The organism is Tabrizicola sp. (assembly GCF_041911175.1).
Taxonomy (GTDB): domain Bacteria; phylum Pseudomonadota; class Alphaproteobacteria; order Rhodobacterales; family Rhodobacteraceae; genus Tabrizicola.
In genome coordinates this window covers 1-52,297 of sequence record NZ_JAYRPN010000016.1, presented here as the reverse complement: position 1 = coordinate 52,297, position 52,297 = coordinate 1, and the positions used below count along the sequence as shown (strand labels likewise).

Genomic DNA, 52,297 nt, shown 5'->3' with positions numbered 1-52,297 from the left:
TCCTGATGTTCCCCGGCTTCCCGATGGCCTGCCTGACTTCGGCCATCGAGCCCCTGCGCGCCGCGAACGAGATCACCGGGCGGCGCGAATTCATCTGGTCGCTGGTGGCGGAGGCCGCCGCCCCGGTGCGATCCAGTGCCGAGATCGGCTTCGAGCCCGACGTGACGCTCGCCGACCTGGAGACGGTGGACCACCTCTACCTCCTCTCGCCGCCCACCGCCGAATACGCCGACCCCCGCCGCAGCCCGGCCAAGCTGCGCTGGCTGGACCGGACCGGGGTGACGCTCGGGGCCTTCTCGGGCGGCATCTTCCCACTCGCCCGGGCGGGCCTCCTGGAAGGGCGGCCCTGTTCGGTGCACTGGTGCTATGAGGCCGCCTTCAAGGCCGATTTTCCGGCGGTCGAGGCGCGCGAGGTGACGATCCTGCGCGAGGGCCGCCGGATCACCGCCTCCGGCGCGGGCGCGGTCTTCGACGCCATGCTGCGCCTGATCGAGGAACGGCTGGGCCGCGACTGCATGACCGAGGTGGCCTGCTGGTTCCAGCACCCCTTCGTCCGCGATGCCGACGCCAGCCAGAAGGTTCCCGTCGCCCGGGCAGGCGGCACGACCGACAGCCTTCCGGCGGCGATCCGCGAGGCGATCCGGCTGTTCGAGACCCATGTCGAAGACCCCCTCCGCATCCCCGATGTCGCCACCGCCGTTGGCCTCTCGGGCCGCCATTTCGAACGCATGTTCAAGCGCGAGACCGGGCAGAGCCCCTTGCGCTATTACCACCACCTGCGGCTGATGAAGGCGCGGCAGCGGGTGCTCTACTCCAACGATTCCCTGCGCGAGATCGCGGCCTCGGTCGGCTACATGACCTCCAGCCCGATGATCCGGCATTACACCGAGTTCTTCGGCGTCTCCCCCCGCGACGAACGCCGCCTGACCCAGACCATGCGCCGCGCCCCCGCAAGAGTGGAAGCGGCGGAGTAGCTTCCCAAACCGCCGCCCCCATGCCACAACCGCAAGCATGAGGTGGCAGTCGGAAAACCAAACAAACCGATCGACAATCTTTCCCGGCTCGACTACTCTTTGGGCGAATCGAAGAAGGTTTGCAGCAGTCATGCGTCCCATTGGCATTGACCTATTCGCAGGAGCCGGAGGCCTTAGCCTTGGCTTCGAGCAGGCAGGATTCGATGTGGTGGCAGCCGTCGAGATCGACCCTGTTCATTGTGCGGTCCACAAGTTCAATTTTCCGACCACGGCTGTAGTCCCCCGCTCCGTCGAGCGTCTGTCCGGGTCGGAAATCAGGATTGTCGCCGGATTAGGAAACCGACCTGTCGATTGCGTTTTTGGTGGCGCACCGTGCCAAGGATTCTCGCTGATCGGACAGCGTGTCCTGGACGATCCTCGGAACAGGTTGGTCCTGGACTTCGTGCGGATCGTTGCTGAGCTTGATGCGAGAACCTTCGTTTTCGAGAACGTGAAAGGTCTGACCGTCGGTGAGCACAAACGATTCCTGCACGAACTGGTGACTGCTTTCGAGGCGCGCGGCTACGAGGTCCGGTTGCCTTGGCGCGTGTTGAACGCGGGCAACTTCGGCACTCCGCAATCCCGCGAGCGGCTGATCCTGTTCGGCGCGAAGAAGGGCACCACGCTGCCTGCCTATCCCGAACCTGCCACCACCATTTCCGGGCAGCAGAAAAACGATGGATTGCCCTACGGACCCACCTGCGCCGAAGCGCTCGACGACCTTCCGGATGCCGAGACCTATCCGCTCTTGGTACACACCGACGAAGTACATGTCGGCACCTTTGGCGCTCCGTCCCGCTATGCCGCCGAAATGCGTTGCCTTGGAAATGAGGCGTGGCACTTTGGCCACCCGCGTCTCTGGGACCCGACCATGCTGACTTCAAGTGCCCGCACTGACCATACGGATATCTCGCGGGAACGCTTTGCCGAGACAAGAGAAGGAGAGATCGAGCGAATCAGCCGGTTCTTCAAGCTGCCCTCTACAGGGGTGTCCAACACCTTGCGGGCCGGGACGGACGGCGCTCGCGGGGCCTTCACCTCGCCCAGACCGATTCACTACCGCTACCCGCGTTGCGTCACGGTCCGCGAAATGGCCCGGCTACATGGCTTCCCCGACTGGTTCCGCTTCAATGTCACGAAATGGCATGGAGCCAGGCAGATCGGCAACGCCGTCCCGCCCCCGCTGGCGCGGGCCGTCGCTGCGCAAGTCATTGCCGCCCTAGGTATTGTGCCGTTGCGCCCGACCGATCCGATATCACTTGGCGATCCGGCCCTTCTTGGCATGGACGTATCGACCGCCGCCGCTCACTTCCGCATCGCAGCACCGAAGTCCGGACGGGACCGCAAGAGTGGGGCAAAGAAACGGACGCAAGCCGAGACGGAAGCCGAGCGGCGGGCGGCGCGTTTTGCGAATGGCTAAGCAAGACAATGGTGCGGGCTATGACCGGATCATCGAAAAGATTTTTCGCGATCATTATACAGATGGAACAACCGAGTTTCAGTTCATTCGACGTGAGATCGTTCAGACGCGCGACCAGGTTGCGCCTGAACTTGTCGATCTAAATCCCGGTGACGTTCCATATGCTTACCGCTATCGGCGGCCTCTTCCGAGTTACATTCTCAAAACTCAACCAATCGGTCTTGAGTGGGTAATCGAGGGCGCGGGTCGGTCCAAGTACAAGTTCAAGCTTGTTCGGTTTCAACGAATTCGACCGCGTCCCGATCTTGTCCAGATCGCCATTCCCGACGCGACCCCGGAGCTGATCCGCGCCTATGCTCTTGACGACGAACAGGCCCTTCTCGCGATCGTCCGCTACAATCGCCTGATCGACACCTTCCTCGGGTTGACCACCTACAGCTTGCAGAACCACCTTCGGACGACGGTCAAGGGCATCGGTCAAATCGAGATCGATGAACTCTACATCGGTCTGGACAAGCGAGGTTGCCACTACATCATCCCGGTGCAGGCCAAGGGTGGCAAGGATCAGATTGGCATCGTCCAGACGACGCAGGACATTCGCTTCGTCGAACAGAAGTTCCCCGGTCTGCGGGCTCGCGCGGTCGCGGCGCAGTTCATGGATGGTAGTGTGATTGCCCTTTTCGAGCTTGCGCTTGTCGATGACGAAATACGGGTTGTCGAGGAACGGCACTACCGCCTCGTGCCCGCGCGCGATTTGGATCGCATTGCGATACGGGCTTACCGAGACGAGTAGATCATTTCCCGCGTTTGACCATTCAACCTTTGCAAGGCGCACAGCGACCTCGACCGGGCGGTGGACCGGCTGTATCGGTCGACGGGTTTCACCTCGGACCGGGAGCGGTTGGAGCATCTCTTCTCGCTCTACGAAAAGCTGGTGGCGCCTCTGCTTGCAGGACCAAAAAGACGAGGACGGAAGTCTTGCGGAATCGTTAACGCCCGCAAGCAAGGCATTGGAATCATTGAGGCCGAAAATCTGTCCACCGTGGACAGGTCACTCCTGCAACCCCAGCACGGCGATGCCCCCGAAGACCGCAGCGATGCCCAGCCACTGCACCGAGCGCACCCTTTCCCGCAGGAACCAGGCGGCGAGGAGGACGGTCAGCACCCCGAAAAGCGAGGCGGTGACCGAGGCATATTCCGCCCGGGGCAGGGCACCCGCCGCAGTCACGAGGCCGAGGGCGACCGCATCGAAGGTGCCCATCAGGGCCAGCAGCCAGGCCTGCCCCCGTTGCGGCCGGACCAGGGCGCGCAAGGCGAACGCCAGCGCCACGACTGCCGCCAGCGCGACCAGGCGGCCGATCAGCATCGCCGGAAGCTCTGCCCCCTGCCGGGTCGCCTCTTGCCCCAGAGCGAAGGTGGTGGCGAAGCCAAGCCCGCTGAGCGCGGCCCAGCCGAGGGCGACGGCGGGCGGCGCGGCATAGCCTTCGGGCGCGTCGTCGCGGGCGGCCAGCGCGACGATGGCAATCCCGGTGACGATGGCCGCGACGGCCAGCCAGTCGGGCAGGGTGACGGGCTGGCCCTGGGCATGGGCGACGACCAGCGAAAGCATCGGATAAGCCCCGATCATCGGCGAGACGAGGCGGACCGGGGCGAGGCTGAACGCCTTGTAAAGCGCGCCGCCTGCGAGGGCATAGGCGAGGCCATAGGCGACCGAGACAGCGACGGCCGTCCCGGTCATCGCGGCCCAATCGCCCCAGGCCAGCGCGAAGGGGGCAAGGACAAGGCTGCCGGTCAGCAGAACCGTCGCGATGATCGGCAACAGCGCCGCGCCCTGGCTGAGCTTTCGCGCCAGAAGGTCATGCACCGCCCAGATCAGGGCGGCGGTCAGGCCGAAGCCGAGTGCCAGCATTTCACCGCCTTTTCCTGTCCTTGTGACCGTCGTTCCGCTTGTGTCACGCTGACCCTGACGCTATTCTTCTGGATGAACAAGTTTTATTCTTGTTAAACTTCTCGGCGCTGTACGGCCGATCAGATGACGGGAGGCACCATGCTCGATTCGATCTATCCCACTGTGGTTCCCGGGCCGCCGCGGCCAAGCCGAATCCTCACTCCGCAGGGCTTTTCCCGTCATCACGGGCAGGAACGCCATGTGGTGCCAGGGGGAGGCGCGCTTCTGCTGCAGCTGATGGTGGGCGACCGGGTGTCGCTCGTCAACGACGAGGGCGGGCAGCCGGTGGAGCTGGTTGCGGCGGCGAAAGACGGCCGGATCGACGCGATGCTGCTGGGACAGGTGTCGAACTCGGGCGCTGAGGGGCTGAAGGCGATGCTGGCGCAGGGCGACGACAGCCTGCAGCGGCTGCGCAAGGGGCTGGAGCGCCGCCAGATCGACCTTGGCAAGGCGGGGGCGCTGCGGCTGTTCTCGGCGGAGACGCCAGCGGGCGCTCGGGCAGAGCTGACGGCGCTGGATGAGGGCTGGCTGGTGGTGGCCGCCCCCGGCCTGCCGATGGCGCCGGAAGCGCAGGACACGGCGACGCCGGTGACGGTGCTGGTGCAACGGGCCAAGCCCAGGATGGTGGGGCAATACGACCTGCCCGATCCGCTGGCCGACCCGATCCTGGACCTGCGGGTGAAATCGGCGACGGCGGAAAGCTATTTCGTCAAGGCGGGGGACTACATCCAGATACTTGACGTCGATGGACGGCAATGCACCGACTTCCAGTGCTTCGACGCGCGGAAGCTGGACAAGGGCATCCAGCATGCGCTGGATGTGACGACCTCGCGCACGCTGATGGGCCATGCCTATTCGATGCCGGGTCTGCATTCGAAATACTTCGATCAGGACTGGGTGCCGCTGGTCGAGGTGGTGCAGGACACGGTCGGGCGGCACGACGCCTTCGCGATGGCCTGCGCGGCGAAATACTATGACGACATCGGCTATCCCGGCCACGTCAACTGCTCGGACAATTTCAACAAGGCGCTGGCCGGGCGGGGCGTGGACCCGCGACCGGGCTGGATGGCGGTGAACCTGTTCTTCAATACGAACATCGATTCACATGGGGTTCTGGTCAGCGACGAGCCGTGGAGCCGCCCCGGCGACTATGTGCTGTTCCGGGCGCTGACCGACATCGTCTGCGTGAACTCGGCCTGCCCGGACGATACCTCGCCCGCGAACGGCTGGTATCTGAGCGACATCCATGTCCGCACCTATTCCGGGGCGGAGACATTCAGCCGGGCCATCGCCCACCGAACCACCCCTGCCTCGGAGCCGAAGATGACCAAGGAAACCGCGTTCCACGACCGTATCTCGGCCAAGACGCGCAATGTGGTGGAGTACAAGGGCTACTGGCTGCCGCAGGCCTATTCGTCCAATGGCCCGATCGAGGAATACTGGGCCTGCCGTCAGGCGGCGGTGGTGATGGACCTGTCGCCTCTGCGCAAGTTCGAGGTGACGGGGCCGGATGCGGAAGCGCTGATGCAATGGTGCGTCACGCGCGACATGAAGAAGCTGAGCCAGGGCCAGGTCGTCTATACTGCGATGTGCTATGAGCATGGCGGGATGCTCGACGATGGCACGGTGTTCCGGCTGGGCCGCGACCAGTTCCGCTGGATCGGGGGAGATGAGTATTCCGGCCTCTGGCTGCGCGAGCAGGCGGAAAAGCTGGGGTTGAAGGTGATGGTCCGCAGTTCGACGGATCAGCTGCACAACCTTGCGGTCCAGGGGCCGAACAGCCGCGAGATCATGAAGCGGATGATCTGGACCGCGCCGCATCAGCCGACGATCGAGGAGCTGGGCTGGTTCCGCTTCACCGTGGGCCGCGTCGGCGGGCCGAACGGCGCGCCGGTGATGGTGTCGCGGACGGGCTATACCGGCGAGCTGGGCTTCGAGGTGTTCTGCCATCCGAAGGACGGCTCGGCTGTCTATGACGCGGTCTGGGAGAATGGCGCGGACCTGGGGCTGAAGCCGATGGGGCTGGCCGCGCTGGACATGGTGCGGATCGAGGCGGGGCTGATCTTCGCGGGCTACGATTTCAGCGACCAGACCGACCCGTTCGAGGCCGGGATCGGTTTCACCGTGCCGCTCAAGTCGAAGACGGACGATTTCGTCGGCCGCGAGGCGCTGATCCGGCGGAAGGAGCACCCCAGCCGGAAGTTCGTCGGGCTGGATATCGGCTCGAACGTCGACGTTGGACATGGCGACTGCCTGCATGTGGGCCGGGCGCAGGTGGGGGAGGTCACGTCCTCGATCCGTTCGCCGATCCTGGGCAAGAACATCGCGCTGGCGCGGGTGGACGTGGCGCATGCCGAGGTCGGCACCGCGCTGGAGGTCGGCAAGCTGGACGGCCAGCAGAAGCGGCTTCCGGCGGTGATCGTGCCGCTGTCGCATTACGACCCGAAGAAGACGCGACCGCAGGGCTGAAGCATGCGCGGGAGCGGAATTTTTGAAAATTCCGGTTCGGAGCCTTCGAAGGCTCCGGTCCGATTTCTTCGAAGAAATCGGGGCCCGGAAGATGATGGGAGGGTGCAATGGAACCGATGATCGACCGGATCGGCGGGGAGCCGCAGGTTCAGCTCTTGGTGAACCACTTCTACGACCTGATCGAGACCCTGCCGCAGGGCGCCGTGATCATGGCGATGCACCAGCGCGGGCATGGGCTGGCCCATGTGCGGCCCGAGCAGTTCAACTTCCTCTGCGGCTTCTTCGGCGGGCGGCGCTATTACCACGAGCTGCACGGCCACATGAACCTGCGGGAAATCCACGCGCATGTGGAGATCCGCAAGCAGGATGCCGAGGACTGGCTGGCGGTGATGGACCGGGCGATGGTGGAAACCAACGTGGCCGAACCGGAGCGGGGGCAGATCATGGCGACCTTCCGCCGCGCGGCGCTGATGCTGGTGAACGTGGAGTAAATTCCCGTCAGAGCGTCCCGTCGCGCAGGGCCTGGACCTTCTGCCGCAACCCGAGGTCCGCAAGGATCACCCTGCCCACCTTCACCAGCTCGTCCCGCAGATCGACCGACAGGATCTGCGTGCGGCGATAGAAACGGTCGATTTCCTCAGGGTCGGATACGGCAAGGAAGGCCTGCAATTCCGGCCGGAACTGGTAGGCGCCCCTGGTCATCCGGAACGGTACGGCGGCCAGCCAGGCGGGTTTGTCCTGCGCGTGGAAGTGCAGAAGCTGCATCTCGGGATGCCAGTCGGGGGTTTTCACGAATTCCTTGTTGACCATCACGGCATGCAGGCGGGGCAAGAGGCCCGGCACCCGGGTCCGGTAGATGACCTTGCCAACCGTGTGCGACAGCATCCCGTCGCGGATCACCTTGCGGTAGGGGCCAAGCGCCGCACGGCGGCGCGGCCAGTGTTCATGCCGCAGCGCCCCGCGAAATTCGCGTGAGGTGTAGATGTCGTCGGGCAGAAGCGGATCATGCATCGCCTCGAACGGCTCCAGCTTCATCGCGATGGTGTCAGCCGGAGTCTCGTCCAGGATCGTGGCGATGGGGCGCGGAGTCAGGAGGAACTCGTCCACGTCGATATGGACGATCCAGTCGCTTGTCACCTTCTCGCGGTAGGTGAAGCGGGCGTTCTGGGTCTGGCGGGTCTGATGCTGCGGCGGGCGGGGCTTGCCGACGCGGATCCAGTGCGCCGCATCGCAAGGGGTGACGGTGACGCGGGGATGATCCACCAGGGGCTGCGGGATCGGCTGGTCGGGGTCGTCGAAGTAGAGCCAGAGATGGTCGGCCCCCAGCGAAAGGTGATGGGCGGCAAAGGCGAGGACCTTCTCCTCGGGGGCCTTGACGGTGGCGACAAGGCTCCAGCTGGCCATCAGAGCGCGTCCAGCAGCGCGCGTGTCGGCCAGCCGTCGGCGGGAAGACCGAGGCGGACCTGTTCCTTCTGCACCGCCGTGCGGGTCCCCGCGCCAAGGATGCCGTCGATCTTGCCGACGTCATGGCCGAGGGCGGCGAGTTTCTCTTGCAGGGCCGTCATGTCGTCGGGGCCAAGGGCGGGGTCGGGGTTGCCCGCCGCATAGGGCTTTGCCCCCTCGATCCTTGTGCCGAAATAGGCGGCGGTGGTGACGTAGACGAAGCTCTTGTTCCATTCGAAGAGCACGCGGTAGTTCGGGTAGATCAGGAAGGCCGGGCCCTTGCGCCCCTGTGGCAGGAGGATCGAGGCGTTCAGCCCGGGCGCAAGCGGCCCGTTGCGGGGGGAAACGCCAAGCGCCACCCAGTCTTCGGTGGGCTTTTCGGTATCAAGGCCGGTCTGCGCCCAGTCGAAACCCTCGGGCAGGGTGACTTCGGCCAGCCAGGGTTCCCCGGCGCGCCAGCCGTGGTGTTGCAGCATCCGCGCGCCGGAGAGGATCGCGTCGGCCTCCGATGTCTTCAGCAGGATCAGCCCGTCGCCATCGCCGTCCACGCCACGTTCCAGGATGTCCTTCGGCAGCATCTGCACCATGCCGATCTCGCCCGCCCAGGCTCCGGTGGTATCCAGCGCGAAGTCGTCCATCGCGTAGAGCTGCGCGGCGGCGAGGACCTGGGGCTGGAAGATCTCCGGTCTGCGGCAGTCATGGGCGAGGGTGAGAAGGGCGTTACGGGTGTTGAAATCGCCCTGGACCTTGCCGAAGTCGGTCTCGAAGGCCCAGAAGGCCAGAAGAATGCCGCGCGAGACGCCGTATTCGGTTTCAGCGCGGGTGAAGATGTCATCCAGCGCCTCGGATTTTGACCGGGCGGTGGCAAGGCGCGGCTTCGAGATCAGCGACTGCGAGAAGTCGAGGAAGGTTTTGCGGAAGACGCCCTGCGCGCGGTCGGCCTTCAGCACTTTCGGGTCCTGCTGCGCACCCTTGAAGAAGGCGGCGGCGGTGTCGGCGGGGATGCCTGCGGCGGTGGCCTCGGCCTGCATCGCGGTCAGGAAGTCGCCGAAATCGCCGCCACAGGGGGCGGCGGCGGCGGGGGTGGCGAGGGCAAGGGCGAGAAGGGCGGCGCGCATGGGATCTCCGGTGTTTCGGCGACCCTAGAGAAGCGCCCCGACCACGGCAACCGCCAGCAGTGCTGCCCAGACCCGCCAGAGCGCGTCGGCGGCGGCGTCGATGTCATCCGCACCGGGATCGCGGCGCCCCTCGGGCCAGACCCAGGGGTAGTTCTTGCGCACCCCGTTGTAGCTGCGCGGGCCGGAGAGGGCGACGTTCAGCACCGGGGCCAGCGCGCTTTCCGGCCAGCCGGCGTTCGGGCTGCGGTGTTTCGGCGCGTCGCGGAGGATGGGCCGGGGGTCGATCCAGCCGTGCGTCAGCGCGATGAGCAGTGCGGTCAGCCGGGCGGGGATCATGTTCAGGAGGTCATCGAGACGGGCCGAGGCCCAGCCGAAGTCTTTGTACTTCGGGGTCAGGTGGCCGATCATGCTGTCGGCGGTGTTGACCAGCTTGTAGGCGAGGATGCCCGGCAGGCCCGCGACCAGATACCAGAAGACCGGGGCGACGACGCCGTCCGACAAGTTCTCCGCCGCGCTTTCGATGGCGCCGCGAGCGATGTCGGGGCCGGTCATGCTGGCGGTGTCGCGACCTACGATCATGGCGACGGCCTGGCGACCCTCGGCGACGGATCGGCGAAGCGCGGTGGCGACGGCGCGGACATGGTCGACGAGGCTTTTCTGCGCGACCAGGATGGCGACGGTCAGCGCTTCCAGGACGCCGAAATCCGGCAGGACGTGGATCAGCCCGCCAAGGACAAGGCCGGTCAGGAGGAGGCCCGCGGCGACAAGGGTGCCCTTCAGCTTCAACTCGCCATCCCGGTTGAAGCAGGTGTCGCACCAGCCGACAAGGCGGCCCATCAGGACGGCGGGATGGGCCATGCGGTCCCAGAGCCAGCGGGGTTCTCCGAAGGCTGCGTCGAGAAGGAGGGCGGCGATCAGGATCATGCGAAGGGCTATTCCGCCGCTTTGGCTGATTCGCAAGCACTTCCGGGGGGTTGCGGCGATTTCGCGGCGCAGCATGGCTTTGGCGGGATCAGATCAACCAAGGGTTGCAGAATCCCGTGTGTTGCGTGCCATGCAGCGTTTACATTCGCGTAATACCCTTGTGACAGCTTGATTTTTTGCCGGTCCGCTTCAGAATTTCAGTGGGAGAGGTGTCGAGGCTGCCATGCTTGAGTTTCTGCCGAACTATGTGCGTGAGGGGCTGGAGGCCGCGCGCAAACGTGACCTGAAGCGGAAGTCGCGGCTGCGGGTGCAGGTGGGCGATGCGGTCTATCCGGTGCTGCGGTTCTGGGACAACGGCTTTGCGCTGGATGCGGATTTCTCGCCCGGGAAACTGCGCGGGCTGGTCGATGTGTTCGACGGCTCGCGGCATGTTTTTCAATGCCTGATCATGGCCTCCAGCATTGATGACGGCGAACTGGTCTGCGATTTCAAGCGGGCGACGGCGGTGTCGGACCGGGCGCCGCTGGACTTCTGGCGCGACGAGAATGCGCCGGTGGGGTATCTGCCGAAAGCGTGAGATTGGCCGAGGCCTCCTCGTGCGCCTTCGGCTTCTCGTCGGAAGTGTCTGCGAGGGCGGACGAAGTTCCCGACGAGCCGTCGCGTCAGGGCCGCACTTCCACCTTGGTCCCGATGGGCGTGACGGCCCAGATTTCCTCGATCTCGGCATTGGTCAGGGCGATGCACCCTGCCGTCCAGTCACCCTTGATTTTCAACCCGTCCGGCAGGGCGTTCGGCTGGCCGTGGATGAAGATGTCGCCGCCGGGGGAATAGCCCTCCTTCGCGGCCCGCGCGCTGTCCTCGGGCTGCGGATAATCCAGTCCGATCGACAGATGAAAAGCGCTTTCAGCGTTGCGGCGGTCGATGGTGAAGGTGCCCTCCGGCGTCTTGCCGTCGCCCTGCCGGACCTTGTCGCCCGCAGGGGTGAACCCGAGGGCGATCTTGTAGGTGCGGACCGGCTTGCCATCCTGGAACAGCTGCATCCTCCGCGCGGCCTTCTCGATCACGATCCGGTCGATCTCTCCCGCCAGTGGCGGCGGTGGCGGCGCGGGGACCACCACCGGCGGGCTGTACAGCGAGGCGGCGATGAAGCCGAACCCCACCAGGAGGCAGAGATAGACCAGAAGGCGCAGCAGCCGGATCATTGCAGATCGGAGAAGGCCCTTTCCAGCCGGGCCACCGCCTCGGCGACTTGCGCACGCGGGCAGGCGAGGTTGAAGCGCAGGTAGGTTTCGCCGCCCAACCCGAAGCTTGCGCCATAGTTGGTGGCGATCTTCGCGACCTTCTGCACCCGCTCGATGAACTCTTCCGGGGTCATTCCGGTGGCGGAGAAATCGACCCAGGCGAGGTAGGTCGCCTGCAGCGGAGTGGAGCGCAGGCCGGGGATCCGGGCGATGCCTTCGTCGAAGAGCTTCCGGTTGCCGTCGAGGTAGCGCATCAGCGCATCGACCCAGGTGGCGCCTTCCGGGCTGTAGGCGGCGGTCGCCATGTGCATCCCGAAGGAATTGGGCGAGATGCCCATCGCGTTGATCGTGTTGGCGAAGGTCTTGCGCAGCGCGGGGTCGGCGATGATCACGTTGCCGATATGGGCGCCGGCGATGTTGAAGGTCTTTGTCGTGGCGGTCATCATCACCAGCCGGTCGGCGATCTGGGGCGCGGCCTTGGCCATGACCATATGCTTCTGGCCGGGATAGACGAGGTCGTGGTGGATTTCGTCCGAGACGAGGAGGAGGTCGTGCTTCACGCAGAAATCCGCCACAGCGCGCAGCTCATCCGCCGTCCAGACCCGCCCGCCGGGATTGTGCGGCGAGCAGAGGATCAGCATCTTCTCGCGTCCGGTCAAGAGCTTCTCCCAGGCGGCGAAGTCCATGCGGGCGGTGCCGTCCTCCAGCACCAGCGGGCATTCCGTCACCTCGCGCCCGGCGGCTTTGATGACGCGGGCGAAGGCATGGTAGACCGGGGTCATCAGCACGACCGCATCGCCGGGCTTGGTGAAGCTGTGGACGCAAAGCGCGGTGCCGTTGACGAGGCCGTGGGTGGTGAAGATCCATTCGGGCGCCACCTCCCAGCCGTGACGGTTGGCCATCCACCAGCGGATCGCGTCGAGATATTTGCGGTCGTCGCCGAAATAGCCGTAGACGCCGTGGTCGAGCATCTTTTGCAGGGCGTACTGCACCACCTGCGGCGGCTTGAACTCCATGTCCGCGACCCACATCGCCAGCCCTTCGTCCGGGGTCAGGCCGTAAAGCGGTTTCATCATGTCCCACTTGGAACAATGGGACCCGGCGCGGGAGATCGGGGTGTCGAAGGTCATGTCAGTCAGCCTGTTGGTTGGGATGATCATCCGAATAATCCATCATTATCGGGAAGTCATCCCAATTATTTTCATATGATTGAGAAAATGATCCAAAATACTGCAACAATATAGAACAAGCAATCCGCAGTGCCTGCCGGGGCCGTTTTCCCGCGTTCCTCTTGCCATCCGGGGCCTGCTTTCGTAGATCGCTTCCATGATCCGCCCCATCCTGATCCATCCTGATCCGCGCCTCAAGAAGCTCTGCGATCCCGTGGCGGAAATCACGCCCGAGGTCCGGCAACTGGCCGCTGACATGCTGGAGACGATGTACGACGCGCCGGGCATCGGCCTCGCCGCACCGCAGGTCGGCGTGACCAAGCGGGTCATCGTGATGGACTGCATCAAGGAAGGCGACCCGGAGCCGATGGCGCTGGTCAATCCCGAGATCATCTGGTCGTCGGAGGACCTGTCGACCTACGAGGAGGGCTGCCTGTCGATCCCCGAGCAATATGCCGAAGTGAAGCGTCCGGCCGAAGTGCAGGTGCGCTGGCTGGGGCTGGACGGCGAGGTGCAGGAGCGGCAGTTCGCGGGCCTCTGGGCGACCTGCGTGCAGCACGAGATCGACCATCTGGATGGCAAGCTGTTCATCGACTACCTGGGGCCCCTGAAGCGGCAGATGATCACCCGGAAGATGGAAAAGCTGAAGCGGGAACGGGCGCGGGCGTGACGGTCCGGCGCTGCCTGCCCTGGCCTGCGGCTGTCCTGCGGACCCCTGCGGCGGAGGTTCCCGCGATCACCGATGAGGTGCGGGCGATCTGGACCGACATGATCGACACGATGGATGCGATGCCGGGCTATGGCCTCGCGGCGGTGCAGATCGGGGTACCCTTGCGGCTGGCGGTGGTGGATTGCTCGGACGCGCGGGGGCAGGCGGTGCGGATGGCCAACCCCGAGGTGCTGCACGCCAGCGTCCAGTTGCGCGAGCATGAGGAAGCCTCGCCCAACCTTCCAGGCGTGTCGGCCGTGATCCAGCGGCCGAGGGCGGTGACGGTGCGGTTCCTGAACGCCGAGGGCGCGGTCGAGGAGCGGGATTTCGTCGGGCTCTGGGCGACGAGCGCGCAGCACCAGATCGACCATCTGGCGGGGAAGATGTATTTCGACCACCTCTCGCCCCTGAAGCGCAAGATGCTGATCGCCAAGGCCGATAAGCTGGGGCGGCGCGGATGAAGGTGATTTTCATGGGCACGCCGGACTTCTCGGTCCCGGTGCTGGACGCCATTCACAAGGCGCATGAGATCGTCGCCGTGTATTGCCAGCCCCCGCGCCCGGCGGGGCGGGGCAAGGCTGACCGGCCCAGCCCGGTGCAGGCGCGGGCCGAAGCTCTGGGGTTGCCGGTCCGCCATCCGGTTTCGCTGCACAGCGACGGGGCGGCGGCAGAGTTCGCCACGCTGAACGCCGATGTTGCGGTCGTGGTGGCCTATGGGCTGATCCTGCCGCCCGCCATACTTGAGGCCCCCCGGCTTGGCTGCCTGAACATCCACGCCTCCTTGCTGCCACGCTGGCGGGGCGCGGCGCCGATCCATCGCGCGATCATGGCGGGCGACCGGGAAACCGGGGTCTGCATCATGCAGATGGAGGCGGGGCTGGACACCGGGCCGGTCCTTCTGCGGGAAGCGGTCGAGATCCGGCCCGAGGAGACCACGGCAGAGTTGCACGACCGGCTCAGCACCCTGGGCGCGCGGTTGATCGTCGAGACGCTGGAGCGTTTGCCCCTGCCAGCGGTGCCTCAGCCCGCCGAAGGCGTGACCTATGCCACGAAGATCGACAAGGCCGAAGCGCGGGTGGACTGGGCCCGCCCGGCGGTCGAGGTCGACCGGCTGATCCGCGGCCTCTCGCCGTTTCCGGGGGCCTGGACCGAGGTGAACGGCGAGCGGGTGAAGCTTCTGCGCTCCCGGCTGGCGACCGGGCAGGGGGTGCCGGGGCAGGTGCTGGGCGGCTTCAAGATCGCTTGCGGGAGCGGCGCGGTCGAGATCACCGAGGCGCAGCGCGAAGGCAAGCGCCCGATGCCCGCCGCCGAGGTTTTGCGCGGTCTGATTTTGCCCGCCAGCCTATAGCGCGGGGGCCAGACGGTTCCCATATCCCGCAGACAAGGGGGGAGGGACACCATGCCGCTTGTTGCACTGCTGATCGTCGGGGTTGCCGTGGGCTTTCTGGCGACGCGCATCCTGAAGGTGAACATGGACACGCCGTCGACCATCGCGCTTGGCGTGCTGGGGGCGTTGATCGGGACGCTGGTGCTGCGCGGGCTGGTCATGCTGGCCGGAATCGGGGCCGGGTTCGTCGGCGCGCTTCTGGGGGCGCTGATCCTGATCTGGGCCTGGAAATCGCTGGTCAGGTAAGCCGCTTCACGGCGTCCTTCAGGCGGAATCCGGGCTCTCCGGCCCCGGACCACAAAGCCTGCCCCTGCCAGGCGGCGAAAAGCAACGCCGCACTTTCCCGCGCCTTCTGCCCGGACCCAAGCCGCAGGGTCAGTGCGGTTTCCACCCCCGCCCGCCAGCCCGCCGCACGCTCGGCAAGGTCGGGGTCGCGCAGGTCGGCGGCAAGGGCGGCAGGGTCGAGCGGGCCGATGGCCTTCAGCAAGCCCTGCGGCCCCTTGTCGGCCGTCCCGGCAATCGCCTCGCCCGTGCGCCGCTCCAGCGCATCCCAGGCGGCAAGGCGGGCGGCCTTCACCATCCCGTCGCGGCTGCCATAGCGCTGCACCAGTGTCGGCGGGGCAAGCCCGGTCAGGCGGGCGACGGACCCGAAGGAGACTGCCTTGTCGCCCCCTTCGGCCATCAGGCGCCGGACGGTGGCAAAGACGGTTTCATCGGAGATCGTGCGGGTGCGGGGCATGCAAGGATGCTAAGCGAACACCCGTTCACATGGCAAGCTCAGCGTTTCGGCGCCCCGGGGCGGGGTGGCTGCGAGCGATAGACCGGCAACCGCCAGCCGAAGGCGATGCTGCCCGCCCGCAAGACAAAAACCAGCGCCGCGCAGATGAGGAGCGCAAACCCCTGCGGCAAGCCGAAGCTGCCCGCCACCACCGCCCCCAGCGACCCGGCCAGCGCGCAGGTCGCGTAAAGCTCGCCCTGTTTCAGGACCAGCGGCACCTCGTTGCAGACCACGTCGCGCAGCAGCCCGCCCATGCAACCGGTGATCATCCCCATGACCAGCACGATGGGCCAGCCCTGGCCTTCCGCTAGCGCCACGGCCACCCCGGCGGGGACAGCGACAGCCAAAGCGGCGGCGTCGAACCAGAGAAGCGCGCGGTAGCGGCTTTCGAGGAGATGGGCGGTGAAGAAGACCAGCACCGCCGCAACCGTGGCAACGCCCAGCATCAGGGGATCGGCGACCCAGAACACCTCGCGGTTCAGGATCGCATCGCGCAGCGTGCCGCCGCCGACGGCCGTCAGGCAGGCGATGAAGATGAAGCCGACGATATCGAGTTGCGACCGGCTGGCGGCGAGTGCCCCGGTCAGCGCGAAGACCAGCACCGAGGCGTAGTCGAGCCCGTCCTGAAGGGTGAAGCCGCTCATGCCGGGGCCTTGAACGGCGCCATCCCGGCGCGGGCAAGCGCGTCGGCGCGCTCGTTCTCGGCATGGCCCGCGTGGCCCTTGATCCAGCGCCAGGTCACCTGATGCCGGGCGGCGGCGGCTTCAAGCCGTTGCCACAGCTCGACATTCTTCACTGGGCTGCCCCCGGCGGTGCGCCAGTTTTTGCGCTTCCACCCGGAGATCCATTCGGTGATGCCGTTCTTCACATAGGCAGAGTCGGTGACAATGGTCACGTCCGAAGGCCGGGTCAGCGCCTCAAGCGCCGAGATCGCGGCCAGGAGTTCCATCCGGTTGTTGGTGGTCAGCGCCTCGCCGCCCTGCAACTCGCGTTCCTTGATGACCACGCCGTTCTCGCGGGCCAGCATCAGCACGCCCCAGCCGCCGGGGCCGGGGTTCCCGGAGCAGGCGCCGTCGGTATAGGCGAAAAGTTCGGGCATCGCTCAGGCCTGCAACGGGATGGCGAGACAGGCAAGGGTGACGACAGTCAGCATGACCCGCAGCCGCAGCCACCAGCGCGGCGCAAGGCCCCAGGCCTGGAAGGTGGCGTCGAGGAGCAGGAGCCCCGCGAATCCGGCGGCAAGGAAGATCGCCGAGGTGTCGGAGGCGTCGGAGACCATCACGAAGCCCCAGAGCGCGGGGATGACCGAGAGGGTATAGGCGACGGCGGCCTCGCGGCCCTCGGCTTTGGTGGCGAAGCCCCAGAGGACGCCGGACATGAAGGCAAGGACGACGCTGCCCCAGGTCATCCCGACATAGGCGCCGAGGAACATGGGCTTGAGCCACAGCCCGGCCGAGGCGGTGAGGGCGGGCGATAGGTGTGTCGCGGCCGACCACAGGAAGGGGATCAGCCCGGCAAGGCCGAGGAGGAGGGCAGGGCGGGGGATGCGGGCGTCGTCACTCATCCGGCTGGTCTAGCGTGCGGGCGCGCGCATGGCCAGATCAGTCAGGGTGGGTGAAGCGGTCGAAGCGCGGGGGGATGGCGGCGGCGATGGCTTGCAGGACCTTGCCCACCCGCGCGGCATCGGCCTCGGCGGGCTGCGACAAGAGGGTGATCTTCGCCCCGTCGAGATAGACCGCGCCGCTGACCGAACCGCCGCCGACCATCGGATACTCGGCCTGCTGCGCGGGGTGCGCGGCGAGGTCGCTGTCCCGCGCCGCCGCGAGGATCGCCGCCAGCGCCTCGTCGGACACCTTGGCGCGGCGGGTCTTGCAGGCGGGGCCTTCGGTTTCATAGCCCTTGCAGTGCTTCAGGGTCAGCCGCCCGTCTGCAAGGATCGTCACGCTGGTTTCCCAGGCATATTCCGGGGGCAGGCTGCCGGAGTCGGTCGCATATTCGGCGAGGACCGGGGCGTCCTGGGCGATGGCGGCGGTCGCGGTCAACAGGAGGAGGGCGAGGGGTTTCAGCATCAGGCGGGCTCACGAAGGATGCGGGGGACCTTGAATTCGATGTCCTCGACCGTGGTTTCGACCAGATCCACCGTCACGGAGAAGCGGGCGCGGAAGGCGTCGATGACTTCGTTGACCAGAACTTCCGGCGCGCTGGCCCCGGCGGTCAGGCCGATGGCGCGGGCGCCCTGCAACGCACGCCAGTCGATGTCGGCGGCGCGCTGGATCAGCATGGAATAGGAGCAACCGGCTGCCGCGCCGACCTCGACCAGGCGGCGCGAGTTCGAGGAGTTAGGGGCTCCGATCACCAGGAGGGCGTCGATCTTCGGGGCGACGGCTTTCACGGCGGCCTGGCGGTTGGTGGTCGCGTAGCAGATGTCGTCGTGGGCGGGGGCGTGGATCAGGGGGAAGCGGGCCTTCAGGGCGGCGGCGATCTCGGCGGTGTCGTCGACGGAGAGGGTGGTCTGGGTGATGAAGGCGAGCTTCGCGGGGTCGCGGACCTGCAGGGTGGCGACGTCCTCGACCGTCTCGAGCAGCAGGACCTCTCCCGGCGGGAGCTGGCCCATCGTGCCCACGGTTTCCGCGTGGCCGGCGTGGCCGATGTAGATCATCTGGGTGCCGATCTCGTGGTGGCGGGCGGCCTCGTTGTGGACCTTCGTCACCAGGGGGCAGGTGGCGTCGACGGCGATCATCTGGCGGCGGGCGGCCTCAAGCGGGACGGATTTGGGGACGCCGTGGGCGGAGAAGACGACGGGGCGGTCGGCGGGGCAGTCTTCCAGTTCCTCGACGAAGATCGCGCCCTGTGCGCGGAGGGCGTCGACGACGAACTTGTTGTGGACGATCTCGTGGCGGACGTAGACCGGGGCGCCCCATTTCTGGATCGCCATCTCGACGATCTTGATCGCGCGGTCGACGCCTGCACAGAAGCCGCGGGGGGCGGCGAGGTAGAGGGTGAGGGGGGGCAGGTCGGGCATCGGGGGTTCCGGGGGTTGTCAGGCCAGACTTAGGGCCTGCGGGGCGCGGCGTCCAGTGCGGGGGGTGTCCACGGTGGACAGGATTTCGGACCAAGCGATTTCAAGGGGTTGGTTGCGGACGTTCAGGATCCGCTAACCACGATCCTCCTCGTGCGCCTTCGGCTTCTCGTCGGGGATGCCCCGGCGAGGAGTGCCCGAAGGGCATCGACGAGCGTCAGTCTAGCCACCAAACGCCGCAGCCCCCAGCCAGCCGAGCGCGATGTAGCGGGCGGTCTTGGCAAGGGCGACCAGCGCAAGGAACAGCGGAAGCGGCACCCGCAGCACGCCCGATACCCCGACGATCATGTCGCCGAAGGGCGCCCAGGACAAGAGGAGCAACCAGACGCCCCAATGGGCGAACCAGCCCTCGGCGCGGGCAAGTTGGGGCGGTGACAGCGGAAACCAACGGTGGTCGCGCTGGTCGGCCAGCCAGCGGCCAAGCGCATAGGTGACGCAAGAGCCAAGCGTGTTGCCGACGGAGGCGACCAGCACCAGAAGGCCAGTATGCCAACCGGCGGCCTGAAATCCCAGAAACACGATCTCGGATTGAAACGGAACCGGCGTCGCGGCCAGGAAGGCCGCGAGAAACAGGCCGGAAAGCGCCATCACGACCGGGTTCCCCAGACCCCGGTCGCAGGCGACAGAAGGCTCACTTCGCCTCGACCGCGACCTCTTCGGCGACGACGGGGCGCGGCTCGCGCGGCGGACGACCGATGACTTCCCGCAGTTCGTCCAGTTCGATGAAGTTGTCGGCCTGACGACGCAACTCGTCGGCGATCATCGGCGGCTGGCTGCGGATCGTCGAGACGACCGAGACGCGAACCCCTTGACGTTGCAGGCTTTCGACCAGGGGCCGGAAGTCGCCGTCGCCGGAGAAGAGCACGATATGATCGACCCGCTGCGCCAGCTCCATCGCATCGACGGTGAGTTCGATGTCCATGTTGCCCTTCACCTTCCGCCGTCCCTGGCTGTCGGTGTATTCCTTCGCGGGCTTCGTGCGCATGGTGAAGCCGTTGTAGTGCAGCCAGTCGACCAGCGGCCGGATCGGCGAATAGTCGTCATTTTCCAGCAGCGCCGTGTAGTAGAAGGCGCGCAGGAGCTTTCCCCGACGCATGAACTCCATTCGGAGAAGCTTGTAGTCGATGTCGAAACCCAGAGCCTTGGCGGCCGCGTAAAGGTTCGAACCATCAATGAACAGCGCGAGCCGTTCGTCCTTGTAAAACATTCAAAGGTCCCCTCAATGTCGCCGCGCGGTCCACGTCTTTCGTGTCAATCGCACGTCGCGTAGTCAAATCCGTCGGCCAACACCCGGTGAATACCAGCCCCGGACGCGATCCGACAAGTGAAGTATAGGAAATAATTCTGTCCGATGGGTAAATCAGTGCAAGCCTTGGTTGCGTTCGGCGCAAACCTGCCATTCGAGGGAGAATCGCCCGCACAGACGATTCTTGCGGCATCCAAAGCGCTTGCTGCAGAAGGCCTTTCGGTTCTGGCATTTAGCCCCTTGTACGCGACGCCCTGCTTCCCGGCGGGGGCCGGGCCTGACTATGTGAACGCGGCGGCAGTGCTGGAGGTGGACGCGCAAGTTGACGCTACGTCAATTCTGCAACGATTGCATCGGGTTGAGGCGCATTTCGGCCGGATACGGGAACAACGCTGGGGCATGCGGACGCTGGACATCGACCTGGTGGCCTTGGGCGATTCGGTGCTGCCCGATGCGGCGGTGCAGGATGCCTGGCGGATGCTGCCGCCCGGGGCGCAGGCAAAGGCCACGCCCGACCGGCTGATCCTGCCGCATCCGCGCCTGCAGGACCGGGCTTTCGTGCTGGTGCCCTTGGCCGATGTGGCACCGGACTGGGTGCATCCGCGACTGGGGCTGACGGTGCGGCAGATGCTGGCGGCGCTGCCCGCGGCGGATCGCGACGCGGTGAAACCCCTGTGATTTTGGCTGTTTTGCCGCTTGTCAAGCCGGAAGGACCGTCATACATAGGCCACTTCCAGCAGCCACGCCGATTGGAGTGTCCTTATGGCCCGTGTGACGGTCGAAGATTGCGTTGACAAGGTCCCGAACCGCTTCGAGCTGGTGATGCTTGCCGCCCATCGTGCGCGGGAGATCGCCTCGGGTTCGCCCGCGACGGTGGACCGCGACAACGACAAGAACCCGGTCGTCGCCCTGCGCGAGATCGCCGACGAGGCGCAGCAGGCTGAAGTGTTGCGCGAGCGGATGATCGAAAGCTACCAGACCCAGATCGAGGTCGACGAGCCGGAAGAAGACCAGATGGCGCTTCTGATGGGTGGCGAGATGGATCGCCCGATGGTCGACGACATGTCGGAGGAAAAGCTCCTCCGCGCCCTGATGGAAGCCCAGGGCGAGTTCTGACGGGCGCAAGCCCGGTGGTGGGCCCGAAAGCGGGGCGGTGATGATCGACGTCGAAGACCTCATCGCCCTGGTTCGCAACTACAACCCGCGTTGCAATGCCGACCTGATCCGTCGCGCCTATGCCTATGGCATGAAGATGCACGACGGGCAGATGCGGAAATCCGGCGAGCCCTATTTCACCCATCCGGTCGCGGTGGCGGCGATCCTGACCGAGCAGCGGCTGGATGACGCGACGATCATCACCGCGCTTCTGCACGACACGATCGAGGACACGCGGTCGACCTATGCCGACCTGACCGACCTGTTCGGCGCCGAGGTGGCGGAACTGGTCGACGGGGTGACGAAGCTGACCAACCTGCAGCTGTCGAACACCGAAAGCCAGCAGTCCGAGAACTTCCGCAAGCTCTTCATGGCGATGAGCCGCGACCTGCGGGTGATCCTGGTCAAGCTGGCGGACCGGCTGCACAACATGCGCACGATCCGGTCGATGCTGCCGGAGAAGCAGGCCCAGAAAGCCCGCGAGACGATGGAGATCTTCGCTCCACTGGCCGGGCGGATGGGGATGCAATGGATGCGCGAGGAGCTGGAGGACCTGTCCTTCAAGGTCCTGAACCCCGAGGCGCGCAATTCGATCCTGCGGCGGTTCCTGACCTTACAGAAGGAATCGGGAGACGTCGTGCACAAGATCACGGCGGACATCCTGCACGAGCTGGAAAAGGCGCAGATCGAGGCTGACGTGTTCGGGCGGGCGAAGAAGCCCTACTCGATCTGGCGGAAGATGCAGGAGAAGGACCTGGCGTTCAGCCGGTTGTCCGACATCTACGGCTTCCGGGTGATTGCCGGGTCGGTCGCGGATTGCTACCGCATCCTGGGGGTGATCCACCAGCGCTGGCGGGCGGTGCCGGGGCGGTTCAAGGATTACATCAGCCAGCCGAAGACCAACGGCTATCGCTCGATCCACACCACGGTTTCGGGGCGCGACGGCAAGCGGGTCGAAGTGCAGATCCGCACGCGCGAGATGCACGAGGTGGCCGAGGCGGGCGTCGCGGCGCACTGGTCCTATCGCGAGGGCGTGCGGGCGGCGAACCCGTTTGCGGTCGATCCGGCGAAGTGGATCGCGACGCTGACCGAACGGCTGGACGAGGGCGATACCGACGAGTTCCTGGAGCATGTGAAGCTGGAGATGTACTCCGACCAGGTGTTCTGCTTCACGCCGAAGGGCGACGTGATCCAGATGCCACGCGGGGCGACGCCGCTGGACTTCGCCTATGCGATCCATACGCGGATCGGGAACTCCTGCGTGTCGGCGAAGATCGACGGGATCCGGGTGCCCTTGTGGACCCGGCTGAAGAACGGCCAGTCGATCGAGATCATCACGGCGGAAGGCCAGCGCCCGCAGTCGAGCTGGATCGACATCGTGACCACGGGCCGTGCGAAGGCGGCGATCCGGCGGAGCTTGCGCGAGGAGGACCGGGGGCGGTTCGTGAAGCTGGGGCAGGAGCTGGCGCGGGCGGCCTTCGACCATGTCGGCAAGAAGGCATCTGACAAGGCCTTGCGGACGGCGGCGAAGATGCTGGGGCTGGCGGACGAGAGCGACCTGCTGGCACGGCTCGGCTCGGCGGAAATGCCGGCGCGGCGGGTGGTGGAGATCCTGTATCCGGAACTCGCGCAGGCGGTGGCCGAGGAAGTCGACCACAAGCGCCCGGTGATCGGGCTGACGGCGGACCAGACCTTCCGCCGCGCCAACTGCTGCCAGCCGGTGCCGGGCGAGCGGATCGTCGGCATCACCTACCGGGGGCAGGGCGTGGTGGTCCACGCCATCGACTGCCCCGCGCTGGAGGAGTTCGAGGACCAGACCGCGCGCTGGGTCGACCTGCGCTGGGAGGCGGGGCGGCATTCGCCGGTGTTCACGGTGAGCCTGGACGTGACGATCTCGAATGACGCGGGCGTGCTTGGGCGCCTCTGCACCTTGATCGGCGAGCAGAAGGCCAATATCTCGGACCTGCGGTTCACCGACCGGAAGCCGGATTTCTATCGCCTTATCATTGACGTAGATTTGCGCGACGTGGAACATCTTCATATGGTCATGACGGCCCTGGAGGCCGAAACCGACGTGGCGCAAATCTCGCGTCATCGGGATTTGACACGGCGGCCGTAAGCGGACGATACGGGGGCCGGTAGGCTGGAAACGGGTGTGGGGCCCGGACAAGGGGCGACGTTGGTCTTCAAGCGTAGAGAACCTTTGACGTGGAGCGCCTGGCTGCGCGAGCAGGTCTATCCGCGCTCGGGCTTCAAGCGGGCGATCCGCTATGTGGTCTACCGGATGCGCCGGTTGCCCGACCAGCCGCACCGGGTGGCGCGGGGGGTCTTCGCGGGGTCGCTGATCGGGTTCCTGCCGCTGCCGGGGCTGCAGTTCGTGGCCGCCTGGGGCGCGGCGCGGCTGGCGCGGGGCAATGTGCTGGCGGCGCTCCTGGCCACGTTCAACACCAATCCGGTGACGACGCCCTTCTTCGCGGTGCTGGCGATGACGCTGGGCCACTGGATCATGGGCATCGAGGCACCGCTGAACGCGAAGTACATCGGCCATGCCTTTGGCGAGGCGGGCCATGACCTGTGGTTCAACTTCATGGCGATCTTCGGCCCGGAGAAGACGCAATGGGACGGGCTGATCAAGTTCTGGCACGAAATCTATGTGCCCTATTTCATCGGCGCGCTGGGACCGGGGCTGATCCTGAGCATTGCGGCCTATTACATCACCATCCCGCTGGTCGAGGCCTACCAGAAGGCCCGCGCGGCCACCGCGCATGAGCGGGCGGAGCGTCGCCGCAAGATGCGGGCAAAGCTGGCGGAAGCGGCGGCCAAGCTGAAGCTGCGTGGCGAAAAGGGCGACGACGCAGATGACGACAGCCAAGGCGCGCCGTAAGCTGGCGGAAAACGCGGGAAGGCCGGAATGACCCAGACACTGCAAAAGCCCGGCAAGCTTCGGCTTGGGGTGAACATCGACCACGTCGCCACGGTGCGGAATGCGCGCGGCAGCGCCTGGCCCGACCCGCTGCGCGCGGCGCTTCTGGCCGAGACCGCGGGGGCCGACGGGATCACCGCGCATCTGCGCGAGGACCGCCGCCACATCCGCGACGCCGATATCGAGGCGTTGATGGCTGCGCTGACGGTCCCCTTGAACTTCGAATGCGCGGCGACGGCGGAGATGCAGGCCATCGTCCTGCGCCACAAGCCGCACGCCGTCTGCCTGGTGCCCGAGAAGCGCGAGGAGCGGACGACCGAGGGCGGGCTTGACGTGGCAAGCGACCTGGCCCGGCTGACCGACTATATCGCGCCGCTGCGCGAAGCGGGATGCCGGGTCAGCATGTTCATCAGCCATGACCCCCGGCAGATCGAGGCCAGCGCGAAGATCGGCGCGGCGGTGGTGGAACTGCACACCGGGCTTTATTCCGACCTGCTGGCCGATGGCCATGCGGCGCTTGGGGAACGGGAACTTGCCTCCCTGCAGGCCGGAGCCGAGCTGGCCGCCAGCCTGGGGCTGGAGGTTCATGCCGGGCATGGGCTGACCTATGACAATGTGGAACCGATCGCCGCAATCCCCGAGCTGGCCGAGCTGAACATCGGTCACTTCCTGATCGGCGAGGCGATCTTCCGGGGGCTGGAGCCCGCCATCGAGGAAATGCGCCGCCGGATGGATCAGGGCCGCGACCAGCAAGGCCGCTGATTGTGAAGGTGCCAGCGCCGGACCAGCGGGAATCAGTTCAGTGTTGACGGATTGGCAACGGCATGGTCCGGTCTTCCCTACGGGAACCTGTCTCCCGTTTGGTGGAGTTTCAGATGAAAAACAGAAGCTTGCTTATCATTCTCGGGATCATCACGGTGATCGCCGGGTTCTTCGCAATCCTCAATCCGGTGGCCGGGTCCATCGCGGTGACACTCCTGACCGGCTGGCTGTTCCTGCTGATCGGCATCCTGCAGATCGTCGCGACCTTTCGGGAAACCGACTGGAGCCATCGGTTGTGGTCGCTGCTTCTGGCGGTACTGGCCATCCTTGCGGGGATCAGCCTGCTGGCCAATCCGCTGGCCGGCGTGATCAGCCTGACCTATCTGCTGGCAATCCTGTTCGTGGTCTCGGGCGTCTTCAAGATCGTGGCCTCGCTGGCGATGGAGGCTGGCAACTGGAAGTGGATGGTTCTGCTGTCCGGCCTCTTGTCGCTGGGGCTGGGCATCCTGATCTTCGCCAACTTCGCCCAGGCCGCGCTGACCACGCTGGGGCTTCTGCTGGGGCTGCAGCTGATCTCGGACGGGGCGTCGATGCTTGGGCTGGCGATGGCATCGCGCCAGCTGGGACGGGGCTGACACATCTCCTGGAAGGCGGGCCGGTCTGCAACTGCGGACCGGCCCGTTTCTTGTGCGAAAACCGGGGCGGGGAGTTGCCGACATGATCCTGGGCATCGGCACCGACCTTGCCAATATCGAACGCATCGAAGCTGTCCTCGCGCGCCACGGCGACCGGTTCAAGGAGCGGGTCTTCACCGAGATCGAACAGCGCAAGGCGGAAAGCCGGGCGCGGGCGATTGCCGCCACCTATGCGAAGCGCTGGGCGGCGAAAGAGGCCTGTTCCAAGGCGCTGGGCACCGGGTTGCGCATGGGAATCTCCTGGAAGGACATGGCGGTGACGAACCTGCGCTCGGGCCAGCCGGTGATGCATGTCACGGGCTGGGCGGCCGAACGGCTGCGGGCGATGACGCCTGCGGGACACGAAGCGGTGATCCATGTCACGCTGACCGACGACCACCCCTGGGCACAGGCTTTCGTGGTGATCGAGGCCCGTCCGCTGGCCGCAGCGGGGGCCGCGCGCTTGACTCCCCCGACCCCGGCGCGCATGTAGCGCCGAAATCACAAAGGCAGGGCATCATGGCCAAGGACACTTCCGAAGGCGGCATCGTCGAGACCATCAAGACCGTCTTCTGGGCCCTGGTCATCGCCATCGGCTTCCGGTCGGTGTTCTTCCAGCCGTTCTGGATTCCCTCGGAATCGATGAAGGATACGCTGCTGATCGGCGACTTCCTCTTCGTCAACAAGATGGCCTATGGCTATTCGCGCTATTCCTGCGAGATCCCCTTCACGACGATCAGCCTCTGCCCGGTTTCCGGCCGGGTGTGGGGGGCCGAGCCGCAGCGGGGCGACGTGGTGGTGTTCCGCCATCCGACGGCGGGGACCGACTATATCAAGCGGCTGATCGGGCTGCCGGGCGACAAGATCCAGGTGAAGGAAGGGATCCTCTACATCAACGGCGTCGAGGCGCCGCAGGTGGCGGACGGGGTCTTCGAGGAAACCTACGAGCCGCAGGGCCCGATGCGCAACCGCCCGCGCTGCGAGAACGGCGCGGTGGGCGACGGCGGCATCTGCACGAAGAGCCGCTTCATCGAAACCCTGCCCGAAGGCCGCAAGCATCATGTCCTGAACATCGATGCCGCAGGTCCGGGCGACAACACCGATGTGTTCACCGTGCCCGAGGGCCACTACTTCGTGATGGGCGACAACCGCGACAACTCCACCGACAGCCGCTTCCCGCAGGCGGTGGGCGGGGTGGGCTACCTGCCGGCGGAATACCTGATCGGCCGGGCGGATAGGATCATCTTCTCCTCGGCGGGGCGGAGCCTGTTCTACTTCTGGACCTGGCGGGCCGACCGCTTCTTCAAGGCGATCGAGTGAGGCTTTCGGCCGACCTCCTGGCCTTTCAGGGCCGGTTGGGGCACCAGTTCCGCAAGCCCGACCTTCTGTTGCGCGCGGTGACCCATGCCTCGATCGGGTCGGCCACCCGGCCCGACAACCAGCGGCTGGAATTTCTGGGCGACCGGGTGCTGGGCCTCGTCATGGCCGAGGCGCTGCTGGCGGCGGATGCGGAGGCGAGCGAAGGTCAGCTTGCCCCCCGGTTCAACGCGCTGGTGCGCAAGGAAACCTGCGCCGATGTCGCGCGCGAGGTGGGGCTGGGCGAGGTCCTGAAGCTGGGCCGGGGCGAGATGCTGACCGGGGGTCGCCGGAAAGAGGCTCTGCTGGGCGACGCGATGGAGGCGGTGATCGCCGCCGTCTACCAGGACGCGGGCTTCGCGGCGGCGCAGGCGACGGTCCTGCGGCTTTGGGGCAAGCGGATCGCGGCGGTGGAGACGGACGCGCGCGACCCGAAATCGCTGTTGCAGGAATGGGCCCAGGCGCGGGGCATGCCGCCGCCGGTCTATGAGGAGGCAGGCCGCTCGGGCGCCGATCACGCCTTGGTCTTCACCATCCGGGTGAGGCTGGAGAACGGGGCCTCGGCAGAAGCGACGGCCCGCCCGAAGCGGCTGGCGGAACAGACGGCGGCGCGGATGTTGCTGGAACGGATGGAGGCGGGAAATGGTTGACACGCGCGCGGGCTTCGTCGCCCTGATCGGAGAGCCGAACGCCGGCAAGTCGACCCTTCTGAACCGGATGGTGGGGGCGAAGGTCAGTATCGTCACCCACAAGGTGCAGACGACGCGGGCGCGGATCCGGGGGATCGCGATGGCGGGGGCGGCGCAGATCGTCTTTGTCGACACGCCCGGCATCTTCCGGCCCCGGCGGCGGCTGGACCGGAGCATGGTCAAGGCGGCCTGGGGCGGGGCCTCGGATGCCGATGTGATCGTGCTTCTGATCGAGGCGCATCGCGGGCTGACCGAGGGCGCGCAGGCGATCATCGACCGGTTGCGCGACGAGATGCCGAAGGGTCAGCCGGTGGCGCTGGCAATCAACAAGATCGACCGGGTGAAGGCGGAGACCTTGCTCGCGCTGGCCGAGGCGGCGAACCAGGCCTTTCCCTTTGCGAAGACCTTCATGATCAGCGCCGAACGCGGCCACGGGGTCGAGGCCTTGCGCGACTGGTTGGCCGAGGTGCTGCCCGAGGGCCCGTGGTTCTATCCGGAGGACCAGATCGCCGACCTGCCGATGCGGATGATCGCCGCCGAGATGACGCGCGAGAAGCTGACGCTGCGGCTGCACGAGGAGCTGCCCTACCAGCTGACTGTCGAGACCGAGACATGGGAGGACAAGCCCGACGGGACGACGCGGATCGACCAGGTGGTCTATGTCGCGCGGGACGGGCACAAGGGGATCGTCCTTGGCAACCGGGGTGAGACGATCAAGGCCATCGGCCAGGCGGCGCGGGCCGAGATCGCCGAGTTCCTGGGCCGGACGGTGCATCTGTTCCTGCAGGTCAAGGTGCGGCCGAACTGGCTGGAAGAGGCCGAGCGCTATTCCGAGATGGGGCTGGATTTCAAGGACGGCGATGCCTGAGGGGGCCAAAAGTCTTCGAAGACTTTTGCAAATTCCTTCGAAGGAATTTGGCGCTGTTCTGATCCGGGCGTGCGGGTGGACGTGTCGGCGCCTCCGGCGGGAGTATTTTGGCCAAGAGGAAGCTGCATGAGCGTGCGACTGGCCTCGGGCGTCTGGGTTTCGGCCTATCTGACCCGGCTGCGGCTGGCGGATGTTCCGGCCTATGTCACCGCGAAGGGCGACCCGGAAGCGGGGGCGGTGGTGGTGAAGGTGGCGCTTCTGGACGGAACCGCGCGGGCTTTCGAGCGGCGGTCGGACCTGTTGACCGGCGCGCGGGCCTGGTTCCTGCTGGCCGAGGGCGCGGAGCGTGAGGTGGATGCGCTGCTGGCGCGGACAAGGGCGCGCGACCCCGACCTCTGGCTGATCGAGCTGGAGGACCGGCAGGGGCGGACGCTTCTGGATGAGGACGGCTTGCGGGACTGAGGGGTTCGGCGGAGCTTGCGCCCATCTGCGCCGCCAAGGATAGTCCCGGCATGGACTGGCGCGACGAAGGCATCCTTCTGTCCATGCGACCGCATGGCGAGACCTCGGCGATCATCGAGGTCATGACTGCGGCGCATGGGCGGCACATGGGCGTGGTGCGCGGCGGCGCCTCGCGCAGGATGGCGGCGATGTTGCAGCCGGGGACAGGCCTGACGCTGGACTGGCGGGCGCGGCTGGACGAGCATATCGGCAGCTTCACCGTCGAGCCGCTGAAGTCCCGTGCGCATCTCCTGGCGGATCGGCTGGCGCTGGCCGGGTTGATGGCGGTCTGCGCGCTGTTGCACGAGGCCGTGCCGGAGCGCGAGCCGCATCCGGCGCTGTGGCAGCGCACGCTGGGTCTGATGGACGCGATGGGGCTGGAGGGCTGGACGGCCGCCTATCTTCGCTGGGAGCTGTGCCTGCTGGAGGAGATCGGCTTCGGGCTGGACCTGTCGACCTGTGCCGTCACCGGCGCGACCGAGGGGCTGGCCTATGTCAGCCCGAAATCGGGGCGCGCGGTGACGGCAGCGGGGGCGGGGGACTGGGCCGAGCGGCTGATCCCGCTGCCCGAGGGCCTGGGGGACGAGGGGCCGATGGGGCCGGGCGCGGTGCTCATGGGCCTGCGGCTGACCGGTTTCTTCCTTGACCGCGAGCTGCGCCCCGTGCTGCATGACCGGCCCCTGCCCGAAGCGCGATCACGGCTGGTCGACCTGATCGCGCGCTCCGTCTGAAACGACGGATGATGTCGCGCCTGTGACAGACGGAACCCCGGTGCCGCCCTTCAAGTGACGGCATGGCCAACCGTTACATTCCGCTGGCGCTGCGCTACAGCCCGACCCCGCGCATCGAGCATTTCGCCCTTCTCTCCGGTCTTGAAGCGGCGGTGCGCGGCACGCTGATCTCGGCGATGCCGCTGGCGGTCTATGCCGCCTTGCAGGATGCGCAGTCGACCTCCTTCGTCTATTTCCTGGCCGGGATCGTCGCCCTGGTCTGGGGGTTGATGGTGCCCTGGGCCACCCGCTTCATCCCGCGCCGCTGGGCCTATACCGGGGGCTGCGTGCTGTATCTCTGCGGGATGTCGCTGGCGATCCTGGGGACCTGGTGGTCGGTGCCGATGTCCTTGGCCTGCAACGCGATGGCGACGGCGACGACCTTCGTCTGCCTGAACGCCTATGTGCTGGACTATGTCGACCGGGCGAACCTGGGGAAAAGCCAGTCGACGCAGATGGTCTATGCCGCGGCGCCCTGGGCCATCGGGCCGATGACCGGGGTCTGGCTGCATGACCAGTGGCCCCCGGCGCCGTTCTTCCTGGCCGGGGTCTTCGCGCTGGCGCTCCTGGTCACCTTCTGGGTGCTGCGGCTGGGCAATGGCAAGCAGATCCAGCGCGCCAGGCGCCCGGCGGTGAACCCGGTCGGCTACCTTGGCCGCTTCTTCCGCCAGCCAAGGCTGATCGCGGGCTGGATGTTCGCGGTGATGCGGTCCTGCGGCTGGTGGGTCTATGTCGTCTACCTGCCGATCTTCTGCATCGAGGCGGGTTTGGGCGACAAGGTCGGCGGCATCGCGCTGTCGATCACCAACGCGCTTCTGTTCGCGGCCCCCGCGATCAACCGGCTGGCCCGCAGGCTGTCGGTGCGCCGGTCCGTGCGCTTTGCCTTCGGGGTTTGCGGGACGCTGTTCCTCTCCGCCGGCCTGCTCTCGGTGCTGCCCTGGGCGACGGTGGCGCTGACGATGGCGGCTTCGGTCTTCCTGGTCATGCTGGACGTGGTGGGCGGGCTGCCCTTCCTTATGTCGGTGAAGCCCTCGGAGCGGACCGAGATGTCGGCGGTCTATTCCAGCTTCCGCGATGTCTCGTCGATCCTGACGCCGGGGGCGGCCTGGCTGGTGCTGTGGGTGGCGCCCTTGCCGGGGATCTTCGTCGCGGCGGGGGCGGGGCTGCTGGCCTCCTGGGCGGTGGCCGGGCGGCTGCATCCACGTCTGGGCGCGGCGCGGCCTTCGCGCGGGGGCGTGCCGGCCTAGGCCCAGATCCTGCCGTGCTTGACCAGCCAGTCGGCCGAGGCGAGGAGTGCTGCCTTGGGGGCGATGAACTCCATCCCCATTTCCTTCACGGCGCGGGCGTTCGAGACGCGTTCCAGATGGCCAAGCTTGGGCAGGATGGTGCGGATTGCCGGGTCGAACAAGGCAAGCGCGCGCACCAGGATCTGCGGTGCCTCGCGGGTGGGGATGCGGCGGGTGGGGTAGGCGGCCTTGAGCGTGCGGCCCATGTCGACATAGGCCATTGTTCCCGACGCGGCCAGATAGCGCCGCCCGGCGGTCTCGGGCCGTTGCAGGGCGCGCAGGTGCATTTCGGCCACGTCGCGGACATCGACGACGGGAAGCCCGGTCGGGGGCATCATCGGGTCCCGGCCTTTCAGGATGCGTTCCACCACCGACAGCGACGTTCCGTAGTGTTCGTCCAGCGGCGGGCCGAAGACCAGGCCGGGATTGACCGTGGTCAGCTTCAACCCGCGCGCCTTGGCGATCTCCCAGGCGGCGCGTTCGGCGAGGGTCTTCGACTTGGCGTAGGGCGTGGTCGTGGGCAGATGCACGTCGCACCAGTCGGCTTCGTCCTGCAGGGTGTCGGGCTTGGCCTCGTTCAGGACAGCGGCGGTGGAGGAGGTGAGGACCACACGGCTGACCCCGGCGGCGGCGGCGGCTTTCAGCACGCGCTCGGTGCCCTCGACGGCGGGGCGGATCACGGCGGCGGGGTCCTTCGGCTGCGCGCCGGGAAAGGGCGAGGCGGTGTGGACAAGCGCCGTGACGCCCCGGAAGGCATCGGCCCAGCCCGCGTCGGATTCGAGATCGGCCTGGACGAAGCTCAACTCGCCCGCATGTTCGGTCAGGTAGGGGGCCAGGGCGGCGCGCACCTCATCGGCGCGATCCAGGCGGCGAAGGGTGCCGCGCACCGCGTAGCCTGCGTTCAGAAGCTTCAGCGCAACATGTTTCGCGATGAACCCGGAAACGCCGGTCAGCAGCACCAATTCCATGCCCGCCCCCTGAAATGCACTGGCTCCAGCATTAGGGGCCGCCGGGCGCAAATCAAGCGGTCACTCCAGCAGGCGGCGGGCGATCACCTGCGCCTGGATTTCGGCGGCGCCTTCGAAGATGTTCAGGATGCGCGCGTCGCAGAGGATGCGGCTGATCCGGTATTCCAGCGCGAAGCCGTTGCCGCCGTGGATCTGCAACGCATTGTCTGCGGCTCCCCAGGCGACGCGGGCGCCGAGGAGCTTGGCCATCCCGGCCTCCAGGTCGCAGCGCTGGCCGTGGTCCTTCTGCCAGGCGGAGAAATAGGTCAGCTGGCGGGCGATCATGATCTCGACCGCCATCATCGCCAGCTTGCCCGCGATGCGGGGGAATTCGATCAGGCTCTTGCCGAACTGCTTGCGGTCCTCGGCATATTGCATCCCGGTCTCCAGCGCAGCCTGTGCCACGCCGATGGCGCGCGCGCCGGTCTGGATGCGGGCGCTCTCGAAGGTCTGCATCAACTGTTTGAAGCCCTGCCCCTCGACGCCGCCCAGGAGGTTCTCGCCCTTCACCGCGAAATCGTCGAAGTTGACGGTGTATTCCTTCATGCCGCGGTAGCCGAGCACCTCGATCTCGCCGCCCGACAGGCCGGGGTCGACGAAGGGGGTCTCATCGGTGCCGGGGGTCTTTTCCGCCAGGAACATGCTGAGGCCGCGATAATCGGTGGTGCCTTCGACCGACCGCGCGAGGACGGTCATCACATGAGTTCGCGCGGCATGGGTGATCCAGGTCTTGTTGCCGGTGATCTCCCAGTCGTCACCCTGCTTCCGCGCCTTGGTGCGCAAGGAGCCGAGGTCAGAGCCGGTGTTCGGTTCGGTGAAGACGGCGGTGGGCAGGATCGCGCCCGAGGCGAGGCCGGGGAGCCATTTCGCCTTCTGCTCGTCGGTGCCGCCGCAGAGAATGAGTTCCGCCGCGATTTCCGAGCGGGTGCCGAGCGAGCCGACGCCGATATAGCCGCGCGAGAGTTCTTCCGAGACGACGACCATCGAGGCTTTCGACAACCCGAAGCCGCCGTAGGCTTCCGGGATGGTCAGGCCGAAGACGCCCATTTCGGCCAGTTCGGTGATCACCTCCATCGGGATCAGCTGATCCTTCAGGTGCCAGTCATGCGCGCGGGGGATGACCTTTTCGTCGGCATAGCGGCGGAACTGGTCGCGGATCATCTCCAATTCGGCGTCGAGGCCCGTGGCCCCGAAGGTCGCCCGCCCGTGGTTGTCGCGCATCAGCGCCACGAGGGCCGCACGCGCCTCGGGCGTGTTGCCCTGCGAGATCAGCTTGGCCGCCGCCGGGCCGGGTTGCCAGGTAAGTCCTAGGTCGGAGAGGCGCGCGAATTCGGTCTGGCTCATCGGGATGCCGCCGGCGATCTGGGTCAGGTATTCCCCCGACCCGATCTGCAGGATCAGCGCCTCCATCGTGCCGAACTGGCCTGCCTCCGCCAGCCGCCCGGCCCAGGCGTTCAGCTGGCGCAGCGCTTCGACGTAGGTTGCCAGCCATGACAGCGAATGCGCCTGGAACTGCCGCGCTTCCAGCGCCTGGTTCGACACTTTGCCGCCGGTCGAGACCTGCGCCTTCAGCCCGTCGCGGGCCTGTCCGAACAAAGCCTCGACCTCGGGCAAGGCGGTGGAAGTCAGGGCCTGAAGCTCGGGAAGGATCACGGTTTTGGTCATGGCCTGTCCGTCTGGCATGGGTCGTCTCCGGCGGGATTCTGCACCTGCGAAGGACTAGCGCCTTCGCGGTTGCAGCGCAACAAGATTTCACTGATGCAGCGCCACGCGACTGAAAGTGTCGCGACCGATTTCAGGAAATCGCACCGCAGGCGTTCACGATTTCCGGCAGGGCGGCGGCGGGGACGACCTCGAACTCGGCGGCGTAAAGCTTGGTCTCGCCCTCCCAGGCTTCGAAGCGCCAGAGGCCGTGGATCAGCTCGTCCTCGCGGTCGAAGCGGAAGAAGGCGAACTGTTCGCCGGTATCGGAGAAGCCGGACTCCCAGGTTTCGGGCGTGGCAGAGCCGGGGCGATAGACGCGCATCTCGCCTGTGGCGAAGACGCCGGGGACCATCTGCGACTTGACCCCGAAGGCCAGCCCGATGGCGGCGGGGACGACCTGCCGGTCGGGCCAGTGAAAGTCGATCTTACCCTCGGGCACATGGATCCAGCCGGAAATCGTGCCGGGCGCGGGGCGCTGGTCCATCGCCTGCAAGGCGCAGAAGACGCCGACCTTGAGTGTTGCGACCAGCGGGCCGGGGGTGGGTGGCGCGGGGTCGGCGGCGGCCATGCCGGTCGCCAGGGCGAAGATCATGGCCAGTCGGGTCAGGGCCGGTCGCATTCGATTTCTGCCAGTCGATGCTTTTCCTGTCGCACCGATTGCGCCACAATGGTTCGGAAAGGGCAAGTCATGTTTGATCTGGTCAGCGGAGGGTTGTCGGGGCAGGCGTTCCTTGCGGCGCTGGCGGTGACGCTGTTCGCGGGCTTCGTGAAGGGCGCGGTCGGCTTCGCCATGCCGATGATCTTGGTCTCGGCCTTCGCGGTCTTCCTGCCGCAGCATCTGGCGCTGGCCGGGCTGATCCTGCCGACGCTGGTCACCAACCTGAGCCAGGCGTTCCGGCAGGGAGTGGGACCGGCGCGGGAGACCTCGCTCACCTACCGCCGCTTCCTGATCGCGACGGTGGTGGGTATCGTCATCTCCGCCCCCTTCGCCGATGCGATCCCGCGCGTGGTCTATCTGTTGATGCTGGGCCTGCCGATCACCCTCTTCGCGGGCCTGCAACTGATGGGGCAGAGCCTGGCGATCCACCTTGACCACCGCGACCGGGCGGAATGGGCGCTGGGGGCGGTCGGGGGGCTGTATGGCGGGGTGTCGGGCATCTGGGGGCCGCCTCTGCTGGTGTTCCTCCTGTCGACCGGGGCCGACAAGGGGCAGATGATCCGCGCGCAGGGGGTGGTGTTCCTGATCGGGGCGGCGACGCTGCTGGCGGCGCATCTGGGCACCGGGCTGCTGAACGCCGCGACGCTGGGCTTTTCGGCGGCGCTCAGCCTGCCCGCACTGGCGGGGCTGTTCGTCGGCTACCGGGTGCAGGACCGGCTGGATCAGCTCCGCTTCCGCCGCTGGACGCAGGGGTTGCTGGTGGTGACGGGCCTGAACATGGTGCGGCTGGCGCTTCTCTGACCGCTCGTCGTGCGCTTCGCTTCTCCTCGCCGGGGGACCGAGAAGAAGCCGAAGGCGCACGACGAGGGCGTGTCAGCCGATGGCCGCCGCTTTCACATCGGCGTCGATATGCGGCACATACTGCGCGAAGTTCTTCTGGAACATGCCGATCAGCTTCGCCGCTTGCGCGTCATAAGCCGCCGGATCGGCCCAGGTGCGGCGCGGGTCGAGGAGGGCAGCGTCGACGCCGGGCACCGAAACCGGAACCTCGAAGCCGAAGTTCGGGTCCTTGCGGAAGCTCGCATTCGCCAGGGAGCCGTCCAGCGCGGCGGCCAGCAGTGCGCGGGTCGCCTTGATCGGCATCCGCTTGCCGGTGCCATAGGCCCCGCCGGTCCAGCCGGTGTTCACCAGCCAGCAGGAAGCGCCGTGTTTGGCGATCTTGGCCTGCAACAGCTTGCCGTAGACCTCGGGGCGGCGCGGCATGAAGGGGGCGCCGAAACAGGTGGAGAAGGTGGGCTGCGGCTCGGTGATGCCGCGTTCCGTCCCGGCGGCCTTGGAGGTGAAGCCGGAGAGGAAGTGATACATCGCTTGCGCGGGCGACAGCCGCGCGATGGGGGGAAGGACGCCGAAAGCGTCGCAGGTCAGCATCACCACATGGCGGGGATGGCCGCCCAGGCCGGTGGGGCTGGCGTTCGAAATGGCCTCAAGCGGATAGGCGCAGCGGGTGTTTTCGGTCAGGCTGCGGTTGGAAAAGTCCAGTTCCAGCGTTTCGGGGTCGTAGACCATGTTTTCCACCACGGTGCCGAAGCGGTGGGTGGTGGCATAGATCTCGGGCTCGGCCTCGGGCGACAGGTCGATGGTCTTGGCGTAGCAGCCGCCCTCGAAGTTGAAGATGCCGCGGTCGGACCAGCCATGCTCGTCATCGCCGATCAGCGTGCGGTCGGGCGAGGCGGAGAGCGTGGTCTTGCCGGTGCCGGACAGGCCGAAGAAGACGGCGGCGTCGACCGGGTTGCCGACGGCATGGTTGGCCGAGCAATGCATCGCCATCACGCCCTTGGCGGGCAGCAGGTAGTTCAGGATGGTGAAGACGGTCTTCTTGTTTTCGCCCGCATAGGCGGTGTTGGCGATCAGCACGGTCTTCTCGTCGAAGTTCAGCGCGATCACCGTGTCGGTGCGGCAGCCGTGGCGCGCCGGGTCCGCCTTGAACGACGGGCAGTTGATGATCGTCCATTCCGGGGTGAAGCCGTCCAGCTCGGCCCGGTCGGGGCGGCGGAGGAGATGGCGGATGAAAAGCCCGTGCCAGGCGAGTTCCGTCACCACCCGCACGTCCAGCCGGTGGATCGGGTCGGCCCCGGCGTAGAGGTCCTGCACGAAAAGCTCGCGCCCCTTCACATGCTCCAGCATGTCGGCCTTGAGGCGGGCATAGGCGTCGGGCGACAGGGCGGCGTTGTTTTCCCACCAGATCGTGTCTTCCGTCGTCGCGGTGCGGACCACGAACTTGTCCTTGGGCGAGCGGCCGGTGAACTTGCCCGTCTCGCAGAGGAAGGCGCCGCCAAGACCCAGGCGACCCTCGCCGCGGGAAATCGCGGCCTCGACCAGCGCGGACTCGGCATAGTTGTAGTGGGCGACCGCCACACCCGTGATGCCTTGCGTCTCCAGCGTCTGATTGGGGTTCACGCGTCCTTGGATCATCCTGCAAGCTCCTGCTGCCACATGGGTGATGCGGCGGTTCCAAAAGATCGGCACCCGGGCCAATGAATGCCGTGACAAGCCCTTGTGGGGGCGGGCCATAATGGGCCTATAGCATGGGATTTTCGCACGAGAATAGCGTGATTTCAAACAGTTAGCGCAATCATTCCGGCGTTAGCGCCACCAGACCCGGGCAATGGCCGAATGCGACCGGAATTGTTGTCGGGATTGGCGAAATTGCCACCCTTCCGGCCCTTGTTTCGGGGGTGATTCGATTTTGTGTTGATTATCCGCCCCCAACGCCTGAAAATGAACGCAAAATAACGATAAGGCAGCAGCAGTTCTTAGGGAGGCACGCAGATGTCCCGCATCGCCCTCGTCGACGATGACAGGAATATCCTGACCTCGGTCGCGATGACGCTTGAGGCCGAAGGCTTCGAGGTCGAAACCTATAACGACGGCCAGTCTGCGTTCGAGGCGTTCAGCCGCCGGATGCCGGACATGGCTGTCCTCGACATCAAGATGCCGCGGATGGACGGGATGGACCTGCTGCAGCGGATGCGGCAGAAGACCTCGATCCCGGTGATCTTCCTGACCTCGAAGGACGACGAGATCGACGAGGTGCTGGGCCTGCGCATGGGGGCGGACGACTACGTCAAGAAGCCCTTCAGCCAGCGCCTGCTGGTCGAACGCATCCGCGCGCTGCTGCGTCGGCAGGAGGCGATCAACACCGGCGAGGCGGCGGCCACCGAGGAAACCCGGATGATGGAACGCGGCGCGCTCAGGATGGACCCGCTGCGCCATTCCGTGACCTGGAAGGGGAAAGAGGTCGCGCTGACGGTGACCGAATTCCTGCTGTTGCAGGCCTTGGCGCAGCGGCCCGGCTTCGTGAAGTCGCGCGATCAGCTGATGGACGTGGCCTATGACGACCAGGTCTATGTCGACGACCGCACCATCGACAGCCACATCAAGCGGCTGCGCAAGAAGATGCGGACGGTCGATGACACCTTCTCGGCGATCGAGACGCTTTACGGTATCGGCTACCGCTACAACGAAGAGTGACGGCCGCAAGACATGTCCTCGGCCCCCCGGATTTCCCCCAATGACATCAGGCCCAAGCGGTCGGGTGACGTTCTTCTGGGCGAGGACTGGGTATCCCCCGACGCCACTGTCGAGCGGCTGAAGGAAGGCCGGGGCGGGCGCAGCATCGTCGGGCTGAACCGCTCGCCGCTGGCGCGGAAGATCATCGTCTTCAACCTGACGGCGCTGGTCCTGCTGGCGGTTGGGGTTCTGTTCATGAACCCGTTCCGGGACAGCCTGGCGCTGCAACGGCAATTGGGCATGGTCCGGCAGGCGGAATTGATCGCCTCGGTCTATGAGGCGCATCTGCGCAGCGGAAATCTCGGTTTCGACTTCCGCACGCCGTTGCAGGACATCGAACTTGACCCGGTGCTGGAGGTCTTCGTGTTCGACCCGACCGGCGAGCTTCTGGCCTCGCGCGTGGGGCAGGGGACGGGGACGCTGGTGACCAACCCGGACCAGCCGACGATCCTGACCGATTTCCTGGAAGGGGTCTGGAACGTGGTGACGGTGCTGTTCCGGCAAAGCCGCGCCGAGCGGACCGCCACCATCGACCCGGCGGACAATGCGCGCGCGGCTTTCGAAGGTGCGCGCGGCGGCGACGTGGTGACCCGCGTCACCCGCAACGGTGAGGGCAGCATCTACTTTACCGTCGCGACCCCCATCGACGTTGCCGGAGACATGGTCGGCGTGGTCGCTATCACCTCGAACAGCCAGGAGATCGACCGGCTGGTCCGCTACGAGCGCGAGCAGATCCTGCAGATGTTCCTCTTGGCCGTGGTGCTGTCGATCAGCCTCAGCCTGATGCTGGCCTCGACCATCTCGAACCCGCTGTCCGACCTTGCCGCCGCCGCCGAAGTGGGCCGTGACCGGGATTCCCGTCGGGTGGCCCCCTCCCGTGTCCGTATCCCCGACCTTGCGGCGCGACCGGACGAAATCGGGCGGCTGTCGGTCGCCATGCGGGGCATGGTTTCCGCGCTGTATGACCGGATCGACGCCAACGAACAGTTCGCCGCCGACGTGGCGCATGAGATCAAGAACCCGCTGGCCAGCTTGCGGTCGGCGGTCGGATCGCTGCGCTTCGTGAAGAAGGACGAACACCGCGACAAGCTTCTGGACGTGATCGAACACGACGTCCGCCGCCTGGACCGGCTGGTCAGCGACATCTCCAACGCCTCGCGGCTGGATTCGGAGCTGGTGAAGGAGGAGGAAGAGGAGTTCAACCTTCTCAAGACCCTGTCGAACCTCTGCCAGTATCTGTCGCAGCAGGCGGGCGAGAAGGGGGTGGATTTCATCATCGACCTGCCCTCCGACACGATCAGCATCCACGGGCTGGAGGCACGGCTGGCGCAGGTCTTCGTGAACCTCGTCACCAACGCGATTTCCTTCTGCGAAGAGGGCGATGCCGTCCGCGTCTGGGCACGGCGGCGCGAGAACCGGGTGCTGATCGTGGTGGAAGATACCGGGCCGGGCATCCCGGAACAGGCGCTGACCAAGGTCTTCAAGCGGTTCTATTCGGAACGTCCGCAGGCGGAGTTCGGCAAGCATTCGGGCCTTGGCCTCGCCATTTCCAAGCAGATCGTGGAAGCGCATGGCGGGGTGATCTGGGCCGAGAACATCCGCCCGACCGCAGCCGACCCGGCCTCGGACCCGCTGGGCGCTCGCTTCGTCGTCGGCCTGCCGGTGTGACCGCGGTCGGCGAGACACTGCACGCCACCACGGTTGCCATCGACGGAGGCGGGCTGCTGATCCTCGGGCCGTCCGGCGCGGGCAAGTCGTCGCTGGCCCTGCGTCTCGTGTCGCTGGGGGCCGCGCTGGTTTCCGATGACCGGACCCGGCTGACGGTCGTCGGCGGCGAACTTCGGGCCACCTGCCCGAACCCGGACCTGCAGGGGCTGATCGAGGTGCGCGGGGTCGGGGTCCTGCGGGCGCCCGCTTTGCCAAGTGCCGTGATCCGGCTGGTCGCCGACCTTGGCCAGCCGGAGCCCGACCGCCTGCCGCCCCGACGCACGGTCACAATCCTGGGAGTTGCGCTTCCCCTTGTGCTGCACCCGCAGAATGACCATCTTCCCGACGCGCTGATGCTCTATCTTCGCCACGGACGGCAGGCATGACAGCGCCGGACCCCCAGATGACACCCGACACCGCACACGACCACCGCCTCGTCTTCGTCACCGGCCCCTCGGGCGCCGGGCGGACGACGGCGATCCGGGTGCTGGAGGACCTGGGCTATGAAGGCATCGACAACATCCCCCTGTCGCTGGTTCCCCGCCTGGTCGAAGGCGCGCCGCTGGGCCGCCCCATCGCGCTGGGGCTGGACGTGCGCAACCGCGACTTCAACGCCACCGCGCTCATCGAATTGATCGACAGCCTCACCCGCGACCCGCGCGTCGACCTTGAGGTGCTGTATCTCGACTGCGCCCCCGGCGTGCTGATCCAGCGCTATTCGGAAACCCGCCGCCGCCACCCGCTGGCCCCGAACGAGACCCCCGCGCAGGGCATCGAGCGCGAGATCGACCTGCTCGCCCCGATCCGGGTCCGCGCCGACCACCTGATCGACACCACCGAACTGACCCAGCACGACCTGAAGGCGGACTTGGCGGCGATCTTCGACATCACGCTCTCGGGGCGGCTTTCCGTCTCGGTCCAGTCCTTCAGCTACAAGCGTGGCACTCCGCGCGGGATGGACATGATCTTCGACTGCCGGTTCCTGGCGAATCCCCATTGGCAACCGGCCCTGCGGGCGCTGGACGGGCGCGATCCGGATGTCGTCGCCTTCGTCCGCGCCGACCCGCGCTTCGACGAATTCTTCCGGCGGGTGAGCGAGCTTCTCGTCTTTCTCCTTCCGGCCCATCTGGAGGAAGGCAAGGCCCATCTCGCCATCGGCTTTGGCTGCACCGGCGGGCAACACAGGTCGGTGGCCGTTGCGGAAATGGTCGGTAAGGCGCTTGCAGAGGCAGGCTGGCCGGTGTCAAAACGTCACCGGGAACTGGAACGCAAGGCTGCCACGCAGCAGCCGGACGCAACGAAGGTGGCAGGCGCTTGATCGGTATCGTGATCGTGGCACATGGCGGTCTGGCGCGGGAATACCTCTCGGCGGTCGAGCATGTGGTGGGGCGACAGGACGGAGTCCGCGCGATTTCCATCGAGGATGACCACGACCGTTCCGCCAAGCAGGCCGAGATCTGCGCCGCTGCCGATGCCGTCGATACCGGGCAGGGCGTGGTGCTGGTGACGGACATGTTCGGCGGCTCGCCGTCCAACCTGTCGCTGCCCGCCTGCGCCACCTCGGGCCGCCGTATCCTCTATGGCGCGAACCTGCCGATGCTGATCAAGCTTGCCAAGTCGCGCGATCTTGCCGTACCCGAGGCGGTGGCCGCCGCGCTGGACGCAGGCCGCAAGTACATCAACAGTCTTGACCTGGGAGGCGGGGCTTGAGGGACGAGATGACCAGCCGCACCTTCCGCATCGTCAACGAAAAGGGCCTGCACGCCCGGGCCAGCGCCAAGTTCGTCGAGGTGGTCGAGGCGCATGAAGCCCGCGCCACCGTCGCCAAGGACGGGATGGAAGTGTCGGGCGATTCGATCATGGGTCTTCTGATGCTGGGCGCCTCTCGGGGCACGACGATTGACGTGACGTGCTCTGGCGAGGATGCGGAGAAACTCGCCGATGCGCTGGAGGCCCTTGTTGCGGCGCGCTTCGGAGAGGACTATTGAGGCGGATGCCCTGACTCGTTCCGGGCACCTGCCGGGGATAGCCGTTTCGTGACCGACCACAGCCAGATCGCCACCGAGACGCCGACGTCTGCGGCCGGTCCGGCTGACCGCCAGTATGACATGCGGCGGCTTTCCTATGCCGGAACCTTCAAGAACCCCTGGAAGGCCGGGACGATCCGCGCGCTGGAATGGCTGACCGCCAAGCTGCGCCTTCTCAGCCTGATCCGCAGCTTCGAGAAATCCGGCGCCCCGCATGGTGCGCCCTTCTGGCCCAAGGCGATCCGCCACATGGGCATCCGCATCGACACCCCGCCGGAAGAGATTGCGCGCATCCCGGCGACCGGCCCGCTGGTCGTGGTGTCGAACCACCCTTCGGGGCTGGTCGACGGGATGGTGCTGGCCGAGATGATCAACCGTGTGCGGTCGGACTTCAAGATCCTGACCCGCTCGCTTCTCACCGGTATCCCCGAGGTCGAGGAGTTCATGATCCCCGTCCCCTTCCCACACGAGGACAACGCCCGCGAGCTTGGCCTGCAGATGCGGGACGAGACGATGGCGCATCTGAAGGCCGGGGGGGTGATCATCCTGTTCCCGGCGGGCAAGGTCGCGATGTCCGAAGGCTGGTGGGGCCCGGCGGTGGAAGGCGAATGGAACGTCTTCACCCACAAGATCGTGCGGTCCACCGGGGCGACGATCCTGCCGGTGTTCTTCCCCGGCCAGAACAGCCGGATGTTCCAGATCGCCAACCAGCTGAGCGACACACTGCGGCAGGGGTTGCTGCTCTACGAGATCAAGCGCTGCCTGTTCCGGCCCACGCGGCCCGTGATCGGGGAGCCGATCCCGGCGGAGGAGCTGAAGAACTGGGAGGGCAACCCGAGGGGGTTCCTGGCCTGGCTCAGGGAACATACGCTGGGGTTGAAGGACCGGGCGTAGTGTTGGTGCCAAGCAGCGCGCGAGACCATGTGATCATGATCAATCATGACGATGACATTCCAGAGCGTGACTTGATCTCGCTCCGCCTCCAGCAGATGACCTCAGAATCCATCCGTCTGCACCGCAGGATGCTTGAACTTGCGGAGCGAGACTACGGCCTTGTCTCAGGCGTAACTCGCGTTCGCGAAGGCGATATGGTGGGGACATTTGCCTGGGTGTTGAATTACCAAGCGCCCGGTCCTCCCTGGATCAGGGTGAGCTTGGACGCGGAGACCGAAGGCGGTCGCCAGCGAGGCGTAAACTTCTATGGCGCTTGGGAAAAAGTACCTTCCGGCAAAGGCTGAATCTACCGCGTCGGCACCGGCACTTCCCCGCGATAATCATAGAACCCCCGCTGCGTCTTCCGCCCCAGCCACCCGGCCTCGACATATTTCGTCAACAGCGGACAAGGCCGGTACTTGGTATCCGCCAGCCCCTCGTGCAGCACGTTCATGATGGCAAGGCAGGTATCCAGCCCGATGAAATCCGCCAGCTCCAGCGGCCCCATCGGGTGGTTGGCCCCAAGCTTCAGCGACTCGTCGATCGACTTCACCGAGCCCACGCCCTCGTACAGCGTATAGACCGCCTCGTTGATCATCGGCATCAGGATGCGGTTGACGATGAAGGCCGGGAAATCCTCGGCTGAGGCGGCGGTCTTGCCGAGCTTGCGGACCACCTCGTGCAGCGCTTCCCAGGTCGCCTCGTCGGTGGCGATGCCCCGGATCAGCTCCACCAGCTGCATCACCGGCACCGGGTTCATGAAGTGGAAGCCCATGAACTTTTCCGGCCGGTCGGTGCGCGAGGCGAGGCGGGTGATCGAGATCGAAGAGGTGTTCGAGGTCAGGATCGTCGTGGGCTTCAGATGCGGCAGCAGGTCCTCGAAGATCGCCTGCTTCACCGTCTCGCGCTCGGTCGCGGCCTCGATGATCAGGTCGCACTGCCCAAGGTCGGCAAGCTTCAGCGTCGTCTTGATCCGCTCCAGCGCGGCGCGCTTGTCGGCAGGCAGCACCTTCCCGCGCGAGACCTGGCGTTCGATGTTCTTCTCGATGGTGGCAAGCGCCTTTTCCAGCCCTTCGGCGGAAATGTCGTTCAGAAGAACGTCATAGCCCGCCAGCGCGAAGACATGGGCGATGCCGTTGCCCATCTGCCCGGCGCCGACAATGCCCACCAGCTCGATCCCCATTGCGAAATCCTCCATCTGTCGCCCCCGGTTATGCCCGGCTGGCCCCCCCGGCGCAAGGCACGGGGGGAAATGCCTAGACCTTTAGCCAACCGCCCGATTTTAGCCATTCGGCAACCCATTTCGGCCAGGCTTTGCCTTGGGTAGACTGCAATCGGGTGTGTGATGCTGATGCTGGATGCGGGCGCGGGGGCGCCTGACTATGTGCCATGCCGGTACGGCGCGTCGAAATCGCTGTTCCGGGGGCCGGAGTGCGACCTTTCACGGCCTTACGTCGCCATGCTGGGCGGCTCGGCGACCTTCGGCAAATATGTCGACCGGCCCTATCCGGCGCTGGTGGAACAGGCGCTGGGGCGGCAGGTGGTGAATCTCGGCGGGCTGAACGCCGGGCCCGATTTCTATCTCTCCGATCCGGGCCTTCTGGAGATTGCTGCAGGCGCAAGGTCCGCTGTGGTGCAGATCACCGGAGCCGAGGCGCTGTCGAACCCGTTCTACTCCGTCCACAGCCGCCGGAACGACCGTTTCCTTGCCGCCACACCCGCCCTGCGCGCGCTGTTCCCGCAGGTGGATTTCGCCGAGATCCACTTCACCCGTCACCTGTTGCAGGTGCTACAGCGCAGCGATGCGGCGGTGTTCGTGCAGGTCGTGCAGGGGCTGAAGCAGAACTGGCTGGCGAAGATGCGGCAGTTGCTGGCGGCGCTGCCGGTGCGGCGGCTGCTGCTCTGGATGGGGGATGCGGCGGTGCCGGACCGGGCCGAGGGGTTGGACCGCGTGCCCTTGTTCATCGACCGGGCGATGATCGATGCGCTGCGCTTCGAGGTTTCGGCCACGGTCCTGGCGGTGCCCAGCCCGCGTGCCCGGGCGATGGCGCCGTTCGACATGACCTACCCCGAGACCGAGGCGGCGCAAGCCGCCTGCCTGCCCGGCGCCGCCGTCCATGCCGAGGTGGCCGATCGCCTGGCCCCGGTGTTGCGCGGCCTGATGTGAAAAGGGCCGCCCGACGGCGGCCCCCGATCCCGTAGGGTGCGCTACAGCGCGCTGCGCTTACAGCTTCTCGATCAGCTCCGGCACGGCGGTGAAAAGGTCCGCGACCAGGCCATAGTCGGCAACCTGGAAGATCGGCGCCTCTTCGTCCTTGTTGATCGCGACGATGACCTTCGAATCCTTCATCCCGGCGAGATGCTGGATCGCGCCCGAGATGCCGACGGCGACATAAAGGTCCGGCGCCACGACCTTGCCGGTCTGCCCGACCTGCCAGTCGTTCGGCGCATAGCCCGAGTCCACCGCAGCCCGCGAGGCACCGACGGCGGCGTTCAGCTTGTCCGCCAGCTTCTCGATCAGCGCGAAGTCGGCCTGGCTACCCACGCCACGACCGCCCGAAACGACGATCCCGGCCGAGGTGAGCTCGGGACGATCCGAGGACGCCACCTTGTCCTCGACCCAGGCCGAAAGCCCGCCATCGACCGAAGCCGAAACCTTCTCGACCGGGGCCGAGCCGCCCTTGCCCGCCGCGTCAAAGGTCGCGGTGCGGATGGTCATCACCTTCTTCGCGTCCGACGACTTCACCGTCTGGATCGCGTTCCCGGCATAGATCGGGCGCTCGAAGGTGGACCCGTCAACCACGCCCAGCACTTCCGAGATCACCATCACGTCGAGCAGCGCCGCAGCGCGCGGCAGCACCGACTTCGACAGCGCGCCCGAAGGGGCAACGATGTGCTCGTAGTCCCCGGCCAGCGACACCACCAGCGCGGCGGTGGGTTCGGACATCCCGTGGCAATAGGCGTGGTCGTCAGCGAAAAGGACCTTCGTGACCCCGGCCAGCGTCGCCGCTTCCGCCGCCGCCGCGTCGCCGCCCTGACCGGCAACCAGAACCGTCACCGGGCCCAGCGATTTCACTGCAGTCAGGGTCTTCGCCACCTGGTCGGTCGCCAGTTTGCCGTCGACCACATCCGCCAGAAGAAGAACGGCCATCTCAGAGCACCCCCGCTTCGTCTTTCAGTTTCGCAATCAGCTCGTCGACCGAACCGACCCGGACCCCGGCCTTGCGGCCCGCAGGCTCGACGGTCTTGACGACCGACAGGCGGGGCGCAACGTCGACGCCATAATCGGCGGGCGTCTTCGTCGCCAGCGGCTTGGCCTTGGCCTTCATGATGTTCGGCAAGGACGCATAGCGCGGCTCGTTCAGGCGCAGGTCGACGGTGATGATCGTCGGCATCTTGACGGTGATCGTCTGCAAGCCGCCGTCCACTTCCCGCGTCACCTTGGCCTTGTCGCCCTCGATCGCCACTTCCGAGGCGAAGGTGCCCTGCGACCAGCCGAGCAATGCCGCCAGCATCTGCCCGGTCGCGTTCATGTCGTTGTCGATCGCCTGCTTGCCGCAAAGAACGAGGCCCGGCTGTTCTTCCTTGACGACCGCAGCCAGCAGCTTCGCCACCGCCAAAGGCTCGATGTCGGTATGCACGTCCGCAGCCGCCTCGATCAGGATCGCCCGGTCGGCGCCCATCGCCAGCGCGTTGCGCAGCGTTTCCTGCGCCTGCTTGACGCCGATGGAGACGACGACCACCTCGGTCGCCACGCCCTTCTCCTTCAGCCGGATCGCCTCTTCCACCGCGATCTCGTCGAAGGGGTTCATGCTCATCTTGACGTTCGCGAGGTCAACCCCCGACCCGTCCGCCTTGACGCGCACTTTCACGTTGTAGTCGATCACCCGCTTGACCGGGACCAGAACCTTCATGGGCCGCACTCCTCATCCGACGCAGGCCGACGCCCGCACAAGCTCTCGCCCGCCTGTTACCGGAAGGCAGCCGGTCGGAACAGAGCAAATGCGACAGGTTTCCGCGACCCGACGCCGCGTTTTGATCGTCAGCGCCGATCAGCCGTTCAGCGCGTCAGGCCGGGGACCCAGAGCACGTCATCCTTGCCGTCATCGTTGGCGATGCGACCGGCGACGAAGAACCAGTCGCTGAGGCGGTTCAGATAGCGCACCGCGTCCGGGTTCACGTCCTCTTCCACCGCCAGTTCCACCACCAGCCGCTCGGCCCGGCGGCAGACCGTCCGGCACAGGTGCAGCTGCGCGGCCAGCACCGACCCGCCCGGCAGGATGAAGCTTCGGAGCGGCGTCAGCCGGTCGTTCATCACGTCGATCTCGCGTTCCAGCCGGGTGACCTGACCCTCGATCATCCGCAGGGCCGGATAGTCCCGTGTCGCGTCCAGATGCCGGTCCGGCGTGCAGAGGTCCGCGCCGAGATCGAAGAGATCGTTCGAGATCCGCTTCAACGCCTCGCCCATCTCGCCGCCCGCGTGCAGCCGCGCCAGCCCCACCGTCGCGTTGGTCTCGTCCACCGTGCCATAGGCCGAAACCCGGGGCGAATGCTTCGCGACCCGCGTGCCGTTGCCCAGAGCGGTCTGCCCCGCGTCGCCGGTCCGGGTGTAGATCTTCGACAGGACGACCATGACCTACCCTCTCGACCGCAGCCAGGCGAAGGCGACGATCAGCACCACCGCCACGAACTGTACCCCGAGCCGCCAGCGCATGATCTTGTTGGCATTGCGTCTGTTGAACTCGCCCCCCTTGGCGAAGGTGCCGATGCCGAACAGCAGGATTGCCAGCACCACCAGGCAGGCGATGGTCGCAAAGGCGAACAGCGGATCGGAAAACATCGGCGTACTCCCTTTGCCCTTGATCTAGGCGCGCGCGGGCGGAAAGCGAAGTCAATTCTCACCGACACTGGCCATCTAAAATTTTTCGCGAAAAATTTTAGACCTCACCCCTTGGCGATCAGCCAGTCCAACGCCCGGGTCGGCAGGACCCTGCGCAGGAATCCCATCGCGTAGGTCGGCGTCGTCACATAATAGCGCGCCCTGGGCCGCCGGTCCTCCAGCGCGCGAACCAGCTTCGCCGTCACCGCCTCGGGCCCCAGCTCGAAGGTGTCCTTCTTCACCTTCTTGTCATAAAGCCGTCCGCGCAGACTGACATACTGCTCGCGCCGCGCCGAGTTTTCCCAGTCGATCCAGCGTTCGAAATGCGGCACCGCATTCTCGCGGATTCGCGTGGCGATCGGCCCTGGCTCGATCAGGATCACCGCGATCCCGGTTCCCTTCATCTCGATCCGCAGGACATCGGTCAGCCCCTCCATCGCGAACTTGGTCGCGACATAGGCCCCGCGCCAGGTCATGCCCACCAGCCCCAAGACCGAGGAGCAGTTGACGATCCGCCCGTGGCCCTGCGCCCGCATCAGCGGAATCACCCGGCGGGTCAGGTCGTGATAGCCGAAGAGATTGGTCTCGAAGATTTCCCGCAAGGCGCCGCGCGGCAGGTCCTCGACCGCGCCGGGGCAGGCGAAGGCGCCGTTGTTGTAAAGCGCGTCAAGCGTGCCACCCGTCCGCGCCACCACTTCCGCCACCGCAGCGGCGATGCTGACCTCGTCGGCATAGTCCAGCCGGAAGCTTTCCAGCCCTTCCGCCCGCAGCCTTTCGCAATCCGCCTCCTGCCGGCAGGTCGCGAAGACCCGCCAGCCGCGCGCCTTCATCCCCCGGGCGGCATCAAGCCCGATGCCCGAGGAGCATCCGGTGATCAGGATCGAACGTTCGGTCATCAAGGCCCCCGGGCGACAGGCCCGTCAGGGGGCCTCGGCGCTCAGGTAGCGCAACGCGACGAAGCCTTCCACCCCGTCGCCCTGGATCACGATCCGCGCCCAGTCGGCATCGACGGCCTGGACCATCAGCGTCGCCTCGCCGCTCGCCAGCCGCCCGACAATCTCGGCGTCGGTCGAGGGTTCGGCGCGGACGTTGACGGAACTCGCGTTGACGTACCAGATCGTCCCCTGGCCGCCGTCCGGCACTTCGGGCGTCACGGCTGTGGATTCGGCAGCGGGTACTGCCTCATTCCCGACCGAGGCCAGCGAGAAGATCGGCTCCGGCACTTCCGTCACGACAGTGCGGGCGGGTTCGACATAGGGCTCCGGCTCGGCTTCCGCGACAGTGGTTTCCTGCGCGACCGGCGCCGCAGCCTCGACGACAGGCGCAGGCGGTTCCACAGCGGCGACGGCCTCGGTCACCATCGGCTCCGAATCATCCGCCACCGCACCCGCATGCGCTGCCTTCGCCGCCGCTTCCGCCAGGCCGGGGCGCAATTGCCCGCGATCGACGCCTGCAATCATCAGGGCGGCATACATGCCGATACACAGAATCAAGGTCATACGCAGCATGATGGTCCGTTCCTATACTGCGCCGGTCTTAGCACAGGGCCGGTGGGCGAGTGGAAGAAAAATCCACAACCCTGACGTTGGTTCCCTTGACCGCGATGCCATCTGGACCGGCGGCATGGTTTTGCCTACACCACATCCATGAGTGTCGAAGACGACGAGCCCAAGATCGAGGGGCCGGAAGGCCTGACCACCTCCGAACCGCTCTCCCGCGCCATCGGCGAGCGGTATCTGACCTATGCGCTGTCCACGATCATGCACCGCGCCCTGCCGGATGCGCGCGACGGGTTGAAGCCGGTCCACCGGCGAATCCTCTGGGCGATGCGGCGGCTGCGGCTGACGCCGACCGGGGGATTCCTGAAATCGGCCAAGATCAGCGGCGACACGATGGGGGATTTCCACCCCCACGGCGACCAGGCGATCTATGACGCGATGGCGCGGCTCGCGCAGGATTTCAACATGCGCTACCCGCTGGTCGACGGGCAGGGCAACTTCGGCAACATCGACGGCGACAACCCGGCGGCCTCCCGCTACACCGAGGCCCGCGTCACCCACGCCGCCGAGGCGCTGATGGAGGGCATCGACGAGACCGCCGTCGACTTCCGCCCGAACTACGATGGCCGCCTTGAGGAGCCCGTCGTCCTGCCCGCGGCCTTCCCGAACCTTCTCGCCAACGGCTCCAGCGGCATCGCGGTCGGCATGGCGACGAACATCCCGCCGCACAACCTGGATGAGCTGATCGACGGTTGCCAGGCGCTGCTTGCCGATCCGGACCTTACCGACGAGGCGCTGGTCGCCCTGATCCCCGGCCCGGATTTCCCGACCGGCGGGGTTATCGTGGAGCCGCGTGACTCGATCCTTGAGGCCTACAAGGCAGGCCGCGGCGCCTTCCGCCTGCGCGCCAAGTGGCAGGTTGAGGACCTCGGCCGCGGCACCTGGCAGATCGTCGTCACCGAGATCCCCTTCCAGGTGCAGAAGTCGAAGCTGATCGAGAAGCTGGCCGAGCTTATCCAGATCAAGAAGGTGCCGCTTCTGGCCGACGTCCGCGACGAATCCGCCGAGGATATCCGGCTGATCCTGGAACCCCGGGCGCGGACGGTTGAGCCCGATGTCCTGATGGGCAGCCTGTTCAAGAACTCCGACCTTGAAGTGCGGTTCTCACTGAACATGAACGTGCTGATCGACGGCAAGGTGCCGAAGGTCTGCTCGCTGAAGGAAGTGCTGCGCGCCTTCCTCGACCACCGCCGCGACGTGCTGCGGCGGCGGTCCCTGCACCGGATCGAGAAGATCGACGCAAGGCTGGAGGTGCTGGAAGGCCTGCTCATCGCCTTCCTGAACCTCGACCGCGTGATTGACATTATCCGATACGACGACGACCCCAAGGCCGCGCTGATGGCCGAGGACTGGTCGAAATCGCACATCCGCGCCACGTCGGAAAAGGATTACCGCCCCCCGACCACGACCGATGGCGAGCTGACCGAGGTCCAGGCCGAGGCCATCCTCAACATGCGGCTGCGCAGTCTGCGGCGGCTGGAGGAGATGGAGCTGAACGCCGAGCGCGACGCCTTGATGAAGGAACGGTCCGACCTCGCCGACCTGCTGGACAGCGAGCGCCGCCAGTGGAAGCGGATCGGGAAGGAGCTGGACGAAGTTCGCAAGCTCTACGGCAAGGGCACCGCATTGGGTGCCCGCCGCACCCAGTTCGCCGACGCGACCGAGATCGAGGACATCCCCTACGAGGCGATGATCGACCGCGAGCCGATCACCGTGATCTGCTCGAAGATGGGCTGGATCAGGGCGATGAAAGGCCATGTCGATCTTGGCCAGGAACAGAAGTTCAAGGACGGCGACGGCCCCCGCTTCGCCTTCCATGCCGAGACCACCGACAAGATCCTGCTGGTGGCAGAGAATGGCCGCTTCTTCACCCTCCTTGGCGCTAACCTCCCCGGAGGCCGCGGCATGGGAGAGCCGGTGCGCCTGATGGTCGACCTGCCGAACGACACCGGGATCACCGATCTGATCATCTACCGGCCCGGACAGAAATTCCTGCTTGCCTCCAGCGCAGGCGACGGGTTCATCGTGCCGTCGGAAGAGCTGCTGGCCCAGACCAAGGCCGGGAAAGCTGTCCTGACGACGCGCGACGGCGTTAAGACCGCCGTCTGCACCCCCGTCAGCGGCGACAGCATCGCGGTGGTGGGCGACAACCGGAAAATGCTGGTTTTTTCATTGTCCGAACTGCCGGAAATGGCCAAGGGCAAGGGCGTGAGGTTGCAGAAGTACAAGGACGGCGGGTTGTCCGACGCGATCACCTTCACGAAGGCCGAGGGCCTGTCCTGGAAGGACCCCGCCGGTCGCACCCGCACCGAAACCGACCTCCTCGAATGGACCGGCGCCCGCGCCAGCGCGGGCAAGATGGCCCCACGCGGCTTCCCGCGGGACAACCGGTTCACCTGAAGGACCGCTCGTCGCTCCTCGCAACTCGCGCCTCCCCGAGGAGAAGCCGAAGGCGCACGACGAGGTTCAGGCGCGCTCCACCCTCAGCCAGACCCCGCCCTGCGGCCGCAGCGTCAGGATCATCACCGGCTTCGGCTCCTTCCCCGGAATGGCTGAGAACCGGAACCGCGCCAGAAGGGTGGCCAGGATGATCACCGCCTCCTGCAGGGCGAAGGACGCGCCGATGCAGACGCGCGGGCCATCGCCGAAGGGCAGGTACTGGAACCGGGGGACCGTCTTCGGATCGGCGAACCTGTCAGGCCGGAAGGCGTCCGGCTCCTCCCAGAGCAGCCGGTGCCGGTGCAGCGCATAGATCGGCAGGATCACCGTGTCACCGGGGCGGACTTCGCGGTCACACAGGGTATCCGCCGCCATCGCGGTGCGGGAGAGGAACGCCGCCGGGGGATACATCCGCAACGCCTCGTCCACGATCCGCCGCACCAGCGGCAGGGCGGGCAGGTCCGCCACCGTCGCCGCCCGGTCGCCCAGCACCCCCGCCGCTTCCTCCCGCGCCGCCGCCTGCACGGCAGGGTCGAAGGCGCAGAGATACAAAGCCCAACTCAAGGTCAGCGCTGTCGTCTCATGCCCCGCGACGATGAAGGTCAGGAGGTTGTCGCGCAGTTCCGCCGTCGTCATCCGCCGCCCGCTCTCCGGGTCCGAGCCCGCCATCAACAGGTCCAGCAAATCCGGCGGCGCCTTCGCCCCCTCGGCCTTCCGCGCCTCGATGGCCCGGTCCGCCAGCCGCTTCGTCGCGCGCATCGCCGACCCGGTGAACAGCCGGTTCGGTCGCGGCACCCAGGGCGGCACCCCCATGATGTCCAGCAGCGACACCTTCGCCGTCGCGCCGATATACTGCTCGATGGCCTGATGCACCGCCCCCCGGTCG

60 protein-coding genes and 1 pseudogene are annotated in these 52,297 nt (G+C 66.4%); 35 read left to right on the top strand and 26 right to left on the bottom strand.

All coding sequences use genetic code 11. From position 1 onward, the window contains the following. Positions 1 to 2 precede the first annotated feature (2 nt). From ACE3P6_RS02160 to ACE3P6_RS02145, 4 genes and pseudogenes are all read left to right on the top strand, one after another. Positions 3 to 974 carry a GlxA family transcriptional regulator gene (locus ACE3P6_RS02160; protein WP_374391316.1) on the top strand — a complete coding sequence of 324 codons (972 nt, stop codon included), beginning with the start codon at positions 3 to 5 and terminating at the stop codon, positions 972 to 974. Positions 975 to 1,104: 130 nt separating this feature from the next. Next, a complete protein-coding gene (locus tag ACE3P6_RS02155) occupies positions 1,105 to 2,433 on the top strand; it encodes a DNA cytosine methyltransferase (protein ID WP_374391315.1) in 1,329 nt (442 codons plus the stop codon). Beyond that, positions 2,426 to 3,226: an endonuclease gene (locus ACE3P6_RS02150; RefSeq protein ID WP_374391314.1), complete on the top strand. Its 801-nt coding sequence runs from the start codon at positions 2,426 to 2,428 to the stop codon at positions 3,224 to 3,226. The genes ACE3P6_RS02155 and ACE3P6_RS02150 overlap by 8 nt, the downstream gene beginning before the upstream one ends. 30 nt (positions 3,227 to 3,256) lie before the next feature. Continuing rightward, positions 3,257 to 3,367, top strand: a pseudogene (locus ACE3P6_RS02145) (type IIL restriction-modification enzyme MmeI); the annotation flags it as partial. A 117-nt stretch (positions 3,368 to 3,484) separates the two neighbouring features. On the opposite strand, the gene ACE3P6_RS02140 reads toward ACE3P6_RS02145, so the two are convergent. Next, complete coding sequence (locus tag ACE3P6_RS02140; RefSeq protein ID WP_374391313.1) at positions 3,485 to 4,342, bottom strand: EamA family transporter; 858 nt, start codon at positions 4,340 to 4,342, stop codon at positions 3,485 to 3,487. A gap of 138 nt (positions 4,343 to 4,480) precedes the next feature. Here ACE3P6_RS02140 and ACE3P6_RS02135 point away from each other — a divergent pair, with 138 nt between their 5' ends. Together ACE3P6_RS02135 and ACE3P6_RS02130 are read left to right on the top strand one after the other, a co-directional pair. Next, entirely contained in the window at positions 4,481 to 6,850 is a 2,370-nt protein-coding gene (locus tag ACE3P6_RS02135) for a DUF1989 domain-containing protein (protein ID WP_374391319.1), read from the top strand. A 107-nt stretch (positions 6,851 to 6,957) separates the two neighbouring features. Beyond that, positions 6,958 to 7,341: a group II truncated hemoglobin gene (locus ACE3P6_RS02130; RefSeq protein WP_374391312.1), complete on the top strand. Its 384-nt coding sequence runs from the start codon at positions 6,958 to 6,960 to the stop codon at positions 7,339 to 7,341. Positions 7,342 to 7,348: 7 nt separating this feature from the next. Here ACE3P6_RS02130 and ACE3P6_RS02125 read toward each other — a convergent pair whose 3' ends face one another. From ACE3P6_RS02125 to cbiB, 3 genes are read right to left on the bottom strand one after another with little or no spacing between them, the layout of a single operon-like run. Beyond that, entirely contained in the window at positions 7,349 to 8,254 is a 906-nt protein-coding gene (locus ACE3P6_RS02125) for a glycosyltransferase family 2 protein (protein ID WP_374391311.1), read from the bottom strand. Further along, positions 8,254 to 9,411, bottom strand: a complete 1,158-nt coding sequence (locus tag ACE3P6_RS02120) for a lytic murein transglycosylase (protein WP_374391310.1) — start codon at positions 9,409 to 9,411, stop codon at positions 8,254 to 8,256. Before ACE3P6_RS02120 ends, ACE3P6_RS02125 begins: the two co-directional genes overlap by 1 nt. A gap of 24 nt (positions 9,412 to 9,435) precedes the next feature. After that, positions 9,436 to 10,335: an adenosylcobinamide-phosphate synthase CbiB gene (gene cbiB, locus ACE3P6_RS02115; protein ID WP_374391309.1), complete on the bottom strand. Its 900-nt coding sequence runs from the start codon at positions 10,333 to 10,335 to the stop codon at positions 9,436 to 9,438. 223 nt (positions 10,336 to 10,558) lie between these two features. On the opposite strand from cbiB, the gene ACE3P6_RS02110 reads away from it, so the two are divergent. After that, complete coding sequence (locus ACE3P6_RS02110) at positions 10,559 to 10,912, top strand: hypothetical protein (protein ID WP_374391308.1); 354 nt, start codon at positions 10,559 to 10,561, stop codon at positions 10,910 to 10,912. An 85-nt stretch (positions 10,913 to 10,997) separates the two neighbouring features. Here the strand turns inward: ACE3P6_RS02110 and ACE3P6_RS02105 are convergent, their stop codons facing one another. Continuing rightward, a complete protein-coding gene (locus ACE3P6_RS02105) occupies positions 10,998 to 11,537 on the bottom strand; it encodes a murein L,D-transpeptidase family protein (protein ID WP_374391307.1) in 540 nt (179 codons plus the stop codon). Then, positions 11,534 to 12,706: a MalY/PatB family protein gene (locus tag ACE3P6_RS02100; RefSeq protein WP_374391318.1), complete on the bottom strand. Its 1,173-nt coding sequence runs from the start codon at positions 12,704 to 12,706 to the stop codon at positions 11,534 to 11,536. The genes ACE3P6_RS02105 and ACE3P6_RS02100 overlap by 4 nt, the downstream gene beginning before the upstream one ends. A 196-nt stretch (positions 12,707 to 12,902) precedes the next feature. Here ACE3P6_RS02100 and def (ACE3P6_RS02095) point away from each other — a divergent pair, with 196 nt between their 5' ends. Genes def (ACE3P6_RS02095) through ACE3P6_RS02080 form a run of 4 tightly spaced genes read left to right on the top strand, consistent with a single transcriptional unit; the run spans position 12,903 to position 15,087 of the window. Further along, positions 12,903 to 13,415, top strand: coding sequence for a peptide deformylase (def, locus tag ACE3P6_RS02095; RefSeq protein WP_374391306.1), 513 nt, complete (start codon positions 12,903 to 12,905; stop codon positions 13,413 to 13,415). Continuing rightward, on the top strand, positions 13,412 to 13,915 hold the full coding sequence (gene def / locus ACE3P6_RS02090) for a peptide deformylase (RefSeq protein WP_374391305.1): 504 nt from the start codon (positions 13,412 to 13,414) through the stop codon (positions 13,913 to 13,915). The genes def (ACE3P6_RS02095) and def (ACE3P6_RS02090) overlap by 4 nt, the downstream gene beginning before the upstream one ends. Next, on the top strand, positions 13,912 to 14,802 hold the full coding sequence (gene fmt, locus ACE3P6_RS02085; protein ID WP_374391304.1) for a methionyl-tRNA formyltransferase: 891 nt from the start codon (positions 13,912 to 13,914) through the stop codon (positions 14,800 to 14,802). The genes def (ACE3P6_RS02090) and fmt overlap by 4 nt, the downstream gene beginning before the upstream one ends. 51 nt (positions 14,803 to 14,853) lie before the next feature. Then, positions 14,854 to 15,087, top strand: coding sequence for a GlsB/YeaQ/YmgE family stress response membrane protein (locus ACE3P6_RS02080; RefSeq protein ID WP_374391303.1), 234 nt, complete (start codon positions 14,854 to 14,856; stop codon positions 15,085 to 15,087). On the opposite strand, the gene ACE3P6_RS02075 is transcribed toward ACE3P6_RS02080, so the two are convergent. The 8 genes from ACE3P6_RS02075 to ACE3P6_RS02040 form a co-directional block, all read right to left on the bottom strand. Next, positions 15,080 to 15,580, bottom strand: a complete 501-nt coding sequence (locus ACE3P6_RS02075; RefSeq protein ID WP_374391302.1) for a transcriptional regulator — start codon at positions 15,578 to 15,580, stop codon at positions 15,080 to 15,082. The two genes, ACE3P6_RS02080 and ACE3P6_RS02075, sit on opposite strands and share 8 nt — an antisense overlap. Before the next feature lie 38 nt (positions 15,581 to 15,618). Next, a complete protein-coding gene (locus ACE3P6_RS02070) occupies positions 15,619 to 16,263 on the bottom strand; it encodes a trimeric intracellular cation channel family protein (protein WP_374391301.1) in 645 nt (214 codons plus the stop codon). Continuing rightward, on the bottom strand, positions 16,260 to 16,718 hold the full coding sequence (gene rnhA / locus ACE3P6_RS02065) for a ribonuclease HI (protein ID WP_374391300.1): 459 nt from the start codon (positions 16,716 to 16,718) through the stop codon (positions 16,260 to 16,262). The genes ACE3P6_RS02070 and rnhA overlap by 4 nt, the downstream gene beginning before the upstream one ends. 3 nt (positions 16,719 to 16,721) lie before the next feature. Further along, the gene (locus ACE3P6_RS02060; RefSeq protein WP_374391299.1) at positions 16,722 to 17,183 is read right to left on the bottom strand and encodes a DUF3429 domain-containing protein; all 462 of its coding nucleotides are present in this window, start codon (positions 17,181 to 17,183) and stop codon (positions 16,722 to 16,724) included. 37 nt (positions 17,184 to 17,220) lie between these two features. Then, a complete protein-coding gene (locus tag ACE3P6_RS02055; protein ID WP_374391298.1) occupies positions 17,221 to 17,688 on the bottom strand; it encodes a hypothetical protein in 468 nt (155 codons plus the stop codon). Next, complete coding sequence (gene ispH / locus ACE3P6_RS02050; RefSeq protein WP_374391297.1) at positions 17,688 to 18,641, bottom strand: 4-hydroxy-3-methylbut-2-enyl diphosphate reductase; 954 nt, start codon at positions 18,639 to 18,641, stop codon at positions 17,688 to 17,690. Before ispH ends, ACE3P6_RS02055 begins: the two co-directional genes overlap by 1 nt. Before the next feature lie 219 nt (positions 18,642 to 18,860). Further along, positions 18,861 to 19,286: a YqaA family protein gene (locus ACE3P6_RS02045; RefSeq protein ID WP_374391296.1), complete on the bottom strand. Its 426-nt coding sequence runs from the start codon at positions 19,284 to 19,286 to the stop codon at positions 18,861 to 18,863. Between the two features lie 43 nt (positions 19,287 to 19,329). Further along, positions 19,330 to 19,905, bottom strand: a complete 576-nt coding sequence (locus ACE3P6_RS02040) for an NYN domain-containing protein (protein WP_374377015.1) — start codon at positions 19,903 to 19,905, stop codon at positions 19,330 to 19,332. A 144-nt stretch (positions 19,906 to 20,049) separates the two neighbouring features. On the opposite strand from ACE3P6_RS02040, the gene folK reads away from it, so the two are divergent. From folK to ACE3P6_RS01975, 13 genes are all read left to right on the top strand, one after another. Next, positions 20,050 to 20,622, top strand: coding sequence for a 2-amino-4-hydroxy-6-hydroxymethyldihydropteridine diphosphokinase (gene folK / locus ACE3P6_RS02035; RefSeq protein ID WP_374391295.1), 573 nt, complete (start codon positions 20,050 to 20,052; stop codon positions 20,620 to 20,622). 84 nt (positions 20,623 to 20,706) lie between these two features. Beyond that, positions 20,707 to 21,060, top strand: a complete 354-nt coding sequence (gene rpoZ / locus ACE3P6_RS02030) for a DNA-directed RNA polymerase subunit omega (RefSeq protein ID WP_294972420.1) — start codon at positions 20,707 to 20,709, stop codon at positions 21,058 to 21,060. A gap of 40 nt (positions 21,061 to 21,100) precedes the next feature. Continuing rightward, a complete protein-coding gene (locus ACE3P6_RS02025; protein WP_374391294.1) occupies positions 21,101 to 23,218 on the top strand; it encodes a bifunctional (p)ppGpp synthetase/guanosine-3',5'-bis(diphosphate) 3'-pyrophosphohydrolase in 2,118 nt (705 codons plus the stop codon). Positions 23,219 to 23,302: 84 nt separating this feature from the next. Then, on the top strand, positions 23,303 to 23,983 hold the full coding sequence (locus ACE3P6_RS02020) for a DUF2062 domain-containing protein (protein WP_374376962.1): 681 nt from the start codon (positions 23,303 to 23,305) through the stop codon (positions 23,981 to 23,983). Between the two features lie 27 nt (positions 23,984 to 24,010). Beyond that, positions 24,011 to 24,784: a pyridoxine 5'-phosphate synthase gene (locus ACE3P6_RS02015; RefSeq protein ID WP_374391293.1), complete on the top strand. Its 774-nt coding sequence runs from the start codon at positions 24,011 to 24,013 to the stop codon at positions 24,782 to 24,784. Between the two features lie 113 nt (positions 24,785 to 24,897). Then, a complete protein-coding gene (locus ACE3P6_RS02010) occupies positions 24,898 to 25,419 on the top strand; it encodes an HdeD family acid-resistance protein (RefSeq protein WP_374391292.1) in 522 nt (173 codons plus the stop codon). A gap of 82 nt (positions 25,420 to 25,501) precedes the next feature. Then, a complete protein-coding gene (gene acpS / locus ACE3P6_RS02005) occupies positions 25,502 to 25,951 on the top strand; it encodes a holo-ACP synthase (RefSeq protein WP_374391291.1) in 450 nt (149 codons plus the stop codon). A gap of 26 nt (positions 25,952 to 25,977) precedes the next feature. Continuing rightward, the gene (lepB, locus tag ACE3P6_RS02000; protein WP_374391290.1) at positions 25,978 to 26,778 is read left to right on the top strand and encodes a signal peptidase I; all 801 of its coding nucleotides are present in this window, start codon (positions 25,978 to 25,980) and stop codon (positions 26,776 to 26,778) included. Then, positions 26,775 to 27,464 carry a ribonuclease III gene (rnc, locus tag ACE3P6_RS01995; protein WP_374391289.1) on the top strand — a complete coding sequence of 230 codons (690 nt, stop codon included), beginning with the start codon at positions 26,775 to 26,777 and terminating at the stop codon, positions 27,462 to 27,464. Before lepB ends, rnc begins: the two co-directional genes overlap by 4 nt. Next, on the top strand, positions 27,457 to 28,371 hold the full coding sequence (gene era / locus ACE3P6_RS01990) for a GTPase Era (protein WP_374391288.1): 915 nt from the start codon (positions 27,457 to 27,459) through the stop codon (positions 28,369 to 28,371). The genes rnc and era overlap by 8 nt, the downstream gene beginning before the upstream one ends. A 126-nt stretch (positions 28,372 to 28,497) precedes the next feature. Further along, entirely contained in the window at positions 28,498 to 28,833 is a 336-nt protein-coding gene (locus ACE3P6_RS01985; protein WP_374391287.1) for a DUF1491 family protein, read from the top strand. 50 nt (positions 28,834 to 28,883) lie between these two features. Beyond that, complete coding sequence (gene recO / locus ACE3P6_RS01980; RefSeq protein WP_374391286.1) at positions 28,884 to 29,603, top strand: DNA repair protein RecO; 720 nt, start codon at positions 28,884 to 28,886, stop codon at positions 29,601 to 29,603. A 62-nt stretch (positions 29,604 to 29,665) separates the two neighbouring features. Further along, on the top strand, positions 29,666 to 30,889 hold the full coding sequence (locus ACE3P6_RS01975; protein WP_374391285.1) for an MFS transporter: 1,224 nt from the start codon (positions 29,666 to 29,668) through the stop codon (positions 30,887 to 30,889). Here the strand turns inward: ACE3P6_RS01975 and ACE3P6_RS01970 are convergent. From ACE3P6_RS01970 to ACE3P6_RS01960, 3 genes are all read right to left on the bottom strand, one after another. Beyond that, complete coding sequence (locus tag ACE3P6_RS01970) at positions 30,886 to 31,896, bottom strand: SDR family oxidoreductase (RefSeq protein ID WP_374391284.1); 1,011 nt, start codon at positions 31,894 to 31,896, stop codon at positions 30,886 to 30,888. The two genes, ACE3P6_RS01975 and ACE3P6_RS01970, sit on opposite strands and share 4 nt — an antisense overlap. Before the next feature lie 60 nt (positions 31,897 to 31,956). After that, complete coding sequence (locus ACE3P6_RS01965; RefSeq protein ID WP_374391283.1) at positions 31,957 to 33,618, bottom strand: acyl-CoA dehydrogenase family protein; 1,662 nt, start codon at positions 33,616 to 33,618, stop codon at positions 31,957 to 31,959. 112 nt (positions 33,619 to 33,730) lie between these two features. Next, positions 33,731 to 34,231, bottom strand: a complete 501-nt coding sequence (locus tag ACE3P6_RS01960; protein ID WP_374391282.1) for a hypothetical protein — start codon at positions 34,229 to 34,231, stop codon at positions 33,731 to 33,733. 96 nt (positions 34,232 to 34,327) lie between these two features. Between ACE3P6_RS01960 and ACE3P6_RS01955 the strand changes: the two genes are divergently transcribed. Beyond that, the gene (locus ACE3P6_RS01955) at positions 34,328 to 35,098 is read left to right on the top strand and encodes a sulfite exporter TauE/SafE family protein (protein WP_374391281.1); all 771 of its coding nucleotides are present in this window, start codon (positions 34,328 to 34,330) and stop codon (positions 35,096 to 35,098) included. Between the two features lie 72 nt (positions 35,099 to 35,170). Here ACE3P6_RS01955 and ACE3P6_RS01950 read toward each other — a convergent pair whose 3' ends face one another. Then, complete coding sequence (locus ACE3P6_RS01950) at positions 35,171 to 36,769, bottom strand: phosphoenolpyruvate carboxykinase (RefSeq protein ID WP_374391280.1); 1,599 nt, start codon at positions 36,767 to 36,769, stop codon at positions 35,171 to 35,173. Between the two features lie 357 nt (positions 36,770 to 37,126). Here ACE3P6_RS01950 and ACE3P6_RS01945 point away from each other — a divergent pair, with 357 nt between their 5' ends. The 8 genes from ACE3P6_RS01945 to ACE3P6_RS01910 are packed head-to-tail and all read left to right on the top strand — an operon-like array spanning position 37,127 to position 42,839. Continuing rightward, positions 37,127 to 37,828 (top strand): response regulator transcription factor, encoded by a 702-nt coding sequence (locus tag ACE3P6_RS01945; protein ID WP_294981577.1) that lies wholly within the window; start codon positions 37,127 to 37,129, stop codon positions 37,826 to 37,828. Positions 37,829 to 37,840: 12 nt separating this feature from the next. Next, a complete protein-coding gene (locus ACE3P6_RS01940; RefSeq protein WP_374373978.1) occupies positions 37,841 to 39,535 on the top strand; it encodes a sensor histidine kinase in 1,695 nt (564 codons plus the stop codon). Next, positions 39,532 to 39,960, top strand: a complete 429-nt coding sequence (locus tag ACE3P6_RS01935; protein ID WP_374391279.1) for an HPr kinase/phosphorylase — start codon at positions 39,532 to 39,534, stop codon at positions 39,958 to 39,960. Before ACE3P6_RS01940 ends, ACE3P6_RS01935 begins: the two co-directional genes overlap by 4 nt. Before the next feature lie 17 nt (positions 39,961 to 39,977). Further along, positions 39,978 to 40,892 carry an RNase adapter RapZ gene (gene rapZ / locus ACE3P6_RS01930; protein ID WP_374391278.1) on the top strand — a complete coding sequence of 305 codons (915 nt, stop codon included), beginning with the start codon at positions 39,978 to 39,980 and terminating at the stop codon, positions 40,890 to 40,892. After that, positions 40,889 to 41,284, top strand: a complete 396-nt coding sequence (locus ACE3P6_RS01925) for a PTS sugar transporter subunit IIA (protein ID WP_294972464.1) — start codon at positions 40,889 to 40,891, stop codon at positions 41,282 to 41,284. The genes rapZ and ACE3P6_RS01925 overlap by 4 nt, the downstream gene beginning before the upstream one ends. Positions 41,285 to 41,292: 8 nt before the next feature. Beyond that, positions 41,293 to 41,562: an HPr family phosphocarrier protein gene (locus tag ACE3P6_RS01920; RefSeq protein WP_374391277.1), complete on the top strand. Its 270-nt coding sequence runs from the start codon at positions 41,293 to 41,295 to the stop codon at positions 41,560 to 41,562. Positions 41,563 to 41,610: 48 nt separating this feature from the next. Beyond that, positions 41,611 to 42,495 (top strand): lysophospholipid acyltransferase family protein, encoded by an 885-nt coding sequence (locus tag ACE3P6_RS01915; RefSeq protein WP_374391276.1) that lies wholly within the window; start codon positions 41,611 to 41,613, stop codon positions 42,493 to 42,495. A gap of 35 nt (positions 42,496 to 42,530) precedes the next feature. Next, entirely contained in the window at positions 42,531 to 42,839 is a 309-nt protein-coding gene (locus ACE3P6_RS01910) for a hypothetical protein (protein WP_374391275.1), read from the top strand. Positions 42,840 to 42,841: 2 nt separating this feature from the next. On the opposite strand, the gene ACE3P6_RS01905 is transcribed toward ACE3P6_RS01910, so the two are convergent. Beyond that, positions 42,842 to 43,717: a 3-hydroxybutyryl-CoA dehydrogenase gene (locus ACE3P6_RS01905; protein WP_374391317.1), complete on the bottom strand. Its 876-nt coding sequence runs from the start codon at positions 43,715 to 43,717 to the stop codon at positions 42,842 to 42,844. A 162-nt stretch (positions 43,718 to 43,879) separates the two neighbouring features. Between ACE3P6_RS01905 and ACE3P6_RS01900 the strand changes: the two genes are divergently transcribed. Next, positions 43,880 to 44,701, top strand: a complete 822-nt coding sequence (locus ACE3P6_RS01900) for a DUF6473 family protein (protein WP_374391274.1) — start codon at positions 43,880 to 43,882, stop codon at positions 44,699 to 44,701. A gap of 57 nt (positions 44,702 to 44,758) precedes the next feature. Here ACE3P6_RS01900 and ACE3P6_RS01895 read toward each other — a convergent pair whose 3' ends face one another. The 6 genes from ACE3P6_RS01895 to ACE3P6_RS01870 all read right to left on the bottom strand — a co-directional run bounded on the left by ACE3P6_RS01895 (position 44,759) and on the right by ACE3P6_RS01870 (position 48,921). Beyond that, positions 44,759 to 45,685, bottom strand: a complete 927-nt coding sequence (locus ACE3P6_RS01895) for an electron transfer flavoprotein subunit alpha/FixB family protein (protein ID WP_374391273.1) — start codon at positions 45,683 to 45,685, stop codon at positions 44,759 to 44,761. A gap of 1 nt (position 45,686) precedes the next feature. Then, positions 45,687 to 46,448: an electron transfer flavoprotein subunit beta/FixA family protein gene (locus ACE3P6_RS01890; RefSeq protein WP_374391272.1), complete on the bottom strand. Its 762-nt coding sequence runs from the start codon at positions 46,446 to 46,448 to the stop codon at positions 45,687 to 45,689. 146 nt (positions 46,449 to 46,594) lie between these two features. After that, a complete protein-coding gene (locus ACE3P6_RS01885) occupies positions 46,595 to 47,167 on the bottom strand; it encodes a cob(I)yrinic acid a,c-diamide adenosyltransferase (RefSeq protein ID WP_374391271.1) in 573 nt (190 codons plus the stop codon). A gap of 3 nt (positions 47,168 to 47,170) precedes the next feature. Further along, complete coding sequence (locus ACE3P6_RS01880; protein ID WP_374391270.1) at positions 47,171 to 47,374, bottom strand: twin transmembrane helix small protein; 204 nt, start codon at positions 47,372 to 47,374, stop codon at positions 47,171 to 47,173. 104 nt (positions 47,375 to 47,478) lie between these two features. Then, a complete protein-coding gene (locus ACE3P6_RS01875; protein WP_374391269.1) occupies positions 47,479 to 48,309 on the bottom strand; it encodes an SDR family oxidoreductase in 831 nt (276 codons plus the stop codon). A 24-nt stretch (positions 48,310 to 48,333) separates the two neighbouring features. Further along, positions 48,334 to 48,921 (bottom strand): SH3 domain-containing protein, encoded by a 588-nt coding sequence (locus tag ACE3P6_RS01870; RefSeq protein ID WP_374391268.1) that lies wholly within the window; start codon positions 48,919 to 48,921, stop codon positions 48,334 to 48,336. A 138-nt stretch (positions 48,922 to 49,059) separates the two neighbouring features. On the opposite strand from ACE3P6_RS01870, the gene parC reads away from it, so the two are divergent. Continuing rightward, positions 49,060 to 51,372, top strand: a complete 2,313-nt coding sequence (gene parC / locus ACE3P6_RS01865) for a DNA topoisomerase IV subunit A (RefSeq protein WP_374391267.1) — start codon at positions 49,060 to 49,062, stop codon at positions 51,370 to 51,372. Between the two features lie 66 nt (positions 51,373 to 51,438). On the opposite strand, the gene ACE3P6_RS01860 is transcribed toward parC, so the two are convergent. After that, positions 51,439 to 52,297, bottom strand: an 859-nt coding sequence (locus ACE3P6_RS01860) for a cytochrome P450 (RefSeq protein ID WP_374391266.1), incomplete at its 5' end; no start/stop codon positions are given.

Coding starts and splice junctions, on each gene's coding strand:
- ACE3P6_RS01890 (WP_374391272.1), bottom strand. CDS start 46,448: ATGAAGGTTCTGGTCCCGGTCAAGCGGGTGATCGACTACAACGTGAAA.
- rapZ (WP_374391278.1), top strand. CDS start 39,978: ATGACACCCGACACCGCACACGACCACCGCCTCGTCTTCGTCACCGGC.
- ACE3P6_RS02140 (WP_374391313.1), bottom strand. CDS start 4,342: ATGCTGGCACTCGGCTTCGGCCTGACCGCCGCCCTGATCTGGGCGGTG.
- ACE3P6_RS01910 (WP_374391275.1), top strand. CDS start 42,531: ATGATCAATCATGACGATGACATTCCAGAGCGTGACTTGATCTCGCTC.
- ACE3P6_RS01905 (WP_374391317.1), bottom strand. CDS start 43,717: ATGGGGATCGAGCTGGTGGGCATTGTCGGCGCCGGGCAGATGGGCAAC.
- ACE3P6_RS01950 (WP_374391280.1), bottom strand. CDS start 36,769: ATGATCCAAGGACGCGTGAACCCCAATCAGACGCTGGAGACGCAAGGC.
- lepB (WP_374391290.1), top strand. CDS start 25,978: ATGGCCAAGGACACTTCCGAAGGCGGCATCGTCGAGACCATCAAGACC.
- ACE3P6_RS02080 (WP_374391303.1), top strand. CDS start 14,854: ATGCCGCTTGTTGCACTGCTGATCGTCGGGGTTGCCGTGGGCTTTCTG.
- ACE3P6_RS02100 (WP_374391318.1), bottom strand. CDS start 12,706: ATGACCTTCGACACCCCGATCTCCCGCGCCGGGTCCCATTGTTCCAAG.
- cbiB (WP_374391309.1), bottom strand. CDS start 10,335: ATGATCCTGATCGCCGCCCTCCTTCTCGACGCAGCCTTCGGAGAACCC.
- rnhA (WP_374391300.1), bottom strand. CDS start 16,718: ATGCCCGAACTTTTCGCCTATACCGACGGCGCCTGCTCCGGGAACCCC.
- acpS (WP_374391291.1), top strand. CDS start 25,502: ATGATCCTGGGCATCGGCACCGACCTTGCCAATATCGAACGCATCGAA.
- ACE3P6_RS02135 (WP_374391319.1), top strand. CDS start 4,481: ATGCTCGATTCGATCTATCCCACTGTGGTTCCCGGGCCGCCGCGGCCA.
- fmt (WP_374391304.1), top strand. CDS start 13,912: ATGAAGGTGATTTTCATGGGCACGCCGGACTTCTCGGTCCCGGTGCTG.
- ACE3P6_RS02025 (WP_374391294.1), top strand. CDS start 21,101: ATGATCGACGTCGAAGACCTCATCGCCCTGGTTCGCAACTACAACCCG.
- ACE3P6_RS01880 (WP_374391270.1), bottom strand. CDS start 47,374: ATGTTTTCCGATCCGCTGTTCGCCTTTGCGACCATCGCCTGCCTGGTG.
- ACE3P6_RS01975 (WP_374391285.1), top strand. CDS start 29,666: ATGGCCAACCGTTACATTCCGCTGGCGCTGCGCTACAGCCCGACCCCG.
- ACE3P6_RS02110 (WP_374391308.1), top strand. CDS start 10,559: ATGCTTGAGTTTCTGCCGAACTATGTGCGTGAGGGGCTGGAGGCCGCG.
- folK (WP_374391295.1), top strand. CDS start 20,050: ATGGGTAAATCAGTGCAAGCCTTGGTTGCGTTCGGCGCAAACCTGCCA.
- parC (WP_374391267.1), top strand. CDS start 49,060: ATGAGTGTCGAAGACGACGAGCCCAAGATCGAGGGGCCGGAAGGCCTG.
- ACE3P6_RS01945 (WP_294981577.1), top strand. CDS start 37,127: ATGTCCCGCATCGCCCTCGTCGACGATGACAGGAATATCCTGACCTCG.
- ACE3P6_RS02010 (WP_374391292.1), top strand. CDS start 24,898: ATGAAAAACAGAAGCTTGCTTATCATTCTCGGGATCATCACGGTGATC.
- ACE3P6_RS01940 (WP_374373978.1), top strand. CDS start 37,841: ATGTCCTCGGCCCCCCGGATTTCCCCCAATGACATCAGGCCCAAGCGG.
- recO (WP_374391286.1), top strand. CDS start 28,884: ATGGACTGGCGCGACGAAGGCATCCTTCTGTCCATGCGACCGCATGGC.
- ACE3P6_RS01960 (WP_374391282.1), bottom strand. CDS start 34,231: ATGATCTTCGCCCTGGCGACCGGCATGGCCGCCGCCGACCCCGCGCCA.
- ACE3P6_RS01895 (WP_374391273.1), bottom strand. CDS start 45,685: ATGGCCGTTCTTCTTCTGGCGGATGTGGTCGACGGCAAACTGGCGACC.
- ACE3P6_RS02060 (WP_374391299.1), bottom strand. CDS start 17,183: ATGAGTGACGACGCCCGCATCCCCCGCCCTGCCCTCCTCCTCGGCCTT.
- ACE3P6_RS02130 (WP_374391312.1), top strand. CDS start 6,958: ATGGAACCGATGATCGACCGGATCGGCGGGGAGCCGCAGGTTCAGCTC.
- ACE3P6_RS01970 (WP_374391284.1), bottom strand. CDS start 31,896: ATGGAATTGGTGCTGCTGACCGGCGTTTCCGGGTTCATCGCGAAACAT.
- ACE3P6_RS02055 (WP_374391298.1), bottom strand. CDS start 17,688: ATGCTGAAACCCCTCGCCCTCCTCCTGTTGACCGCGACCGCCGCCATC.
- era (WP_374391288.1), top strand. CDS start 27,457: ATGGTTGACACGCGCGCGGGCTTCGTCGCCCTGATCGGAGAGCCGAAC.
- ACE3P6_RS02075 (WP_374391302.1), bottom strand. CDS start 15,580: ATGCCCCGCACCCGCACGATCTCCGATGAAACCGTCTTTGCCACCGTC.
- ispH (WP_374391297.1), bottom strand. CDS start 18,641: ATGCCCGACCTGCCCCCCCTCACCCTCTACCTCGCCGCCCCCCGCGGC.
- ACE3P6_RS02040 (WP_374377015.1), bottom strand. CDS start 19,905: ATGTTTTACAAGGACGAACGGCTCGCGCTGTTCATTGATGGTTCGAAC.
- ACE3P6_RS02150 (WP_374391314.1), top strand. CDS start 2,426: ATGGCTAAGCAAGACAATGGTGCGGGCTATGACCGGATCATCGAAAAG.
- ACE3P6_RS01920 (WP_374391277.1), top strand. CDS start 41,293: ATGACCAGCCGCACCTTCCGCATCGTCAACGAAAAGGGCCTGCACGCC.
- ACE3P6_RS02120 (WP_374391310.1), bottom strand. CDS start 9,411: ATGCGCGCCGCCCTTCTCGCCCTTGCCCTCGCCACCCCCGCCGCCGCC.
- rpoZ (WP_294972420.1), top strand. CDS start 20,707: ATGGCCCGTGTGACGGTCGAAGATTGCGTTGACAAGGTCCCGAACCGC.
- ACE3P6_RS02125 (WP_374391311.1), bottom strand. CDS start 8,254: ATGGCCAGCTGGAGCCTTGTCGCCACCGTCAAGGCCCCCGAGGAGAAG.
- ACE3P6_RS02105 (WP_374391307.1), bottom strand. CDS start 11,537: ATGATCCGGCTGCTGCGCCTTCTGGTCTATCTCTGCCTCCTGGTGGGG.
- ACE3P6_RS01870 (WP_374391268.1), bottom strand. CDS start 48,921: ATGCTGCGTATGACCTTGATTCTGTGTATCGGCATGTATGCCGCCCTG.
- ACE3P6_RS01885 (WP_374391271.1), bottom strand. CDS start 47,167: ATGGTCGTCCTGTCGAAGATCTACACCCGGACCGGCGACGCGGGGCAG.
- ACE3P6_RS01965 (WP_374391283.1), bottom strand. CDS start 33,618: ATGCCAGACGGACAGGCCATGACCAAAACCGTGATCCTTCCCGAGCTT.
- ACE3P6_RS02045 (WP_374391296.1), bottom strand. CDS start 19,286: ATGGCGCTTTCCGGCCTGTTTCTCGCGGCCTTCCTGGCCGCGACGCCG.
- ACE3P6_RS01955 (WP_374391281.1), top strand. CDS start 34,328: ATGTTTGATCTGGTCAGCGGAGGGTTGTCGGGGCAGGCGTTCCTTGCG.
- ACE3P6_RS01900 (WP_374391274.1), top strand. CDS start 43,880: ATGCTGATGCTGGATGCGGGCGCGGGGGCGCCTGACTATGTGCCATGC.
- ACE3P6_RS02155 (WP_374391315.1), top strand. CDS start 1,105: ATGCGTCCCATTGGCATTGACCTATTCGCAGGAGCCGGAGGCCTTAGC.
- def (WP_374391306.1), top strand. CDS start 12,903: ATGATCCGCCCCATCCTGATCCATCCTGATCCGCGCCTCAAGAAGCTC.
- ACE3P6_RS01985 (WP_374391287.1), top strand. CDS start 28,498: ATGAGCGTGCGACTGGCCTCGGGCGTCTGGGTTTCGGCCTATCTGACC.
- ACE3P6_RS02070 (WP_374391301.1), bottom strand. CDS start 16,263: ATGAGCGGCTTCACCCTTCAGGACGGGCTCGACTACGCCTCGGTGCTG.
- ACE3P6_RS02015 (WP_374391293.1), top strand. CDS start 24,011: ATGACCCAGACACTGCAAAAGCCCGGCAAGCTTCGGCTTGGGGTGAAC.
- ACE3P6_RS01875 (WP_374391269.1), bottom strand. CDS start 48,309: ATGACCGAACGTTCGATCCTGATCACCGGATGCTCCTCGGGCATCGGG.